The sequence below is a fragment of the Thalassobaculum sp. genome (genome assembly GCF_040219615.1).
GTDB lineage: Bacteria > Pseudomonadota > Alphaproteobacteria > Thalassobaculales > Thalassobaculaceae > Thalassobaculum_A.
The window spans coordinates 1-48,275 of the sequence record NZ_JAVJSE010000019.1 but is presented as its reverse complement, the minus strand read 5'-3'; the positions used below and the strand labels follow the sequence as shown (position 1 = coordinate 48,275).

At 70.9% G+C, this 48,275-nt stretch carries 44 protein-coding genes and 1 tRNA gene; 21 read left to right on the top strand and 24 right to left on the bottom strand.

The genetic code is table 11. The annotated features are described in order from the left end of the window. Positions 1-303: 303 nt before the first annotated feature. From RIC31_RS12235 to RIC31_RS12225, 3 genes are all read left to right on the top strand, one after another. The gene (locus RIC31_RS12235) at positions 304-1,614 is read left to right on the top strand and encodes a hypothetical protein (protein ID WP_350107394.1); all 1,311 of its coding nucleotides are present in this window, start codon (positions 304-306) and stop codon (positions 1,612-1,614) included. Between the two features lie 34 nt (positions 1,615-1,648). Beyond that, the gene (locus tag RIC31_RS12230; RefSeq protein ID WP_350107391.1) at positions 1,649-2,209 is read left to right on the top strand and encodes a D-glycero-alpha-D-manno-heptose-1,7-bisphosphate 7-phosphatase; all 561 of its coding nucleotides are present in this window, start codon (positions 1,649-1,651) and stop codon (positions 2,207-2,209) included. Positions 2,210-2,282: 73 nt separating this feature from the next. Next, positions 2,283-3,749, top strand: coding sequence for a mannose-1-phosphate guanylyltransferase/mannose-6-phosphate isomerase (locus RIC31_RS12225; RefSeq protein ID WP_350107388.1), 1,467 nt, complete (start codon positions 2,283-2,285; stop codon positions 3,747-3,749). Here the strand turns inward: RIC31_RS12225 and RIC31_RS12220 are convergent. Further along, positions 3,734-4,291, bottom strand: coding sequence for a class I SAM-dependent methyltransferase (locus RIC31_RS12220; RefSeq protein WP_350107386.1), 558 nt, complete (start codon positions 4,289-4,291; stop codon positions 3,734-3,736). The two genes, RIC31_RS12225 and RIC31_RS12220, sit on opposite strands and share 16 nt — an antisense overlap. A 298-nt stretch (positions 4,292-4,589) precedes the next feature. Continuing rightward, positions 4,590-5,462: an alpha/beta fold hydrolase gene (locus RIC31_RS12215; protein WP_350107383.1), complete on the bottom strand. Its 873-nt coding sequence runs from the start codon at positions 5,460-5,462 to the stop codon at positions 4,590-4,592. Positions 5,463-5,674: 212 nt separating this feature from the next. Here RIC31_RS12215 and RIC31_RS12210 point away from each other — a divergent pair, with 212 nt between their 5' ends. Beyond that, positions 5,675-7,402: a hypothetical protein gene (locus RIC31_RS12210; protein ID WP_350107380.1), complete on the top strand. Its 1,728-nt coding sequence runs from the start codon at positions 5,675-5,677 to the stop codon at positions 7,400-7,402. A gap of 40 nt (positions 7,403-7,442) precedes the next feature. On the opposite strand, the gene RIC31_RS12205 is transcribed toward RIC31_RS12210, so the two are convergent. Further along, positions 7,443-8,105, bottom strand: a complete 663-nt coding sequence (locus RIC31_RS12205; protein ID WP_350107377.1) for a DUF7666 domain-containing protein — start codon at positions 8,103-8,105, stop codon at positions 7,443-7,445. 172 nt (positions 8,106-8,277) lie between these two features. Between RIC31_RS12205 and RIC31_RS12200 the strand changes: the two genes are divergently transcribed. From RIC31_RS12200 to RIC31_RS12190, 3 genes are read left to right on the top strand one after another with little or no spacing between them, the layout of a single operon-like run. Then, positions 8,278-8,706 carry a response regulator gene (locus RIC31_RS12200; RefSeq protein ID WP_350107374.1) on the top strand — a complete coding sequence of 143 codons (429 nt, stop codon included), beginning with the start codon at positions 8,278-8,280 and terminating at the stop codon, positions 8,704-8,706. Further along, positions 8,703-9,623: a chemotaxis protein CheW gene (locus RIC31_RS12195; protein WP_350107371.1), complete on the top strand. Its 921-nt coding sequence runs from the start codon at positions 8,703-8,705 to the stop codon at positions 9,621-9,623. Before RIC31_RS12200 ends, RIC31_RS12195 begins: the two co-directional genes overlap by 4 nt. 5 nt (positions 9,624-9,628) lie before the next feature. After that, a complete protein-coding gene (locus RIC31_RS12190; protein ID WP_350107368.1) occupies positions 9,629-12,769 on the top strand; it encodes a chemotaxis protein CheA in 3,141 nt (1,046 codons plus the stop codon). Between the two features lie 32 nt (positions 12,770-12,801). Here the strand turns inward: RIC31_RS12190 and RIC31_RS12185 are convergent, their stop codons facing one another. From RIC31_RS12185 to RIC31_RS12170, 4 genes are all read right to left on the bottom strand, one after another. Continuing rightward, a complete protein-coding gene (locus RIC31_RS12185; protein WP_350107365.1) occupies positions 12,802-13,842 on the bottom strand; it encodes a CheB methylesterase domain-containing protein in 1,041 nt (346 codons plus the stop codon). Beyond that, a complete protein-coding gene (locus tag RIC31_RS12180) occupies positions 13,839-14,765 on the bottom strand; it encodes a CheR family methyltransferase (RefSeq protein ID WP_350107362.1) in 927 nt (308 codons plus the stop codon). The genes RIC31_RS12185 and RIC31_RS12180 overlap by 4 nt, the downstream gene beginning before the upstream one ends. Further along, the gene (locus tag RIC31_RS12175) at positions 14,665-16,353 is read right to left on the bottom strand and encodes a methyl-accepting chemotaxis protein (RefSeq protein ID WP_350107359.1); all 1,689 of its coding nucleotides are present in this window, start codon (positions 16,351-16,353) and stop codon (positions 14,665-14,667) included. Before RIC31_RS12175 ends, RIC31_RS12180 begins: the two co-directional genes overlap by 101 nt. A 199-nt stretch (positions 16,354-16,552) precedes the next feature. Continuing rightward, complete coding sequence (locus RIC31_RS12170; protein ID WP_350107356.1) at positions 16,553-17,638, bottom strand: class I SAM-dependent methyltransferase; 1,086 nt, start codon at positions 17,636-17,638, stop codon at positions 16,553-16,555. A 92-nt stretch (positions 17,639-17,730) separates the two neighbouring features. On the opposite strand from RIC31_RS12170, the gene RIC31_RS12165 reads away from it, so the two are divergent. The 3 genes from RIC31_RS12165 (at position 17,731) to RIC31_RS12155 (ending at position 23,505) form a co-directional block, all read left to right on the top strand. Next, the gene (locus tag RIC31_RS12165) at positions 17,731-18,777 is read left to right on the top strand and encodes a GlxA family transcriptional regulator (RefSeq protein WP_350107353.1); all 1,047 of its coding nucleotides are present in this window, start codon (positions 17,731-17,733) and stop codon (positions 18,775-18,777) included. 80 nt (positions 18,778-18,857) lie between these two features. Further along, positions 18,858-19,664, top strand: coding sequence for an SDR family NAD(P)-dependent oxidoreductase (locus RIC31_RS12160; protein ID WP_350107351.1), 807 nt, complete (start codon positions 18,858-18,860; stop codon positions 19,662-19,664). 259 nt (positions 19,665-19,923) lie between these two features. Beyond that, the gene (locus RIC31_RS12155) at positions 19,924-23,505 is read left to right on the top strand and encodes a DUF4347 domain-containing protein (protein ID WP_350107348.1); all 3,582 of its coding nucleotides are present in this window, start codon (positions 19,924-19,926) and stop codon (positions 23,503-23,505) included. A 312-nt stretch (positions 23,506-23,817) separates the two neighbouring features. Here RIC31_RS12155 and RIC31_RS12150 read toward each other — a convergent pair. Beyond that, positions 23,818-23,894, bottom strand: a tRNA-Arg gene (locus RIC31_RS12150). 451 nt (positions 23,895-24,345) lie between these two features. Between RIC31_RS12150 and RIC31_RS12145 the strand changes: the two genes are divergently transcribed. From RIC31_RS12145 to gpt, 3 genes are all read left to right on the top strand, one after another. Then, complete coding sequence (locus RIC31_RS12145) at positions 24,346-25,335, top strand: hypothetical protein (RefSeq protein WP_350107345.1); 990 nt, start codon at positions 24,346-24,348, stop codon at positions 25,333-25,335. Positions 25,336-25,416: 81 nt separating this feature from the next. Then, positions 25,417-25,863, top strand: a complete 447-nt coding sequence (locus RIC31_RS12140; RefSeq protein ID WP_350107342.1) for a DUF4864 domain-containing protein — start codon at positions 25,417-25,419, stop codon at positions 25,861-25,863. A 70-nt stretch (positions 25,864-25,933) separates the two neighbouring features. Then, entirely contained in the window at positions 25,934-26,440 is a 507-nt protein-coding gene (gene gpt / locus RIC31_RS12135) for a xanthine phosphoribosyltransferase (protein WP_350107339.1), read from the top strand. A 21-nt stretch (positions 26,441-26,461) separates the two neighbouring features. On the opposite strand, the gene panC is transcribed toward gpt, so the two are convergent. The 5 genes from panC to RIC31_RS12110 form a co-directional block, all read right to left on the bottom strand. Beyond that, positions 26,462-27,337, bottom strand: coding sequence for a pantoate--beta-alanine ligase (panC, locus tag RIC31_RS12130; protein WP_350107337.1), 876 nt, complete (start codon positions 27,335-27,337; stop codon positions 26,462-26,464). Between the two features lie 59 nt (positions 27,338-27,396). After that, positions 27,397-28,131 carry a helix-turn-helix domain-containing protein gene (locus RIC31_RS12125; protein WP_350107334.1) on the bottom strand — a complete coding sequence of 245 codons (735 nt, stop codon included), beginning with the start codon at positions 28,129-28,131 and terminating at the stop codon, positions 27,397-27,399. 101 nt (positions 28,132-28,232) lie between these two features. Then, positions 28,233-29,606 carry a sensor histidine kinase gene (locus RIC31_RS12120; protein WP_350107331.1) on the bottom strand — a complete coding sequence of 458 codons (1,374 nt, stop codon included), beginning with the start codon at positions 29,604-29,606 and terminating at the stop codon, positions 28,233-28,235. Between the two features lie 11 nt (positions 29,607-29,617). Then, positions 29,618-31,048: a dihydrolipoyl dehydrogenase family protein gene (locus RIC31_RS12115; RefSeq protein ID WP_350107328.1), complete on the bottom strand. Its 1,431-nt coding sequence runs from the start codon at positions 31,046-31,048 to the stop codon at positions 29,618-29,620. An 86-nt stretch (positions 31,049-31,134) separates the two neighbouring features. Next, the gene (locus tag RIC31_RS12110) at positions 31,135-31,857 is read right to left on the bottom strand and encodes a TVP38/TMEM64 family protein (protein ID WP_350107325.1); all 723 of its coding nucleotides are present in this window, start codon (positions 31,855-31,857) and stop codon (positions 31,135-31,137) included. A 208-nt stretch (positions 31,858-32,065) separates the two neighbouring features. Here RIC31_RS12110 and RIC31_RS12105 point away from each other — a divergent pair, with 208 nt between their 5' ends. Continuing rightward, entirely contained in the window at positions 32,066-34,114 is a 2,049-nt protein-coding gene (locus tag RIC31_RS12105) for a molybdopterin-containing oxidoreductase family protein (RefSeq protein ID WP_350107322.1), read from the top strand. A 13-nt stretch (positions 34,115-34,127) separates the two neighbouring features. Here the strand turns inward: RIC31_RS12105 and RIC31_RS12100 are convergent, their stop codons facing one another. Continuing rightward, on the bottom strand, positions 34,128-34,448 hold the full coding sequence (locus RIC31_RS12100; protein ID WP_350107319.1) for a hypothetical protein: 321 nt from the start codon (positions 34,446-34,448) through the stop codon (positions 34,128-34,130). Positions 34,449-34,478: 30 nt separating this feature from the next. After that, positions 34,479-34,994, bottom strand: coding sequence for a hypothetical protein (locus RIC31_RS12095; protein WP_350107316.1), 516 nt, complete (start codon positions 34,992-34,994; stop codon positions 34,479-34,481). Positions 34,995-35,142: 148 nt separating this feature from the next. Between RIC31_RS12095 and RIC31_RS12090 the strand changes: the two genes are divergently transcribed. The 3 genes from RIC31_RS12090 (at position 35,143) to RIC31_RS12080 (ending at position 37,102) form a co-directional block, all read left to right on the top strand. Further along, on the top strand, positions 35,143-36,210 hold the full coding sequence (locus RIC31_RS12090; protein ID WP_350107313.1) for a GlxA family transcriptional regulator: 1,068 nt from the start codon (positions 35,143-35,145) through the stop codon (positions 36,208-36,210). A gap of 64 nt (positions 36,211-36,274) precedes the next feature. Next, a complete protein-coding gene (locus tag RIC31_RS12085; RefSeq protein WP_350107310.1) occupies positions 36,275-36,871 on the top strand; it encodes a DJ-1/PfpI family protein in 597 nt (198 codons plus the stop codon). 12 nt (positions 36,872-36,883) lie between these two features. Beyond that, positions 36,884-37,102, top strand: coding sequence for a GDCCVxC domain-containing (seleno)protein (locus tag RIC31_RS12080; RefSeq protein WP_350107307.1), 219 nt, complete (start codon positions 36,884-36,886; stop codon positions 37,100-37,102). Between the two features lies 1 nt (position 37,103). On the opposite strand, the gene RIC31_RS12075 is transcribed toward RIC31_RS12080, so the two are convergent. The 7 genes from RIC31_RS12075 to RIC31_RS12045 all read right to left on the bottom strand — a co-directional run bounded on the left by RIC31_RS12075 (position 37,104) and on the right by RIC31_RS12045 (position 43,807). Continuing rightward, positions 37,104-37,952, bottom strand: coding sequence for a shikimate dehydrogenase family protein (locus RIC31_RS12075; RefSeq protein WP_350107304.1), 849 nt, complete (start codon positions 37,950-37,952; stop codon positions 37,104-37,106). A gap of 54 nt (positions 37,953-38,006) precedes the next feature. After that, positions 38,007-38,750 (bottom strand): trypsin-like peptidase domain-containing protein, encoded by a 744-nt coding sequence (locus RIC31_RS12070; protein WP_350107301.1) that lies wholly within the window; start codon positions 38,748-38,750, stop codon positions 38,007-38,009. Positions 38,751-38,780: 30 nt separating this feature from the next. Beyond that, complete coding sequence (locus RIC31_RS12065; protein WP_350107298.1) at positions 38,781-39,680, bottom strand: NYN domain-containing protein; 900 nt, start codon at positions 39,678-39,680, stop codon at positions 38,781-38,783. Positions 39,681-39,772: 92 nt separating this feature from the next. Beyond that, entirely contained in the window at positions 39,773-40,726 is a 954-nt protein-coding gene (locus RIC31_RS12060; protein ID WP_350107295.1) for an acetyl-CoA carboxylase carboxyltransferase subunit alpha, read from the bottom strand. A 93-nt stretch (positions 40,727-40,819) separates the two neighbouring features. After that, entirely contained in the window at positions 40,820-41,746 is a 927-nt protein-coding gene (gene xerD, locus RIC31_RS12055) for a site-specific tyrosine recombinase XerD (RefSeq protein WP_350107292.1), read from the bottom strand. A gap of 20 nt (positions 41,747-41,766) precedes the next feature. Further along, entirely contained in the window at positions 41,767-43,656 is a 1,890-nt protein-coding gene (locus tag RIC31_RS12050; RefSeq protein ID WP_350107289.1) for a hypothetical protein, read from the bottom strand. After that, the gene (locus RIC31_RS12045) at positions 43,637-43,807 is read right to left on the bottom strand and encodes a hypothetical protein (protein WP_350107286.1); all 171 of its coding nucleotides are present in this window, start codon (positions 43,805-43,807) and stop codon (positions 43,637-43,639) included. The genes RIC31_RS12050 and RIC31_RS12045 overlap by 20 nt, the downstream gene beginning before the upstream one ends. A gap of 159 nt (positions 43,808-43,966) precedes the next feature. On the opposite strand from RIC31_RS12045, the gene RIC31_RS12040 reads away from it, so the two are divergent. From RIC31_RS12040 to RIC31_RS12025, 4 genes are read left to right on the top strand one after another with little or no spacing between them, the layout of a single operon-like run. Next, on the top strand, positions 43,967-44,569 hold the full coding sequence (locus tag RIC31_RS12040) for a shikimate kinase (RefSeq protein WP_350107283.1): 603 nt from the start codon (positions 43,967-43,969) through the stop codon (positions 44,567-44,569). Between the two features lie 44 nt (positions 44,570-44,613). Then, positions 44,614-45,756, top strand: coding sequence for a 3-dehydroquinate synthase (gene aroB / locus RIC31_RS12035; protein ID WP_350107280.1), 1,143 nt, complete (start codon positions 44,614-44,616; stop codon positions 45,754-45,756). 24 nt (positions 45,757-45,780) lie between these two features. Beyond that, positions 45,781-47,064 carry an HlyC/CorC family transporter gene (locus RIC31_RS12030; protein ID WP_350107277.1) on the top strand — a complete coding sequence of 428 codons (1,284 nt, stop codon included), beginning with the start codon at positions 45,781-45,783 and terminating at the stop codon, positions 47,062-47,064. Positions 47,065-47,110: 46 nt separating this feature from the next. Beyond that, entirely contained in the window at positions 47,111-47,725 is a 615-nt protein-coding gene (locus RIC31_RS12025) for a DUF2889 domain-containing protein (protein WP_350107274.1), read from the top strand. 34 nt (positions 47,726-47,759) lie between these two features. On the opposite strand, the gene RIC31_RS12020 is transcribed toward RIC31_RS12025, so the two are convergent. Continuing rightward, positions 47,760-48,206 carry a ribbon-helix-helix domain-containing protein gene (locus tag RIC31_RS12020; protein ID WP_350107271.1) on the bottom strand — a complete coding sequence of 149 codons (447 nt, stop codon included), beginning with the start codon at positions 48,204-48,206 and terminating at the stop codon, positions 47,760-47,762. Next, positions 48,163-48,267, bottom strand: a complete 105-nt coding sequence (locus RIC31_RS12015; protein WP_350107397.1) for an IS3 family transposase — start codon at positions 48,265-48,267, stop codon at positions 48,163-48,165. The genes RIC31_RS12020 and RIC31_RS12015 overlap by 44 nt, the downstream gene beginning before the upstream one ends. Positions 48,268-48,275 lie beyond the last annotated feature (8 nt).

The window sequence follows — 48,275 nt, the reverse complement described above, 5'->3', positions numbered from 1 at the left end:
ATCGAGAAGACCCTCGAACCGCATCTGTCGTACCCCTTGCAGCACTCCGGCCCGGTTCATCTGCGCCCCCTCTTTGGAGCGATTCAAAAACCGGACACTTCACGCGCTACAAAATCCGGACAGATCGTGAGTCAGCTACAGCCGCCTCAATTGCTTCTTGTTCGTATTTGCATTGACGTGCCAGACTTTGAGCCGGGAATACCGGTCGGAATTGCGGTTATGGATGTCCCACTCGCTTCGTTCTGGCTTACCCCGAAGGGAATCGGCCCCCGGTTGTCGGACGGGAAGGGCGCGGAGCGCACCATGTGGGCGACCGCGATCAACCTCATGGGCTGGATCGATGTGGAGGTCGGCGGTCGCATCGCCGACGTGCATGTCGACCCGGACGTGGTCGGCGACGAAGTCCTCGGCCTGCTGCCGGACGCGCTCGAGCGCCGTGCGCAGGGCCGGCGCATAACCATCAACCTGGTCCGGGCCGACTCCCGCCCCGCCTCGGTCTGCTTCGCCGACGTCAAGTCGGCGATGCGCTACCTGCAAAGCACGGTCCGGACACGGCGCGGCAACAAGAACAGCCCGCCGACGATCGACGAGATACTGCGCGGCGCCGGGACCCAGCACGCCGAGGTCGACGGCAGCGGCCGGTCGCCGGCGCCGATCGCGACCCAGCCCGACGCCGGCGCCCGGTCGATCAGCTCGATCGAGATGGCGATGATCTCCGCGGAATCCCTCGCGGCGCGGCTGCGCACCGCCGAATGGCTGGACGCCGACGGCCGCTACCGCCGGCGGCTCGGCGACGACCTGCCCCACGACGCCCCGGACATGGTGCTGTTCGCCCTGCATTCGCTCGGCTGGGCGGCGATCGAGCGCTCCTGGCTGCATGCCGGGACAGGCCTGGACACGATCTCGCCGACCCGGATCGTGGTCGATCCGCACGGCGCCGAGCCGGCGACGGTCGAGCGGCTGATCGACCTGTGCGCGGTCTGGTCCGACGGGCTCGAGCCGATCTCGCTGGCCTGGTGGGACGGCGCCACCTGGCAGAACGAATTCGGGCGCGCCGAGCAGGTGGCCGACCGGATCCGGCACCTGGTCACCGCCCGTCAGTACGCCCAGTTCCCGACGACCATCCAGTCGATCGCCATCGAGCCGGACCATCTGCCGAACGACGTCGCGCCGCATCACCGTGAGCTGATCGGCCGCGCGGTCCGGACCTGGTGGGCCTATGGCGGCAACGGTGACGAGGGGTCGGGCCTGATCGAGGCGATCGAGCGGGAGGGCGCCAGCTCCGCCCGTGCAAAGCTGGTCGAGCTCGACCAGGACAACCAGTTCCGGATCGCCGCCTACGAGGGTGGCGACCTGCGGCTGTGGGACGAGATCACCCCGGCCCAGATGGTCGGCAAGCGGCTGATCGACGTTCCGGACCGGCGGCTCGGCCGGCGCGTCGAACTCGACGTGCAGACGGCGGTCCGGCGCGGATCGCCGGTGGTGCATCGCTGCCGCGGCGTCCTGATGACCAAGGGCGGGCCGGAGCCCTTCGACTGGGTGCGCCTCAGCCTGCCGCTGTATCGTCGAACCCATCCGACGCCCCGCTCGGTGTTGACCATCTGCATGGTCTGAACGCCGCCGTCGCTTGCCGTTCGGCCAGGACAGAATGCCAGAAATCGCGCCCCGACCCGCCGCGTTCTTCGACCGCGACGGCGTACTCAACCAGGACGTCGGCTATGCCTACCGACCCGACCAGATCGTCTGGGTCGACGGCGCGATCGACGCCGTGCGCCGGCTCAACCGGGCCGGATACCTGGTCTTCGTCGTCACCAACCAGTCCGGCGTCGCCCGCGGGCTATACGACTCCGGCGACGTCGAGGACCTGCACCGCTGGATGGCCGTACGGCTCGCCGAGCACGGAGCCACCGTCGACGACTGGCGCTACTGCCCCTATCACCCCGACCACCGGCCCGAGCGCTTCGCCGCCTACGCCGACTGGCGCAAGCCGGCCCCGGGCATGCTGGTCGACCTGATGCGACGGTGGCCGGTCCGCCGGGCCGGATCCTTCCTGATCGGCGACCGCGACAGCGACATGGCGGCGGCGGCGGCGGCCGGGATTGCCGGACACCACTACGGCGGCGGCGACCTCGACGCCTTCGTGGCACGCTTGATCGCGGCCGAGCCAGCCGGTATCTCGGGCGCGGGCGGAGAGGAGACGGGGTCATGAACTGGCGGATCGGATGGCTCGGCATCGTGGCGCGGCACCTCGCGCCGGGATCGCGTGCGATGAGCCCGGCGCGGTGAGCGATCTCCCCACCCCTGTCCGGCCCACAGCGCCGATCGTCCCCGTCATCCTCTCGGGCGGTGCCGGAACCCGGCTCTGGCCGCTGTCGCGGGCCGACCACCCCAAGCAGTTCCTCGACCTGCTGGGAGACGGCACGATGCTGCAGGCGACGGCGCGGCGGGTGGCCGACCCGGCCGTGTTCGGCCCGCCGATCGTGATCGCCAACGTCGAGCACCGGTTCCTGGTCGCCGAGCAGCTGCAGGAGGCCGGGATCCGGCCGCGCGCGATCGTGCTCGAGCCCGAGGGACGCAACTCGGCGCCGGCCGCCGCGATCGCCGCCCTGCATGCGATGGCGGTGGACCCGGACGCGCTGATCCTGCTGCTGGCGGCCGACCATGCCATGTCGCGACCGGCCGCCTTCGTGGAGGCGGTCCAGCGGGCGCGGCCGGCGGCCGCAGCCGGCAGCATCGTGACCTTCGGGATCCGGCCCGACCGGCCGGAGACCGGCTACGGCTACGTCCTGGCCGGCCGCGAGCACCCGGAGGCGCGCGGCGTGCACGGCGTCGACCGGTTCGTCGAGAAGCCCGACGCCGCGACCGCGGCCGCCTATCTGGCGGACGGCCGCTATCTCTGGAACTCGGGGAACTTCCTGGCCGCCGCGGCGACCCTGGCCGGCGAGATCGCGCGGTTCGCCCCGGAGATCGACGCGGCCGCCCGCGCGGCACTGGCGGGGGCCGCCCGCGACCTCGATTTCGAGCGTCTCGACCCGGCGGCGTTCGGCCGGGCCCCGGCGATCTCGATCGACTACGCGGTCATGGAGAAGACCGACCGGGCCGCCGTGGTTCCCTGCGATCCCGGCTGGAGCGACGTCGGCTCGTTCGCGTCGCTGTGGGCCCTGGCGGCGCGCGACCCGGCCGGCAACGCCCTGGTCGGCGATGCGGTCGCGGTCGACACCCGCAACTGCCTGGTGCACAGCACGGGACCGCTGGTCGCGACCCTCGGCGTGTCCGACCTGATGGTCGTCGCCACCCCGGACGCCGTGCTCGTGGCCGACGCCCGCCGGGCGCAGGACGTGAAGTCGGTGGTCGACCGGCTGCGCTCCGAGGGCCGCGCCGAGGCCGACGGGCACCCCGAGGTGCACCGCCCCTGGGGATCGTACCGTACGCTCGACATCGGACCGGGCTTTCAGGTCAAGCAGATCCGGGTCAACCCGGGTGGCCGGCTGTCCCTGCAGAGCCACCGGCACCGGGCCGAGCACTGGGTCGTCATCGAGGGCACCGCCCGGGTGACCCGCGGGCCCGACCGCGACCGGCTGGAGACCGTGGACCTGGCGATCAACCGCTCGATCGACATCCCGCTGGGCTGGGTACACCGGCTCGAGAACCCGAGCGACACCCCGGTCGCAATCATCGAAGTGCAGTCCGGCGGCTATCTCGGCGAGGACGACATCGAGCGCTACGACGACGCCTACGGCCGCGGCTGACCGTCGGCCGGCACCGCATACAACCGGCGCATCGGCCGGCGCCGGAACCGGTAGACCGTGGCCGGCGGAAAATTCGAGAAGGTCCGGCCGATCTTCAGCGCCTTCAGTCCGAGACGCTCCAGGATAAGACGCGGCACAGGGCAGCGCGCACCGTAGGTGAACTGGTAGAACGAGCCGTCCTGACTCATGTGCGCGAAGCAGCCGTCCAGCACGCCCATGATGGCGCGCGCCGGCATCGACAGGAACGGCAGGCCGCTGACCACCGCCTTCACGGGCTCGCCGTCGAACAGCTCCGCCCGGCCGAGGTCGGTGGCGTCCATCGCCAGGATGCCGACCCCCGGGAACCGCTCCGACAGCATCTTGGCGAACTTGGCCTCGCGCTCCACCAGCAGCAGCCGCTCGGGCGGGACGCCGCGGGCCAGCAGCGCCTTGGTGAACACCCCGGTGCCGGGGCCGAGTTCGATCACCGGCGTGGTATGCGGCGTGATCTCGGACGTGATCAGCGCCGCCAGCGCACTGCTGGACGGGGTAATTGAGGCCACGCGCCTCGGATCTGCGATCCAGGCACGCAGGAACTGTACTGCGTCGTTCATGGCCGCCGGTAGGCACCTCGAATTGACTCGCCGGGACGGACGTCCCATCGGCCAATATGACATAGCGATGACGGTACGGAAAAAGAACCTCTGCGTGGGCGGCATCGCATCGACTGCACGACGGGACCGCCCCTTCCGGTGACCTGCGCGCTTCCGCAGGTCGGATGGGCCGGGGCCGATCTGTCGGCGACGCCACGGCGACCGCCGATGTCGACCCGACGGTTCCGTCCCCGCTCGGCGGGATCCACTACGGGCGGGCCTTGTAGACGATGAATCCGGCGATCGCGTCCAGGAAGGCCTGGGTCTCGTCGACCCGGATCGAGTGGCTGCTGTCCTCGAACACCCGGAGGTCGGAGCCCGGGATCAGCCGGTGGATCTCCTCGGAGAAGTCCGGATGACAGATCCAGTCGTGGCGGCCGGCCAGGATCAGGGTCGGCGCGGTGATGCGCGGCAGCTCGGGGCGCAGGTCGAAGGTCTGGAGGAACCCGCCGGGCGCGAACGCCATGTTGATGGCGTCCGGCGACAGGATGCGCCGGTCGAGGCCGATGGCGGCCGCCGCCGGATCGTGGCGGCGCGAGTACATCGGCCCCATGATCTCGTAGTAGCGCCGCAGCCTGGCGACGGTGTCGAGCCGGCCGGCCCACAGGTCGTCACAGGCGGCGACCTGCTCCGGCGTGCCGCGCTCGGCCACGATCTGCCGGGCCCGCGCGTTGAAGCCCGCATGGGCGGCGGTCACCACCAGGATCAGGTGCGAGACCGACGCCGGGTAGCGGGCGGCATGCGCCATCGCCACCATCCCGCCGTAGCTGGTGCCGATGCTGACGATCGGCCCGAGCCCGAGGTGGTCGCGCAGCGCCTCCATGTCCTCGACGTTCTCGTCCAGCGTGTATCTGGCGACGTCGCCGCGCGCCGAACGGCCCTGGCCGCGGTGGTCGAAATAGACGACCTGCATGCGGTCGGTGAGCCGGGCGAAGCCGAGCTTCATGTCGGAGTGGTCGCCGCCGGGACCGCCGTGGATCACGAAGGCGGTCGGCTTCTCGCGCATTCGCGGGCCGTCGGGCACCAGTCCCGCGCCGTCGACGTCGAAGTAGATTTCGGTACCGCGGATCCGGGCACGCATGGAGCCTCCTGGCGACCGGCGTAGTCCGGACCGGCGGGGCCGAGGCTAGGCCGCCGCGTGGCGGACGGCAACGCGCCGCAGCGCCGGTGAAGCAGTTTTCCTTGTTCCCAGCGACTTGCAGTGGTTTCCTATGGATGGGGAACGTGCAAGTCGGCCGAACCGGCAGAATGCTGATTATTGCTCGGTTTCGGCTGCTTTAGACGGGGACTGACGTGGCCGGCGGCACGGTATTCGAGATCCTCACCCTGCGTGGCGGATCTTGGTCGATAGAGGCGACAGCAACCTCCCAGCAGGAGGCGCAGGTCGAAGCCGGGCGGATGCTCAACCGCCCGTTCATCGACGGCGTCCGCATCATCAAGGAATCGAAGAAGTCCATCGCGCAGCTCGAGCCGACGGACATCCTGTTCGAGAAGGTCAAGCAGAAGACCGAGGGCAAGGTCTTCGTCCAGCAGATCCTGGACGCGCCCCTTTGCTCGACCACGGACGACCTCTACGAGTGGCCGGCCCGGTCGACCATCAACCAGCTGATGCGGACCTATCTCGACAAGGTCAACCTCACCGCCACCGAGCTGATGCACTCCGCCAAGGAGATCAAGCGGCTGCTCGACGAGGGGACGCTGATCAACTCGGCCAGCGCCAAGGTCGCCGCCCTGCAGGCCAAGAAGACCGACGGCAACACCAACGCGCGGCGCGACGAGATCTACGACTTCATCCGCGACATCAACGCCCGGGTGAAGACCGCCACCGACCGCAAGCTGCCACGGGTCCGGGATGTCGGCTTCAACGGGCTGATGCAGGCCGTCAACGGATCCTTCGCCGGACCGGACGCCGGGTTCATGGCGCGGGTCGCGGTCACCGCCGAGCTGATCGACAACCGCAACCTGTTCGGCAAGCTGGCGACGCTCCTGGAGTGGGCGACCGAGGTCGACGACGAGACGTCTTTCCAGGTCATCGACGTCTTCATCTCGGACATCCTGTGGAACACCGACGTGCTGCGCGAGCTGCTCGGTTCCCAGCGCGACCTCGGCAGCGCGCTGGTCACGCTGATCTGCTTCGCCAGCGGCGAACCGATCGACGACGGGATCCCCGAGGACCTCGACCCCGAGCACCCCAAGTTCATCAACTTCACCCTGAACCGCTTCCTCGCCGAGGGCCGGCTGCCGGACAGCCAGGCCGTGCTGTTCGACCGGGTCAAACGGCAGCTCGAGGGCGTCAACCCGCTGTCGCGCGGCGACCGGGAGGAGGAGCGGGAGGTATTCTCCGGGCTGCTGAGCAAGCTGATCCCGGACATCGAGGTGGTCGGCGGGCCGTCGATCGCGGAGGCCGTCACCCAGCGGCAGTCGATGATCATCAACAAGGGCGGGCAGAAGGGCCTGAAGGAGGCGGCCGCCTCGATGCTGCCGTCGCTCGCCGATCCCGGCCGCAAGGCCGGCTACCTGCTGGCGCTGCTGGAATGCGCCCTGGGGCAGGACCTGCTGCGCGACGACATCGACCAGCACCTGGAGAAGATCCTGGTGTTGCCGCCGTCGGTGAACCACATCGTCCGGGACAAGATGCCGCCGAACCTGAAGATGCGGAAGATCACCTCGATCTACTACCGCATCGAGCAGTCGAGCCTGTCGGACGAGCAGAAGGACAAGCTCAAGAGCCGGCTGGACGACCTGCTGACCTCCTACATCGTCGACGGCAAGCTGCTCGAGAAGCTGGACAACCCGGAGCGGCCGCTGCACATCCGCGCCCGCATGCTGGTCAGCATGGTGCAGCCGGAGATGCTGCCGAACGGCCGGGCGTCGTCGCTGGCCCGCGAGATCATCATCAAGCACCTGCGGCGGCCGAACTTCGAGAAGGAGATGGTGGCCACCATCTCCGACGCGGCCGAGAAGGCGCAGGTCCTGCGGCAGTTCCACGAGCAGCTGAACCGCTGCGGCTTCTTCGGGTAGGCGGGTGGTCCGTCGGAAGGGCGGCGTGGTTCGCCGACGCTCAGTCGGCATCCATGGCGAAGTCCTCGTCGAGGTCCGACCACTCGTCGAGCTCCTCGCCGCCGTCCTGCCGGGCCTCCTCGACCATGGTCTCCAGCAGGGCGCTGTAGCGGTCCCAGCTGCCGTCGTCGTCGGACGCCTTGGTGGCCGCCCAGGCCGCCGCCAGGCCGGTCGCCCGCGCGGCATGGGTCCGGGCCGCGGCCGCGCGGGCCGCCTCGCCGGCGATCGCGGCGGTCACGTCGCCGCGCCCGGCGGCCGCCCGGGACGCCTCGCGGGCGGCGGCGCGGGCCGCAATTCGCAGGTTGTCGTTGCCGGTCTCCAGAAAGCTCCGCACGTCGTCCGGGATATCCCAGAGATGCGCGACGTCCAGCGCCACACGCCGGGCGAACTCGCGCAGCACGATCTCGCCGTCGACCCGCCACTCGACGGTGCGCGACCGGCAGACCAGCTTGTCCTCCTGGCGCGCCACCACGTCCTCGCAGGCGACCCGGCAGATGATGTCGCCGGGAGCGTATTTGAGGGCGTCGAGGATGCGCTCGGACGCATGCAGCCCGGACACGCAGACCGCCGGCTCGTCGTCGTGGACCAGCGATTCGCCGTCCGGCGGAACCGGCCGACCGTCGCGGAGCGCATCGCCGACGAAGTGCCAGGCCGCTACCGACATCGATGCCATCCCCAGGTGGACCAGTACGCGAAACCAGCGACTTACGGCCCGCCGCACGCGCTCCGGATCGCCGATATTCCCGGCAGCCATGTTAGGGAAACCTGCTAGGATTAGGAACGACAAAGCTGCCGGCGGCCTCGCCGGCCGCGCCTCGTAAAACAACGGTCGCCGCATGCCCAAGATACTGATCGTCGACGACTCCCGCCTGGTCCGCATGACCGTCCGCTCGATCCTGCGCCGCGCCGACGGATTCGACGTGGTCGGGGAGGCGGAGAACGGCCGCGAAGGCGTCGACATGGCCAGGGAGCTCAGCCCGGACGTCGTGACCCTCGACATCGAGATGCCGGTGATGAACGGCATCGAGTGCCTTCGCCGGCTGCGCATCCTGTCGCCGGCCAAGGTGGTCGTGCTGTCCTCGCTGACCCACCCGGCGTCGCCGAAGGCGGTGGAGGCCCGCCTGGTCGGCGCCGACGCGGTGATCGGCAAACCGTCGGGATCGGTCAGCCGCGACGTCGACGCCTCCGGCGGCGACCTGCTTATCGACACCATCCGGCGGCTGCTCGACGACGGCGACGCCGGGCTTGGCAGGGCGGCTCGATGAGCCTCGCGGACGGCGTCGCCGACGGCGAGAAGGTATCGGTCCTGCTGTTCCAGTCCGGCGGCCGGCGGTATGGCATTCGCCTGGCGAAGGTGCGCGAAGTCGCGGAGATCGAGGCGATCGAGCCGCTGGAAGGCCGCTCCGAGGACTATGTCGGGGTCATGGTGCTGCGCGACGAGCCGATCCCGCTGGCGGTCGTCCGGCCGGCCGGCACCGAGATCCCCCCGTCCCTGCCGATCTGCATCGTGCTGCAGAGCGGCGCCGCCGTGATCGGGCTGGCGGTCGAGCGGATCCTGGGCATCCGGAACTTCCGGCCGGAGCGCACGGTGGCCGGTCTGGTCGCCGAGGACCGCCCGCAACAGACCTATCTCGACGACGACGGCCGGCTCATCCAGGCGGTCGACGTCGATCGCTGGTTCGCGGCCCAGCCGAAACTGCCGCTGCTGTCGGACCAGCGCTCCGCCAGATCCAAGGCCGAGAGCGCGGCGCCCTCGGAGGCGTCGCGGACCCGCTACATGGCGCTGACCATCGGCGACCAGTACTTCGCGGTGGACTCGCGCCTGGTCGAACGCGCGGTCGACGACGCCAGCGTCGCCATGCTGCCGAACCGCCCCGGCGTCCGTCTCGACTCGGTCATCGAGGTGAGCGGCAACGTGCTGCCGGTGCTGCGGCTGTCGGCCGACGACCTGGGCGCCGACGTGATCTACATCATCGTCAATTTCTTCGACCAGAAATGGGCCATCGCGACCGAGCGCGTGCTGGGTATCGTGGCGAACGAGAGCCCGGCGCGGCCAGTCGGGGACGAGACCCAGGAGCGGGTGATCTCCAGCAAGGGCCGGTTCCACGAGGTGATCGACCTGCGGGCCTTGATCTCGGCCCATGTTCCCGATTTCGTTCGGCCCGACGGGTCGAGGGCCTGAGCGACATGGACGATTTCGAGACCGGCGCGTCGGGGGAGATGTGGGAGCTCTTCGAGCAGGAGAGCGAGAGCTACCTGGCGCAGGTGGAGCAGTCGCTGTCCGGCACGGCGGCGGACCTGCAGGACCCGGCGCGGATGAGCGCGCTGTTCCGGGCGATGCATTCGTTCAAGGGGGTCGCGGCGTCGCTCGGCCTGACCGGGCTCGAGGCGATCGCCCATCGCGCCGAGGACCTGCTCGACATGTTCCGCAACGGCGAGGCGGTGCCGGACGAGGCCACCCGCGATCTGCTGCTCTTCGCCGCCGACTCGCTGTCCTCGCTGCGCGAGGACTGTCTGGCGCAGCGTGCTGACCTGGCCGGCGACAGCGGCCTGCTGACCCAGCTCGCCGAGACCAAGGCCCGGTTGAAGAGCGGGCGCCCGGCGCCGGCCGCCCGGCGGCCAGCCGTCCCGGCCGGCGGCTACCACGACGAGCCGGCCGAGGCGGCGGACGACGCCCTCCCCGAGGGCGACGATGAGCCCGAGGAGGTCGACGAGCCGATGTCCCTCGACACCGAGGCGCCGGGTGCCGGCCCGGGTGCCATGACGCTGCAGGTCTCGCGCGAGGCCGCGGACCCGTCGGAGACCGAATTCCAGGACGACGTCGTCGGCGCGTTCGACGAGGTGGTGTCGGGCGAGCTCGGGAACCTGGCCGAGGCCCTCGAGAACCCGTCCCTCGACGCCCAGGAGATCGAAGGCTCGATCCTGCCGATCCGCGAGGCCGCGAACGAGGCCGGGTATTTCGGCATCGCCGCGGTGCTGAACGACATCCAGACGGTGCTGCGCGAGTCCGAGGAACTCGACCGGACAGCACTGACGCGCGGCCTCTGCATCTTCGTGCATCGCCTGCGGATACTCTCCGAGCTGGCGGACTCCGGCCTGTCGATGGAGAACGTCGAGGACTCGCTGTCGCCGCACATCGCCACCGAGGCCCGCGAGGTCATCGACCGGCTGTGGGTCGAGCATGGCCAGACCAGGGACTGGGAACTGGTCGGCATCCTGTCGCGCGCGCTCGGCGTCCCGCGGCTGTCGGCCCTGGCGCGCCTGACCAGCGAGCTGACCGCGATGGACGGCTGGCGCGACCGGCCCGGCGCGCTGGCGGTGGTCGAGGAGATCCGCCGCGAGACCCCGGTGATCGGCATCGCCGGCCTCGACGTCTCGTCGCTGGACGTGCGGCACGCGGTCTACGACCGGCTGCGCGACGAGATGGCGATGCTGCTGACCAATGCCGAGGCATCGGTCGCGGAACTGCGGGACAAGCTCGGCGACGACATCTTCAACAGCCTGTCGCCGGCCGCCCGCAACGAGATCGCCGAATTCCTGAAGACCCCCGGCAGCGCGCTGCTGGAAGTGCGCGCCCTGATGGCCGACGACGATCCCGGCGCCCAGGAGCTGATGGGGCGGCTCAGCGGCGAGCGGGTGATCTCCAATCGGATCCTGATCGACATCGACCCGAACCTGTACCAGTTCCTGATCGGGATCGAGGGCACGCCTGACGATCTGGTCGCCGACATGCAGTCGATCGACCGCGACCGGACGGTGCTGCAGTCCTGGACGGTGCTGATCGAGAGCACGGCCGAGGGAGCGCCGCCGCCTGCCCGCCCGAAGCCTACCCCGAAGGCCGCCCCGAAGCCGGTGCCGCGACCCGGACCGGCCGCGGCAGCGCGGCCCGCTGCGCGCCCGGCCCGACCGGCGGCCGTACCGCCGCCGGAACCGGCACCGATGCCGATGGCGGTGGCATCGCCGACCGGCAGTTCCACGGCAGCCGAACTCGTCCCGTCGCCGCCCGAGGCCCCGGCCCGGTCGCTGGAGGATGCGAAGGAACCGGTGGCGGCCAAGGCGGCCGGCGGCAGCTCGCTGCGGGTGTCGTCGGACCTGGTCGACAGCTACCTGGATTCGGTGGCCGAGTTGCGGCTGTGCCTGTCGCGGCTCGAGCAGGGCGTGGCCGAGGCCGGGTTCCCCAGCACCACCGCCGAGCTGCGGTCGGCGGCGACCCAGACCAGCCCCCGCACCGCCGAGCGGTTGCGCACCGCCGCCCGCCAGATCGACAACGCCAGCAAGGTGATCGCCAGCCAGATCGCCCGGGCCGAGACCACCCTGCGGATGCTGCACGGGGTGACGCTGGACCTGCGGGTCGTGCCGATCAGCATGGTGCTGGGCCGGATGCCGCGGCTGGTCCGCGACCTGGCGCGCAGCCTGGGCAAGCAGGTGACCCTGGAGATCGACGACGGCGACATCCAGATCGACAAGTCGATGGTCGATGCCCTGACCGAACCGCTGGTCCACATGATCCGCAATGCCATGGACCACGGCATCGAGGCGCCGGATGACCGGGAACGGCTGGGCAAACCCGGCAAGGCCACCATCACGCTGAAGGCCACCCAGAACGGCAACGTCGCGCGGATCATGATCGCCGACGACGGGCGCGGCCTGAACACCGCGGTGATCCGGGCCAAGGCCATCGAGCGCGGGCTGATCTCCGACCAGGACGCCGCCCGGATGTCGGACCGCGAGATCCAGCGGCAGATCTTCGCCCCCGGCTTCTCGACCGCATCGGCCATCACCGAGACCTCCGGCCGCGGCGTCGGCATGGACGTGGTGCTGGTCACCATCCGCCGGCTCGGCGGATCGATCGACATCGACAGCGTCGAGGGCGAGGGCACCACCTTCTATCTGAACTTCCCGGTGTCGGCGGCGCTGCAGCGCATCGTCGTGGTGAGCGACGGCGAGCGCGACCTGGGCCTGCCGGAACGCGCGGTCATCGAGGTCATCGAGGTCGAGAGGAGCGCCATCCAGACGGTCGGCGAGCTGGCGGGCATCCACCATCGCGACGGCTTTCTGCCTGTGCGGTCGATCGAGTCCATGCTCGGCTGGGACACGCCGGACGCGGCCGCCAACCGGTCCGCCTTCCCGGTCGTGATCCTGGGCACCGCCGAGCGCCGGGTCGGCGTGGCGGTCGCGCGCATCAAGCGCCGCCAGGAGGTCTTCATGAAGGAACTGCACCCGGCGCTCAGCTCGGTCGACGTGCTGGCCGGCGCCACCGTGATGGGCGAGGGCCAGCCGCTGCTGGTGCTCGACCCCGACACCCTGATCGCCATCGCCGGCGCGTGACGCGCCCACCCGGGCATGGCGAACGATCGGCGCTACTTCAGCAGCGTCGGCGTCAGCCCGGAGATCCAGCCGGCCATCCTCGGCAGCGGCAGGACCGTGTCGGCGGCACCGATGTCGACCGCCGCCTTCGGCATCCCGTAGACCACCGAGGTGGCCTCGTCCTGGGCGGCGGTCCGTGCCCCTGCCCGCCGCATCGCCAGCAGGCCGTCGGCGCCGTCGCGCCCCATGCCGGTGAGCAGCACGCCGATGGCGCGGCGTCCGAGCTCGTGCGCGGCCGACTTCATCAGTTCGTCGGCGGCCGGGCAGTGACCGCCGATCCGGTCGGTCTCGCCGAGGCTGGTCCAGATGCCGCGCGCATCCTTGCGGAGCCGCAACTGGCGGCCGCCCGGTCCGACCAGCGCCAGCCCGCGACGCAGCGGGACGGCGTCGCCGGCCAGCGCCACGTCGATGGCGCAGGCCTGGTCGAGGCGCTCCGCGAAGGATCCGACATAGGCCTCGGGCATGTGCTGGACGACGACGATCGGCGCGCAGTTCGCCGGCATGGCCGACAGCACCGTCAGCAGGGCGTCGGTGCCGCCGGTCGAGGCGCCGATGCAGACCACCGGGCCGAGATAGGGCGCCCCCGGCGCCGGCGCGCGGTCGCGGCCGGCCGGCGGCTCTGCCGGCCGGCGCTCCGGCGTCGACGGCCCCTGCAGGCGCGCCTGCTTGAGCGCCGCCGCCAGCCGCGGTGCCGCCCGGGACAGCTCGTCGCGGACGTTCAGGTCGGGCACCGCGATCCGCAGCGGGGACGGGACCTTCAGGCGGGCCGCCAGGGTGTCGCCGGCGTCGCCGCTCCCGACCGTGACCAGCACCAGCGGCCGGGCCGCCACCACGATCGTCTTGACGGCCTTCTCGAGATCCGCGAGATCGGCCGCCGACGCCGCCAGGACCACCACCTCGGCGGCCGCGAGCCGGTCCGGCGCCACCCGGACCGGGGTGATCGCCTCGACGTCGCCGTCCGCCAGGGTCGCCAGAGCACCCGCGACCGCCTTGCGCAGCAGCGGATCGGCGGCGACGACCAGGATCCGGCTCATGCCGTCCCCCGCTTGCGGAAGATCGCCGGCCGGACCTGGTCCAGGTACTGCCGCGAGTGATCCGGGTTGTCGGTATGGCCGATGAACAGGTATCCGCCCGGCGCCAGCAGGCGCTCGAGCTCGCGGACCAGCTTCTCGCGCGTGGCGTCGTCGAAATAGATCATCACGTTGCGGCAGAAAATCAGGTGGAAGCCGCCCTTCAGCCGGTCGAGCGGCTCCACCAGGTTCAGCCACCGGAACATCACGTCGTCGCGAACCGCCTTCACGACCCGGTACACGTCGCCGCCGGCCGGCTCCAGGAACCGGCTCCGCCACGCCTCGGGGAGATGCCGGAACGCGTCCGCCTTGAACTCGCCGATCGCGCCGCGCCGCAGCGACCGGGCGGCGATATCGGTCGCCAGCACGCCGGCGTCGAGGTTGTCGTAGCGCGGCCCGAAGAACGACCGCATCGCCATGGCGATCGTATAGGCCTCCTCGCCGGCCGCGGCCGCAGCACTCCAGATCCGGATGTCACCCCGCCCGCCGCGGGACAGCCGCCGCTCCAGCTCCGGCAGCACGGTGGCCTGCAGGAACTCGAAATGCGCCGGCTCGCGGTAGAAGTAGCTGTGGTTGGTCGACAGCTGCTCGACCACCTCGCCCAGCAGTTCGTCGCGCCCTTCGCTTCGCGCGTCGCGGATCAGTTCGGCGATCGACGCATGCCCCGACTGCCCGATGTAGCCCAGCAAGCGGGACCGCAGGAAGTTCTCGGCGTCGTCCGGCAGCACGATGCCGAACCTCGAGTGCATCAGCCGGCGGAATGCGCCGAACTCGGCCCCGGTGACGTCAATACTTGCCAAAGTCGCCCGACTTGATCTGCTCCTGGGCGCGGGCGCCGGCGGCCGCCTCGGCACCGGCGGGCGGCGACCATGCGGGGGCCGGCGCATCGTCGTCGTTGCGGCCCATGGTCCCGTTCAGCTTGAAGCGCGACACCGACTGCTGCAGTTCCCGGCCGCGCTGCGCCAGCGAGCCCGAGGTCGCGGCCATCTGCTGGGCGGCCGCGGCGTTCTGCTGGATGACGGTGTTGAGCCGATGGATCGCGACGTTGATCTCGTCGGCCCCGATCGACTGCTCCTCGCTGGCGGCACTGATGCCCTGCACCAGATCCTTCGCCCGGGTGATGCCCGGGAGCAGGTCGTTGAGCAGCCGGCTGGTGTTCTCGGCGGCCTCCCGGCCGTCGGCCGAGGCGTCCTGGATCTCGCTGGCGGCCTGCTTGCTGATCTCCGCCAGCCGCGACACTTCCGAGGCGACGACCGCGAAGCCGCGGCCGTGCTCGCCGGCCCGGGCCGCCTCGACCGAGGCGTTCAGGGCCAGCAGCTCGACCTTCCGCGTGATCTCCTCGACCACCAGGATCTTGTCGGAGATGTGCTTCATCGCCGAGGCCGTGCGGCCCATGGCGTCGGAGCAGCGCGCCGCCTCCTCGGCCATCCGCTCGGAGACCTTCTCGGTCTCCTCCGCGTTCTTGGCGTTCTGCCGGATGCCGGCGGTCATCTCCTCCATGGCGGCGGAGGTCTCCTGCACGCTGGAGGCCTGATCGTTGACGCCGTCCGACACCTGCTGGGCGGTCTGCCGAAGCTCGGAGCTTCCGCTGCTGACACCGTTGGACGCGGTCTGGATGGTCCCGAGGATCTGCGTGAGGTTGTCCTGCATGCGGGCGACGGCCGCCAGCAGCCGGCCGATCTCGTCATGCGGCCCGCTGGCGTCGACGGCGACCGACAGGTCGCCCGAAGCGAAGCGGTCGACCATTTTCACCGTGCTGTTCAGGCGGCTGCGGATGCGCAATGCGAGCAGGATTCCTGAAGCCAGTGCGACGATGATGGCCACGGCGGCGGCGGCCGAGAGATGCTCGATCGCCTCACGCGGGGCGGCCTGGACCATCTCGGCCGAGTTGCCGGCCAACAGGTTCGCCCGCTTCAACAGTTGCTCCATGTACTCGAAGGAGCGGTCCTGGGCGGCGTTGATCAGCTCCATCTTCGGACTGAACATGCCGAGCGCCGGGATCCGGCCCGCGGACGCGCTCAGCAGCGGCTTCAGCTGGTTGAAGACGACGGTGCCGGCCGCGGTTATCTCGTCGTGGTCCTTCTCGATCTTGCGGATCAGCGCCTCGTAGGCGCTGAACTCGGCGGCCCGGAAGGCATCCATGTCGGGGTCGGACTTCAGCAGCGTGACGACCTTCGCGAACTCGGCCTCCGCCAAGGCGGCGTAGTGCTGGAATTTCTCGGCGTGCGCCTCGACCATGTCGCCGCGGCCCTGGGCCGCGTCGGACAACGCGATGTGGACGTGCAGTTCCTGCTCGAGCTGATACTTGACCGCCGTGGAGATGCCCTTGAGGAGCGGCATGTCCGAGGAGGTGATGTGATCCACCTGCTTTCCGACATAGGCCAGCGAATAGATCGAGTAGGCGGTGACGCCGCATAGGACGAGCGCCATGAAGATCACCAGCGCCAGGATCTTGGTGGACAGATTGATCGACATCCGTTGCCCCCGGAAATTGCTCGACAAGTACCGCCCGCGCCCGACGGCCGGTCCTGCGCGCGCGAGTATATCGCCGTCGCCGGGGTGTGGGCATAGCCTTGCGGACAGGCCATGCAGGAATCCGCCGTATCCCGGTATCCGGAGGGCGGAATTCGGCGGCCGGGCGGCTCGAAACCGGGCCGCCCGGCCGGATCCCCGATCACGACCGCCGGGCGACGAACCAGACGTTCATCGGATCGTGCGGCAGCACATGGCGGGCGACCGAGGCGAATCCGGCCTCGTGCAGCATCGCCTCCGCGGTCTCCCAGCCCCACATGGTGCCGAGCCCGGCGCCGCCCTGGCCGAGCGAGATCGGCGTGCAATGGACACAGGAGATCGCATAGAGCAGCGACGCCATCGGGAAATCGAGGTTGTTCTCCAGGCGGGCCGAGCCGCCGATGTCCTGCATCAGATACGTGCCGCGCGGCTTCAGGGCGCCGTGAAGGCTGCGAATCAGCGCTGCCGGGTCCTTCTGGTCATGGACCGCGTCGAAGCTGACGATGAGGTCGAACCGGCCGGTTGCGCGGTAGCCGGTCAGGTCCCGGGCCTCGAAGCGCAGGTTCGCGAGGCCGGCGGCGCGAGCCGACTCGCTGGCATGGGCGACGGCGTCCTCGCACAGGTCGTAGCCCACGAAGCGGCTGGCCGGAAAGCGCCGGGCCATGGCCAGCAGCGCCCGGCCGCGGCCGCAGCCGGCGTCGAGCACGTCGATCCCGACCTCGAGCGCGTCGACGATCCCCGGGGCGAGCGGCAGGATGGCGTCGAACAGCGGCGCCGTGACGGTCTGGTCGCTGTCCTCCGCCATGATCCGGTGAAAGCACGGATAGTCGTCATACCGTGTGCCGGCGCCGGTCGCGAAGCAGTCGAGCACCCGCTCCTGCATCGCCCCCATGATGGCGACGTGCTGGCCGTAGACCGCCAGGTTGCCGAGCGGCGCCCCGCGGGTCAGACAGGCCGCGTGCTCCGCCGGCAGGCTGTATCGCCCGGCGGCCGGCCGGTAGTCGACGATCCGGGCGGTGACCATGACGGCGAGCCATTCGCGGACATAGCGCTCGGCCAGCCCGGCACGGTCGGCGAGTTCGGCGCTGGTCGCGGACGGCAGGCCCGCCAGCGAATCGAACAGATCGAGGCGGTGCCCGATCGACAGCATGACGGCGACCGCCCCGGCATCGAGAACATCGCCGATGCGCCCGGCAAAGTTCTCGGCAACGGTCTGGTCGAAAGTCTCGGCTTCGGTGACTGCGGACATCCTGGTCCTCCGGGTCCGTGGGTGGAAGCGGTGACGGGTAGCGCCGGAAGACACGGCCCGCGAGAGGCCGAATGGACAAAACAGAGGCATTCATGCCACTAGGCGGTATGGTTGCCGTCCAGGAGCAGAAGCCGGTCGCCGTCAGCCTGCTGGCGTTGCCGGAGTCGACGCCCGGCGCTCTCTACGGGCTGCTGGAGGTCTTCTCGGCGGTCGGCGTGGCGTGGACCGAGCTGACCGGCGAACCGGTCACCGCCCGCCGGATGCAGACCCGAATCGTCGCCGCGGAGACGCAGCCTTTCGCCACGGCCGTCGGCCCGGTGATCGCGCCGGATCACGGGCTGACCGACGATACCGTCGCCGACCTGGTGCTGGTCACCGACCTGGCACTGCCGATGCCGGTGGGGACGCGGGGACGCTGGCCGCGCGAAACCCGGTGGGCGCGCGAGCAGTACCGTCGTGGCGCCACCGTGTGCTCGGTCTGCACCGGCTCGCTGTTCCTGGCCGAGGCCGGGCTGCTCGACGGCCGCGAGGCGACCACCCACTGGGGTGCGGTCGACCTGTTCCGGACCGGCTACCCGCGGGTCCGGCTGCGGCCGGAACTGATCCTGTGCGAATCCGACCCCGACGGCCGGCTGATCACCGGCGGCGGGGCCGCCGCCTGGGAGGACCTGGCGCTGCATCTGATCGCCCGTTTCTGCGGGACGGCCGAGGCGGTGCGGATCGCCAAGGTGTTCCTGCTCGGCGATCGCAGCGAGGGCCAGTTGCCGTTCACCGCCATGCCGCGCCGGGCGCAGCACGACGACCCGGTGATCGGCGCCTGCCAGGCCTGGATCGCCGAGCACTATTCGGGGCCCAACCCGGTCGCCCGGATGGTCCGACAGTCGGGCCTGGCCGAGCGCACCTTCAAGCGGCGGTTCAAGGCCGCCACCGGCTACGCCCCGGTCGACTACGTCCAGGCCGTGCGGATCGAGGAGGCCAAGCAGATGCTGGAGACCTCGGACGAGCCGACCGATGCCGTGGCGAGCGCCGTCGGGTACGAGGACCCGGCCTTCTTCCGCCGATTGTTCAGGCGCCGGACCGGCCTCAGCCCAGCCCGCTATCGCCAGCGCTTCCGCCCAATCGCCCGGCGGCGACGCTGAGCGGTTGCACTCGCCCGCACTCCTGGGAAGTGTAGAGGGCGGGGCCGCACGGGCGGCACGCGGCAGCTAGGGACCGGACGATGGGCGAGAGACTGAAGGGCAAGGTGGCGCTGGTCACCGGGGCGGGCTCGATCGGACCGGGCTGGGGCAACGGCAAGGCGTCGGCGACGCTCTATGCGCGCGAGGGCGCCCGGGTGTTCCTGGTCGACAACCGCGCCGAGGCGGTCGAGGAGACCCGCCGGATCATCGAGGACGAGGGCGGCAGCTGCGCCACCCATGTGTGCGACGTGACCCGCTCCGACCAGGTGGCCGCCATGGTGACGGCCTGCGTCGCCGCCTTCGGCACCCTCGACATCCTGCACAACAACGTCGGGTATGCCGTTCCCGGCGGCCCGGTGACCCTGTCCGAGGAGGACTGGGACGACCAGATGTCGATCAACCTGCGGCACGTCTTCCTCGCCACCAAATTCGCCATTCCGGTCATGGAGACCGCCGGCGGCGGCGCGATCGTCAACATCGGCTCGACCTCGGGGGTCACCTTCACCGGCCAGCAGCAGATCGGCTACCAGGTCGCGAAGGCGGCGATCGTGCGGTTCTCGCGCTCGGTCGCGCTGGAATACGCGCCCAAGGGCATCCGCTGCAACACCGTGGTACCGGGCCAGATGCACACCCCGCTGGTCGAGGCCCACCTGGCCGGGCAGCAGTCCGGCGGCGACGCCGAGGCCCTGATCGCCCGGCGCAACGCCCGGATCCCGATGGGCTTCATGGGCACCGGCTGGGACGTCGCCCATGCCTGCCTGTTCCTGGTGTCCGACGAGGCGCGCTACGTCACCGGTGCCGAGATCGTGGTCGACGGCGGCCTGACCCTGAAGTGCACGGACCGATAGGCGGCCGCGACTGCCGGCCAGTCCGGGGCTGCCGCCCACGCACCGCTACGTCCGACCCGGCGGGATTCGATCCACAATTCCCAATTGCATGCAATTTTCACAAATTCCCTGTTGACGCTATAGCTTGTCACCCTAATAATTGACAGTTGAAAGCTGCTAAACGCAGAGCATACTCGCGACCTGCGGGTGATTAGCCTTCCGAACTCAAATGACAATCAATCGATAAGCGCTGACTTATCGAAACGGAAGAGGTGCGGCCATGACATTTCTTGATTACACTTCGTCCTTCGGGATGGCGGCCGCACCGTTTCAGTTGACCGATCGGGCGAATGACTTCCTGTTCGTCGATTCCGAGGTCGATAGCGCCGAAATTTTGCTGAATCACCTTGCCCGCCCGACGATCGTCGAGCGCCTGCGGCAAGGCGGTGACCCGCTCGCACAGATCGCCGCCGTTCTGGCCGAGGCGCCCGGGGTTCGGCGTCTTCACGTCCTCTCGCACGGCGCGCCCGGCCGACTGCGGCTCGCCGGTCGGGATCTCGGCCTCGAGGCCTTTCTGGATCATCCGGCCCTGCCGACGCTGCGGGCGGCGCTCGCCGACGATGCGGAGATCGTTCTGTACGGCTGCGCGGTCGCGGCCGGCCCCTCGGGCGACCGGTTCGTGTCCGGGTTGTCGGCGGTACTCGGCGCCCCGGTGACCGCCTCGGACGCCCCGGTCGGGCGCGGCGGGACCTGGCGGCCGTTCACCGGTGACCTCTGCGCATTCGGCGCGGCCGGCATGGCCGCCTATCCGCATCGACTGGCGACCGCCACCTTCGGCATCGTCACCACGATCAACACCGTCAGCACCCTGACGTCGAACGAATCCGGCGTGACGATCAGCGTCACGAAGAGCGACTCGACGCCGATGGCCGGTGTGAGCTCGGGCTTCCTCGACCCCGGCGTGATCGGCAACACGGTGAGCTACACGCTGACGTTCGACACGGCCGTCAACATCACGCAGTTCCAGATCGGCGAGTTCACCAACCGCTCCGCCGGCAGCAACTACGTCTTCACCCCGGACACCGGGACCACGGTCACGATCGCCGACAACAGCGGCTCGATCGTCGGCGCGATCGCCACCCTGAACCCCGGCGACTGGACCGGCATCACCTCCTTCACGGTGTCCTATACCGGGACGGAGACCTGGCGGGTCGGCCTCGACAACATCAAGTTCACGGCCGCCCCGATGACCGCCGCCAACACCACCGGCGCGGGCTTCGACACCACCGACGGGACCAATCTGACACCGTCCTTCGCCTTCGGGGCCGGCGACGAGACGCTGACGATCGCCGATGCCAGCCACATCTCGGCCACCTCGGTGGCCGACGGCGGTGCCGGCACCGACACCATCGTGCTGGCAAACGGCAGCGACCTCTCGACCGCCGGCTTCACGCTGACCGGCTTCGAGAACCTGACCCTGGCCAGCGGGGCCTCGGTCACCATGACCGTCGCGCAGCTGAACGGCTTCACCGGCGCCGTCACGGCGGCCGGGACCGAGACCGTGACCCTGGCGACGACCGGGACGGTCGCGGGCGGCAACATCGCGGCCATCGAGACGATCGCCACCGCGGCCGACGCGGCGACCCAGACGATCACCCTCGCCGCGGCCGACGCCTCGGGCATGACGCTCGTGGCCGGCGATGGCGGGCTGGACGGCTTCGTGGTGACCGGATCGACCGGGGCCCAGGTCCTGCTCGGCAGCGACGGCAGCGACTCGTTGAGCGGTGGCGCCGGGGCCGACTCGCTCTTGGGCAACGCCGGCGACGACCTGCTGATCGGCGGCGCGGATGCCGACACCCTGTTCGGCGGAGACGGGTTCGACTCGCTGTACGGCGGCGCCGGCGACGACAGCCTGATCGCCGGCACCGGGGCGGACCTGCTGGTCGGCGGCGGCGGCGCCGACCGCTTCGTGCTCCCGGGGAACCTGACCGGCGGGACCTATACCGTCGGCGACTACACCGCGGGCGAGGACACCATCAGCCTGCTGGGCGCCACCGCCGCGAGCGTCCTGACCGCGACCACCGTCGGCAGCGACGTCCTGCTGGGCGTCGACATGAACGGCGACAGCTTTGTCGACCTGAACCTGCTGGTGGCCGGCGGCGCCGGGCTGAGCTTCTCGACCGTGGCGTCGACCTTCGGCTCCGACATCGTCGGGTCGACCGCGGCGAACGTCCTCTACGGCACGACAGCGGCCGATCTGCTGACCGGCTCGGTCGGCAACGATGTCGTCAGCGCGCTCGAGGGGGCCGACACCGTGCTGGCGCTGGCCGGCGACGACGTGGTTCACGGCGACGGCGGCAACGACGTGCTGTCCGGCGGCGATGGCCTGGACAGCCTGTATGGCGGCGAAGGCGGCGACACCCTGGTCGGTGGCGACGGCGCCGACGTCCTGTACGGCGGCACCGGCAACGACTTCCTGTACGGGGTCACCGGCAGCGACGTGCTGTTCGGCGGCGACGGCGACGACCGGCTGTCCGGCATGGATGGCGACGACACCCTGCTCGGCGGGGCCGGCAACGACTTCCTGTCCGGTGGCGCCGGCAGCGACGTGCTGTCCGGCGGCGACGGCAACGACTTCCTGGCCGGGGTCGCCGGCAGCAACCTGCTGGCCGGCGGCCAGGGCGTCGACACCCTGGTCGGCGCGGACGGCGACGACACCCTGCTCGGCGGCACCGGTGCCGACTTCCTGTACGGGGTCACCGGCAGCGACGTGCTGTCGGGCGGCGACGGCGACGACCAGCTGTCCGGCATGGAGGGCGACGACACCCTGCTGGGCGGCACAGGGGCCGACATCCTGTCCGGCGGCGCCGGCAACGACGTGCTGTCCGGCGGTGACGGCAACGATTTCCTGGCCGGGGTCGCCGGCAGCAACCTGCTGGCCGGCGGCCAGGGCGTCGACACCCTGGTCGGCGCCGACGGCGACGACACCCTGTACGGCGACGGCGGCAACGACCTGATGTTCGGCGCCACCGGCAGCGACGTGCTGTATGGCGGCGACGGCGTCGACAACATGTCGGGCATGGACGGCGACGACACCCTGTACGGCGGCACCGGCGCCGACATCCTGTCCGGCGGCGCCGGCAACGACGTGCTCTCGGGCGGCGACGGCGACGACTTCCTGGCAGGGGTCGCCGGCAGCAACCGGCTCGACGGCGGCCAGGGCATCGACATCCTGGTCGGTGCCGACGGCGACGACACCCTGTATGGCGGCGGCGACGGCGACTTCCTGTTCGGCGTCACCGGCAACGACGTGCTGTATGGCGGCGACGGGGCCGACAACATGTCGGGTATGGACGGCAACGACACCCTGTACGGCGGTACCGGCGCCGACATCCTGTCCGGCGGCGCCGGCAACGACGTGCTCTCGGGCGGCGAGGGCGACGACGTCCTGAACGGAATCGCCGGCAACAACCTGCTCGCCGGCGGCCAGGGCAACGACCTGCTGGTGGGGGCCGGCGGGGCCGACACCCTGTCGGGCGGCGGCGGCTCCGACAGCCTGTTCGGCGCCACCGGCAACGACGTGCTGCATGGCGGCACGGGGGCCGACCTTCTGTCCGGCGGTGCGGGCAACGACGTGTTCGTGTTCGACGCCGGTGACGGGGCCGACACGATCATGGATTTTCTGAACGGCGCCGACTCGGTCGACCTGGACGACGGCTTCGGCATCACCGGTCAGACGGAACTCGACGCGGTTGCCTCGGACGACGGCTCCGGCAACGCCGTGCTCGACTTCGGCGACGGCGATACCCTCGTGCTGCTGGGAATCGACTACCGGGACCTGCTGATCGACAACTTCTACTGACCGGGGAACCGGGCCGCCGCCCGGCCCGTCCACCGCGGCAGGGACGAACTCGCAGGCGTCGAAGCCGAATCGGCGAGCAGCGGTTCCAACTCCAGAGAACCGGCGTCCGGTGCGAGCGCCACGACTGCGCGATGGCCGGCTCCTGCGCCGCAATCCGCCGGCCGCCCACGGGGCCGTCCATCGGTCGGCTGATTCGAAGAGGCGTAGCCCGCGGTCCGCAGGCGCCTGCGGATCGGGAGCGGACCGTCGCTCGACCGAAATCCACCCGGAAATGACGAGGCCCCGAAAGCTCTCGCTTTCAGGGCCTCAGAATGGCGCGCCCGAGAAGATTCGAACTCCTAACCTCCTGATCCGTAGTCAGGTGCTCTATCCAGTTGAGCTACGGGCGCGTGCTTCGGGGCAACGCCCCCCGAAGGCCGCGCAACCTACTCAAACAGGATTACCTTGGCAAGGCCTGAGCGCCACGAATTCAGGAACCAAAATAACTTGTTCTGATTCCTGGGTTTAAGTAGTATCGACCGCACGATTCGCGACCCTGCACGCAATCGGCGTGAGGCGACGCGGGCTCGATCGGTCGGGCGTACGACGGGGGCGGGCAGTCGTAACGCAATGGGGTATCCGGGGTGCCCTCCTCGGACAGGGACAACAAGGGAAGTCGCGGTGACCGTATCGTTCCACTCGTTGCGTCGCCTCGCCGCCATCGGCGTGGGCGTGCTAGGGCTAGCAGGCTGTTCCACCGATACCTTGTGGCCGTCGCTCAGCGGTGAGCCGCCGGCCGCCCAGGGCTCGGGGGAAAGGATCGCCATCAAGCCATCCGCGGGGGAGATCTCCGGTCAGCCGTTGAACGCCCCGCCGCAGCTCGGCTCCACCAACTTCAAGCTGACCCCGCCGCAGCCGGGCCAGCCGACCGGCACCTTCGTGGGCCAGAAGGTCGACCAGCTGCGCCAGGACCTGATCCGCCTCCAGGACTCGGTGCGTGCGCAGAACAGCTCGCTGCAGCAGCTGCGCGAGCAGACCGTCCAGAACGCGATGAACTATCACTCGACCGTGGCCACCATCGAGTCGCGCCTGCAGGTCGGCACCACCCCGGGCAACCCGCAGCTGGTCGACGGCTGGGCGCGCGCCCAGCGCGAGCTCGAAATGGTGAACGGCGACATCGGCCTGATGAACGGCCTCGCCAACCGGGTTTCCGCCGACGCCGCGCTGTCGACCTACATGCTGGAATCGGTGCGCGCCGCCTACGGCCTGTCGGGCGCCGTGGAGGAAGACCATCGCCAGCTGTCCGTGCTCGAGGACGACACCAACCAGACCGTTGTCCTGGTCGACCGCCTGCTGACCGAGCTGAGCGACGACATCCGCCGCCAGAGTGCCTATGTCGCGACCGAGCGGCAGGACCTCAACGCCCTCGCCGTCGCGATCAAGCATGGCGAGCTGTTCGGTACCAGCCTGGCCAACCGGACCATCCCGCAGACCAGCTTCGCGCCGACGCCGAGTGCGGCGCCGCGCGGCTTCGTCGGCCAGGGCGCCGACCGGCGGCCGCTGGTGGTGATCCGCTTCGACCGGCCGAACGTGCAGTACGAGCAGCCGCTCTACAGCGCCGTCAGCCGCGCGCTCGAGCGCCGGCCCGACGCGTTCTTCGACGTGGTCGCGGTCAGCCCGCAGTCGAACAATACCGGCCGCGCCGCGCTCGACACCAACGCCGCGCGCCGCAACGCGCAGGGCGTGATGCGGGCGTTGACCGACATGGGCCTGCCGACCAGCCGGATCGCGCTGTCGGCGACCACGGCATCCGACGCCTCGACCAACGAGGTCCGGATCTTCGTGCGCTGACCGCCGGGCTTCCGGCCGGCGCCCGTCCTCCAGGGCTGATCCGTCCCGTCCCCTCCGGCGTATAGTCGTCGGAGGTGCGTGATGACGACCCGATTCGCCGATATCCGATTCGCCGTTTCCCTCGCCCTGTGCTGGCTGCTGCTCGCGCTGGCCGGCCCGCTGACCGCCGCCGCGCGCGCCGACGACGGCGCCGACTTCCAGGCGGTGATCTCCGCCCAGGTCGAGGCGTTCCGACGCGACGACTGGACCGCGGCCTTCGGCTTCGCCTCGCCGGGCGTGCGCGCCCAGTTCGGCAACGTCGAGCGGTTCCGGCAGATGGTGCTGGACGGCTACCGGCCGGTCGCCAGGCCCCGGGTGTTCGAGTACGAGCCGGCGACCGTCGTCGACGGCCGCCCGACCCAGCCGGTGTTCGTGGTCGGGCCCGACGGAATTGCCCACCGCGCCCTGTACTTCATGGAACGGCAACCGGACGGCAGCTGGCGCATCGGCGGCTGCGTCCTGCTGCCCGTGGCCGACCGGACGACATAGGGCGGACGGCCGTCATTGCCGAGGCCCCGCCGCCGCGCTATAGCCGGTCCACCGAACAGGGAGGTGAGCGATGGCGGAGGCTTCCGCGCCCGAGAAGGCATTCCCGGTCTCCTGGGAGGAGCTGCACCGGACCGGCAAGGCGTTGGCCTGGCGCCTGGTCGATGCCGGTCCCTTCGAGGGCATCGTGGCGATCACCCGCGGCGGCCTGGTGCCGGCGGCGATCGTCGCGCGCGAGCTGGCGATCCGCGTCGTCGACACCGTCTGCGTGACCACCTACGGCACCAGCGGCGACGACAAGACGCGCGGCGACCTGAAGATCGTGAAGCCCCCGTCCATCGAGGGCGACGGCGAGGGCTGGCTGATCGTCGACGACCTGGTGGATACCGGCGTGACCGCCCGGGCGGTGCGTGCGCTGCTGCCGAAGGCGCATTTCGCCACGATCTACGCCAAGCCGGCCGGCCGGCCGCTGGTCGACACCTTCATCACCGAGGTCAGCCAGGACACCTGGATCTACTTCCCGTGGGACCTGGAGCAGCGGCCGGTCGACCCGATCGCCGCCCTGCGCCTGCCACGCTGACCGGCACCGCACCGAGCCGGTTCAGCCGACCGGCAGGTTGTCGATCAGCCGGACCGGACCGAGCCTGACCGCCGCCAGGATCCGCGCCGCCACGCCGGCGCGGGCGACCGGCGCCAGCGTGCGGGGATCCCGGACCTCCAGGTAGTCGACCGCAGAGAACCCGGCCGCCAGGAGCTTCTCGCGGCCCCAGGCGATCTCGGCCGCCGGTTCGCTGGCGCCGTCGGCGAGCCGCGCCGCCATCCGGCTGAGCGTGCGGTGCAGGACCGGCGCCACCGCCCGGTCGGCGGCCGACAGGTGCACGTTGCGCGACGACATCGCCAGCCCGTCGGCCTCGCGCACGGTCGGCACCGGCACCACCTGCACCCCCAGGTCCAGGTCGACCGCCATGCGCGCGACCACCAGCAGCTGCTGGTAATCCTTCTCGCCGAAATACGCCCGGTGCGGACGGACCAGGGCGAACAGCTTGGCGACCACCGTGGCAACCCCGTCGAAGAAGCCGGGACGGTGCAGCCCCTCCAGCGGCTCGCCCAGCGATCCGGCCCGCACCGTGGTCTCGAAGCCGGGCGGATACACCACGTCCGGCGCCGGGACCCAGGCGAGGTCGGCGCCCTCATCGGTCAAGGCCGCCAGATCCTCGATCTCCGTCCGCGGGTAGGTCGCGAGATCCTCGTTCGGCGCGAACTGCCGCGGGTTGACGAAGATCGACACGACCACGCGGTCGGCGCCGGACCGGGCCGCGCGGATCAGGGTCCGGTGGCCTTCGTGCAGCGCGCCCATGGTCGGCACCAGCGCGACCGTCAGGCCTTCCCGCGCCCAGGCATCGACCCGTCGCCGCACCGCCTCGGGCACGCGCGCGACCTCGACTCCGAGGCCCGGAATCCCGCTGCCGATGCTCATGGGTGTCTCCGGATCCATCGATGCCCCAGGGTCCATCCGGCGGTCCGACCAGATCAGCTTCAGCTGCCCTCGGCGCTCTCCTCGAGCGCCTGGCGATCCCGCAGCGCCACCCGGCCTTGCGGCTGCAGGGAAATCAACCCGGTCGTCTTGAACTGGGTGATCGTGCGGCTGACCGTCTCGGTGGTGAGCCCCAGGTAGTCCGCGATGTCGGTGCGCCCCATGGGCAACGACACCGGGTCCGGGGGCAGGTTGCGGACCTCCTGACGGCGGCTGAGCTGCAGGAGGAAGGAGGCCAGCTTCTCGGCCGCGGTCTTGCGCCCGAGCAGCACCATCTGGTCCTGCGCCGCCGCCAGCTCGTTCGATGCCATCGCCAGAAGCCGCCGCTCGAGCTTCGGCAGCTCGGAGAACAGAGCCTCGAGCTTGCGGCGCGGAAACCGGCACAGCCGGACCGGCGTCATCGCCTCGGCCGAACAGGCATAGGTGTCGCCGGCCGTCAGTCCGAGGAAGTCGCCCGGGAACAGGAAGCCGGTCACCGCCCGCCGGCCGTCGGCCAGCAGCTTGTAGAGCCGCACCGAGCCGCCGGTCACGTTGAACACGTGCTCGGCCGGCTCGCCCTCCTCGGCGATCCCGGCGCCGGCAGGCACGTCGATCACCTTGAGAAGCTCGACCAGGCGCCGCATCTCGCCGTTGTCGAGCGGCCCGCACAGGGTCAGGTGGCGGACTTCGCAGTTTCCGCACTGCTCCGGCAGATCGACCGGACACCCCGGCGCGGCACCGAACGGTGTGCGCTCCACGACTACTCCTCCACGGCAGGGCCCGCCTGGCAGGCCCGAGAACGCGCTGAAGCTACCACCCGCGGCGGTGGCGGCCAAGTTGCGACGCGCCGCCGCAGTGGTCAGCGATCGGCCTGCGGCAGATCGATGCGGAACACCGTGCCGTCCGGCCCGGTCCGCTCCAGGGTCAGCCGACCGCCATGGGCCTGCACGATGTCACGGGCGATGGTCAGCCCGAGGCCGGTACCTTCCTTGCGGCTGCTGAACTGGAACGGCTGGAACAGCTTGCCGATGGCGTCCTCGGGAATACCCGGCCCGTCGTCGGCGATGTCGAGAACCATCCGACGGTCGCGGCGGGCGGCAGTCACCGTCACCCGGCCTGCCCCGGCCCCGGCGGCGTTGCCGATCAGGTTCGCGAGCGCCCGGAACATCTGGTCGCGGTCCACCCTGACGGTCAGGTCGCCGCCTTCGGCGAGATGGATCCGCAGGGCCCCCAGCTCGGAAGCGGGAACCCCGTGCTCGACGTCGCGCAACAGCTCGGCCACGGTCACCGGCTCGACCCTGAGCGGCGGCGTCTCCCGGGTGAAGTTCAGGGTCGTCGAGCACAGCGCCGCCGCCCGGTCGATCGCCCGCACCAGGGTCGGCGCGATGCGCTGCACCTCCGGGTCCTGGCTCATCACCAACCGGTCCGAGATCAGGGTCGCGGTCGCCAGCATGTTCCGCAGGTCGTGACTGATCTTGTTGACCGCGGTACCCAGCGCCGCCAGCCGGGTGCGCTGCCGCAGCGCGCCGCGCAGCCCCTCCTTCATGGCCGCCATCTCGCGCAGCGCCACGCCGATCTCGTCGCGCCGGCCCTCGTCCGACAGATCGCTCGAACGGTCCTCGGGCGTGCGCCGGAACGCGGTCAGGCTGCGGGTCAGGTGCTCCAGCGGCCGAACCATCAGCCAGCGCAGGCTGATGAACATCAGCGCTGCGGTGATCACCGAGATCACGATCGACAGGTTCAGGATGCGCCAGGAGTAGTCGTACATCTCACGGCGCAGCGGCAGCTCGTCCAGGGTCACCACCACCACCGCCATCGGGTCCTTCGGCGCGGTCCCGCGGATCTGCATCACCCGGTTGCGGGTCTGGAACAGCGAGTCGAAGGCGTCGAGGATCAGCGTCACCACGCCGGCCCGGTCGAGGTCGTAGCGCACGTCGGGCTCCGGCCGCAGCGGCCGCTTGAGCATCTCCATCGGCACGCCGTCGCGCACCACCTTGATCGCCCAGGCCCCGACATGGTCGAGCAGTTCGTAGGTGATCTCCTCGCTGACCATGCGGTCCGGCGCCACGTTCACCGCCATCGCCGCAAGATGCGCGGAATCCAGCTTCTCCTGCAGGTAGACCAGCCGGAACCTGGCGACCGACGGCGTGTAGATCAGCACCTCCGACAGCATCACGAAGAAGATCGTCAGCAGCAGCAGGCGGAACGACAGGGACCGGAACGAAAAGCGCATGATGGCGACCGTCAGGCGAAGCGCATGAGGAAACGGACGACGGCCCGGGTACGGTCGCCGAACAGGCGCGGGACGTACCAGCTCGACGCCGCCCGCTTCAGGACCTCGGTCCGGGTCGGGTACGGCACCACCAGCCCGGCCAGCGCCGACACCTTGAGGCGGCGTGCGATCGCCAGCGCCATGACCGAGATCGTCTCGCCCGCCGCCTCGCCGACCACCGTCGCCGACAGGATCCGGCCGTTCGGCGCCACCAGCAGCTTGGCGAACCCATCGACCGAGCGCTCCGCCTGGGCGCGGTCGTTCTCGGCATAGGGCCAGCGCAGCACGCCGTAGCGCGTGCCAGCGGCCGTCAGCTCGGCCTCGGTCGGGCCGACCTGCGCCAGCTCGGGGGCGGTATAGGTGACCCGCGGCACGCCGCCCTGCCCGGCCTTGGCCGGCAGCCGGAACAGCGCGTTCCGGATCACCACGCCGGCATGGGCGCCGGCGACATGGGTGAATTGCGGGCCGCCGGCGGCGTCGCCGACTGCGAACACCCGCCGGTTGCTGGTTCGCAGTCGGGCGTCGAGCACCAGCCGGCCGCGGTCGTCGACGTCGATCCCGGCGCGCGCCAGCTCCATCCCGTCGAATGCCACCCGGCGACCGGCGGCGACCAGCAGGTGGCTGCCGGCTATCTCGGCCCCGCCGTCCGGCCCGTCGACGGTCAGCGCGACGCCGCCGTCGTCGGTCCGGGCGGCGGCCCGCGCCGACACGCCCTCGAAAACCCGCACGCCGTCGCGAGCCAGCGACAGCCGGACCGCATCCGCCGCCTCCGGGTCCTCGGCGCCGAGCAGACCGGCGGCCTCGACCAGCGTCACCCGGCAGCCGAGCCGGGCATGCGCCTGCGCCAGCTCGCAACCGATCGCGCCGCCGCCGAGCACCAGCAGATGCTCTGGCGTCGCATCCAGCTCGAAGATCGATTCGTTGGTCAGGTACGGCACCTCGGCGAGGCCGGGGACCGGCGGCAGGAACGGCGTCGAGCCGGTGGCGATCACCATGAAGCGGGCCCGGACCGTCACGCCGCCGCCCTCGACCTCGCGCGGTCCGGTGAACCGGGCATGGGCCCTGATCACCCGCACGCCGAAACCCTCGTAGCGCTCGACCGAGTCGACCGGGGCGATCGCCGCCACCACGCCACGCACATGGTCCCGGACCCGGTGCCAGTCGACCGGCGACAGCGACATGTCGAGGCCGAAGCGCGCGGCACCGCGGACGGTGTGCGCGGCATGCGCCGCCGCCAGCAGGGCCTTGGACGGCACGCAACCGACATTCAGGCAGTCGCCGCCCATGACGCCGCGCTCGAACAGCGCGACCGAGGCACCCATCTGCGACGCCCCGGCGGCCACGGACAGGCCGCCGGCACCGGCTCCGATCACGCAGAGATCGACGTCGATGGTTTCAGTCATGCGCGATCCGACGGGTTTCCCGGGCGCTCATCCTGCCCGTTGATACAGGGAAAGATGCCGGCGATCCAGGAACGTTACCCGGCGGACTACCGGCCACGGAGCCGCTTGTAGGCGACCGGTACCAGGGCCAGTACCGACAGTCCGGCGATCGGGATCAGCACCGACGGCTCCAGGAAGATCTCCAGCCCCGGGATCCGGCCGGCATCGATGATCGTCTCCAGGCCGTTGCCGACCGACACGAACACGAAGGTTCCGGGGATGATGCCGACCAGGGTGCCGACCAGGTAGGTCCGCACCGACACCCCCAGCAGCGCCGGAACGATGTTGACCAGCCAGAACGGAAACAACGGCACCAGCCGCAACACCAGCAGGTAGGACAGGGCGTTCTCGCGGAAGCCCCGCTCGAGCCGCTTGGCGAACGGGCCGGCGCGTCGCCGCAGGGTGTCGCCGATCGCGCTGCGGGCCGCCAGGAACACCGCCAGCGCCCCGGCGGTCGCCGCCAGCACGGTGATCACCGTGCCCTCCAGCAGCCCGAACACCATGCCGCCGCCGACGGTCAGCACCAGCCCGACCGGCAGCGAGAAGGCGATGGCCAGGAAATACGCCGCCGCATAGGTGCCGCGCGACAGCACCGGATGATCGGCGACCCAGGACTCCAGGGTCTCGCAGTTGCGGGCCAGTCCGTCGAGCGAGACGTAGCGGCCCAGGTCGAACACGAAGAACGCCGCGAACCCCGCGACCAGCACGGCCGCCATGCCCCAGCGCCGAAGACCGCTGCGGCCGCCGCCCTGGTCTGCCCCATCATCCATCGGCGCCCGGTGATCCTGTTCCTGCTGGCTCGACATCATCGAAACCTATGCACACGCAGGAATGCCGCCAGTCAATATAGCGTGACCGTTCGTGAACGGATGGTCGCGGCGGCCGGCATTGGCCCGACGCCACCCTGGAATATGGCCCTATCGATCGGGCCAAGTGGCGCCGATAGTGACGCAACCTACAGGACGACAGGAGGGCGCCATGCCCGACGGACATGCAGCCGTGACCCGCGACAGCGTCTGCCCGCTGGATTGCCCCGACACCTGCAGCCTGGCGGTCACGGTCGAGGACGACCGGGTGGTCGCGGTCCGCGGCTCCGAAGCCAATCCGCTGACCGAGAGCGTGGTCTGCAACAAGGTGGCGCGCTACTACCCGGACTTCGTGCACGGCGAGACCCGGCTGCGCCACCCGCTGCTGCGGGTCGGCACCCGCGGCGACGGCCGGTTCGAGCGGATCTCCTGGGACGAGGCGATCGACCGGGTGCATGACGGCATCGCCGCCGCGATCGCCCGCTTCGGGCCCGAGAGCGTGGTGCCGTTCAACTACGCCGGCCCGCACGGCATGCTCGCCGTCGGCTCGATGGACATGCGGTTCTTCCACAGGCTGGGCGCCAGCAAGCTGGACCGCCCGCCGATGTGCGGCGGCGTGAAGACCGAGGCCTGTGTCAGCGTCTACGGCAACATGCCCGGCACGCCGCCCGAGCAGGGCGCCGAGGCCGAGCTGATCGTGGTCTGGGGCAATAACGTCACGGTCTCCAACCTGCACTTCATCCGCACCATCAACCGCGCCAAGGCCAGGGGCGCGAAACTGGTGGTGATCGATCCCAAGCGCGTGAAGGTGGCCGAGCGCGCCGACCTGCATATCGCGCCGCGACCCGGCACCGATGCGGTCCTGGCGCTGGCGCTGGCGGCCGAGCTGGAACGGCTCGACGCCATCGACCGCGGCTTCGTCGAACGCTGGACGGTCGGCGCCGACGAGCTGCTGACCGAGGCCCGCGGCTGGACCGTCGAGCGGGCCGCCGAGGAGTGCGGCGTCCCGGCCGAGCAGATCCGCACCCTGGCGCGCTGGTACGCCGACGCCCGCCCGGCGCTGATCGCCGTCGGCAACGGGCTGGAGCGCAACCGCAACGGCGGCAACGGCATCCGCGCGATCGTCGCGTTGCCGGCGCTGGCCGGCAAATGGGGCGTGGTCGGCGGCGGCGCCGTGGTCCGTGCCGGCGCCGCCGTGCCGAAGACCATGGCCAGGCTGCAGCGTCCCGACCTGGCGCCCGAGGGCACCCGCACCGTCAACATCATGGACGTGCCGAGGATGATCCTGGCCCCCGGCGCGGCCACGCCGATCGGCGCGCTGTTCGTCTACAACCACAACCCGGTCGCCACCCATCCCGAGCAGCGGCTGGTGCGCGAGGCGCTGTCGCGGCCCGACCTGTTCGTGGTCGGCTGCGAGGTGCAGATGACCGACAGCATGGCCTATGCCGACGTGATCCTGCCGGCCTGCACCCATTTCGAGCACGCCGACCTGTTCCCGGCCTACGGCCAGACCTACGTGCAGCGCGCCGACGCGGTGATCCCGCCGGTCGGCGAGGCGTTGCCGAACACCGAGATCTTCCGCCGGCTGGCCGCCCGTTTCGGCTTCGACGAGCCGTGCTTCAGGGCGACCGACGCCGAGCTGATGGACGACGCCATCGACGGCGCCGACCCGCGGCTCGGCGGGATCCGGCCGAGCGAACTGCCGCTCGCCTCGGCGCGCAACATGACCGCGCCCGACGGCCGGTCGCCGATCGTGCCGTTCGCCACGGTGTTCCCGACCACCCCGAGCGGCAAGGCCGAGCTGGCGTCGGAACTGACCGAGGCGAAGCGCGGCTTCCGTATCCCGGTCTACCGCCCGCTGAAGAGCGACTGGCCGCTGGCGCTGATCACCCCGTCCTCGGCCGACCGGACCAACGCCACCTTCGGCGGCCACGAGGCGTCCGCCGGCATGCCGCCGCTGGAAATCCATCCCGACGACGCGGCCGCCCGCGGCATCGTCGATGGCGCCGCGGTCAGGGTCTGGAACGAGCGCGGCGAAACCCGGCTGCTGGCGGCGGTCACCGACGCCGTCCGGCCCGGCGTGATCTACTCGCCGAAGGGCACCTGGGCCCGCACCAGCCCGACCGGCGACACCGTCAACGTGCTGATGGTCAATGACAAGGCCGACCTGTGCGAGGGCGCCTGCTACAACGACACCAGGGTCGAGGTGGCGCCGGCCTGAGCGCCGGCCGGCGTCAGCCGAACAATCGGGAGATCGTGGCGATGCCGGCGACGATCGCGCCCGTGTAGAGCACCATCTGCACCTTGGCGTTGGCGATGCTCGATTCGAGCCTCGCGGCCGTCGTATCGAGCTTCGCCTCGAGCGTTCCTATCTGCCGCGAGACCTCGGCGGTCTCGGTATGCATCGCCGCCTTCAACTCCACGAAATCGAGCTTGGTCGCCGCGGTGTCGTCAACGACCTCGGCGACCACGCCGACCACGGCACGGGCCTGCTCCTCGCTGAAGCCAGACTGCGTCAGGCTCTCAATGGCTCGAAGCGTGTTCATCGCAGTCATCCTGTCTTCCCCCGTGAAGTGTAGGCCGGCTCAGCGATTCCCGCCACGCCCGCTGCCGCCGGTCGGTCGCAGCGGAACGACGGTCGCGTCGCCGGCCGGCCAACGGGCGATGCCGGCGAGCACCAGGGTGACCCGCCCGTCGAACCCGCCATAGGGCAGGAACAGGCCGACCAGCGCCTCGGCCCGCATCCAGATCAGCCCGGGCACCGCCGGCCGCCGCACCCGGGCGAAGCCGGTGCCGAGCCAGGCCAGCGGATGCCCGTCCGGACAGCGCTCGGGTACCAGGCCGACCGGCTCCATCGGCAGCAGCGCCCGCGCCGCAGCACCGGCGAACTCGATCTCGAACTCGTCGGTCTCCTCGTCGCGGTAGGCCAGCAACAGATTCGGAATCATCTCGGCCATGTCGGCCAGGAACAGCTCATGCGCGTCCGGCAGGACCGCCCCGGCCCGCTGATCCTGCCAGACCGCCACCAGTCGCTCCAGCCAGCCCGCCGTCTCCGGCAGGTCACCGCAAGCCGTACCGCCGTCGTCCATCGCCGCCTCCATCACGCGTCCTCCCGGCCACCCGTCACCCCCGGGCTATGGACGGGGCAGGGCCGGGATCGCGCCGGCGGGGAGGATTCGGCGGCATGGCCGAAAACGAGGGTTTGCAGTCATTGCGGCCAACGCCCGGCCGGACCAGGATGGTTCCGCCATGACACACGACCCCGTCTCCGCCGCCTCGCCCGCGCCCGCCGGCACGATCCGCCGGGTCGCCGTGATCGCGGTCGACGCCTTCGAACTGCTGGACGTCGCCGGCCCGCTGGCGCTGTTCGCCTCCGCCACCTTCGACGGCCGCCACGACGGCACCCACGCCTACGACTGCCGGCTGGTCGGCCTGCGCCCGGGTCCGGTCCGGCCCAGCGTCGGCCCGTCGCTGAACGCCGACGCCGGCATCGCCGACGTCGAGCCGGACGCCTTCGACACGGTCCTGGTGGCCGGCGGCGTCGGTGCCCGCCGGCCGCTCTCGGACCCGGCCGTGCTCGACTGGCTGCGGCGCGCCGCCGGCCGCGTCCGCCGCCTCGGTTCGGTCTGCACCGGTGCCTTCCTGCTGGCCGAGGCCGGAGTGCTTAACGGCCGCCGGGCCACCACGCACTGGCGGCACGCCGAGGATCTGGCGGCGGCGTTTCCAGGGGTCCGGATCGAACCCGACCGCATCTATGTCCATGACGGCAACATCTGGACCGCGGCCGGGGTCACGTCCGGCATGGACATGGCACTGGCGATGATCGCCGAGGACCTGGGCCGGCGCCCGGCGCTCGAGCTGGCGCGCTCCAAGGTCATGTACATGCACCGGCCCGGCGGGCAGAGCCAGTTCAGCGCCGAGCTGGCGCTGCAGACCGCCGACGAGCCGCGGCTGGCGCGGCTGCAGGGCTGGGTGTTCGAGAACCTGTCCTCGCCGCTGACCGTCGAGGAACTGGCCGAACGCGCCGCCATGAGCCCGCGCAACTTCAACCGGGTGTTCACCCGGGCGGTCGGCCTCAGCCCGGCCCGCTTCGTCGAGCGCGCCCGCGTCGACGCCGCCCGCCGCCGGCTGGAGGCCGGCACCGCTTCGATCGAGGCGATCGCCTACGACACCGGCTTCGGCAACCCCGAGCGCATGCGCCGCAGCTTCCTGCGCCAGCTCGGGATCGCGCCGGCCGACTACCGCCAACGCTTCGGCTCACCCACCAGAGCGGATCACGGTCAGATGCAGCCATCTGACCGTGTGAATCCGCTCTGATTCACGACACAAACAGGCAGATCCCGATCGCGGACGATCGTGATCTGCCGGGGGAGATCGCGGGATGAAGATCGGATTCCTGATGTTCGACGGCCTCGAGGAGCTCGACATGGTCGGCCCCTGGGAGGTCTTCACGATGGCCGCCAAGATCCGGCCCGAGCTCGGCATCGAGTGCGTCACGGTCGCGCACGACAGCGGGACGGTGCGCTGTGCCAAGGGCTTGCGCGTGCTCGCCGACCATGGTTTCGCCGATGCCCCGGCCCTCGACATACTCGTGGTGCCGGGCGGCCAGGGCACCCGCCGCGAAGTCGACAACCCGGCGCTGCTCGGCTGGATCGAGGCGGTGGCACCCGGTTGCACCTGGGTGACGTCGGTGTGCACCGGCTCGATGCTGCTGGCGGCCGCCGGCCCGGCGCGCGGCAGGCGGATCACCACCCACTGGGCGGCGGTCGAGCTGGTCCGCAGCCGCGGCGAGGCCGGCGAGGTGCTGGACGACGTCCGCTATGTCCGCGACGGCAACGTGGTGACCTCGGCCGGGGTGTCCGCCGGGATCGACATGGCCCTGTGGCTGGTCGGCGAGATCTGGGAACCGGCCTTCGCCCGCAGGGTGCAGCGCCAGATGCAGTATGATCCGGCACCGCCCTATGCGGGCGACGTGTGAAACTCGAGGCCGATGACCGATACGAGCATCTCGCTGCAGTCCGAGATCGCCTGTCCCGAATGCGGGCACAGGGCGGTCGAGACCATGCCGACCGACGCCTGCCAGTGGTTCTACGACTGCAAAGGCTGCGGGGCGCTGCTGCGGCCGAAGCCCGGCGACTGCTGCGTGTTCTGTTCCTACGGGACGGTCGCCTGCCCGCCGGTGCAGGCCTCCGGCCGCTGCTGCGGCTGAGCTACTCCGGCACCGGCTCGTCGAGCGCCGCCCGCAGCGCCGCCCGGTCGACATCCAGCCCGGTGAACAGCCGGAACGCGTGCACGCCCTGCCAGAAGAACAGCTCGTAGCCGGAGATCACCTCGGCGCCGCGGCGCCCGGCCTCGATCGTGAATTCGGTGTCGCGCGGGGTGTAGACCGCGTCGAACACCCAGCGCGGACGGCCCATGGCGGCTTCCGGCACCGGGTTGCCGGGGTACCGGTACATGCCGATCGGCGTGGCGTTGGCGATCCCGCCGGCACCGTCCAGCGCCTCGTCGACGGACGCACAGGCCCGCACCGGCACATCAGCGGTCGTCAGGTCGGCGGCCAGCCGGGCGGCGCGCCCGGCATCGATATCGTAGACCCGGATCTCGGTGGCACCCAGCTCGCCGAGCCCCACGGCGATCGGCCGTCCGACCCCGCCGGCGCCGATCAGGGCGACGGTGCCCGGGCGGCCGTCGCCCATCTGCGCCCGGTAGGCGGCGACGAAGCCGCTGTGGTCGGTGTTGTGGCCGGCGGCCGGGACGCCGTCGCGGAACAGCACGGTGTTGATCGCCCCGATCCGCCGCACCCGCGGGTCCTGGATCGGCACGATCCGGGCGGCCCGTTCCTTGTAGGGATGGGTGACGTTGACCCCGGCGAGGCCGTCGCGGCCGCGGGCCGACAGCGTCTCCTCGAAGGTCGTGTCGGTCCGGCCGTCCAGGTCGAACCGGGTGTAGCTGACCGTGCGGCCGACGATCTGGCCCGCGAACTCGTGCAGGCGCGGCGCCGACGACCGGCCGATGCCGTCGCCGATCAGGCCGAGGCGGAACTCCACGCTGTCAGGCATAGGGCTCTCCGAACGAATGTCCCGGCTCAGCCATAGCACGCCTCGGACCGCGGCTCATGCCTCTGTGAGGGTCAGCAGGATGTCCGAGTACCACGTGCAGTTCAGGCCGAGCGCCTCGTCCTGGACCAGATCCCGGGTGCCGAGGTCGAGGCGTGACGAATGAACCCCGAGCAGCATCCAGGGCAGGTCGCCGCATTCCTCGCCGGCACCATGAATGCGCGTCACCACCAGCGCCCCGCTGGTGCCGCGGTGAGTGCGGGCGTCGGTCAGGAAATATCCCTGCCCCTGAAACCGCAGGCCGAACGCCGAGGCGAGTGACGCCTGCCGGGCCACCGGCATGTGGTGCAGGGTGTCGTGGAATCCCAGCGGGAAGCCGATCACCAGCAGCGTGGTGTCGATCTCGACCCGCTCGCCCGAACCGGGCAGATGCGCCGGCGTGAAGGCCCGGTAGACGGTGCTCTCAGGCAGGGCGCCACGCTCGATCCGGATCACCCCGACATCGACCGCCCCGGCGCCGTCGACCGCGTCCCGCCAGACACTCTTGCCGCCGCGGTACAGCGGGATCGAGAAGCCGGTGGATTCGGCGAGGTTGTCCGGGTCGGTGTGCAACTCGATCTCGAGCCGGTCGGGGAAGTGCTTGCTCGGTTCGTCGGCCAGCACATGCCGGCTGGTCACCAGGTACAGCCGATCGTCGCGCTCGAAGAAGAAGCCGCTCGCCGAGGTCAGGCTGATCTGCCCGTCGAAGGTCAGGACGCGGGCCGCCGTGAGCAGCAGCGGGTCGACGGTCGGCGCGCTCATGTCGCGCGGGACCGGACCGGCGGGCGCCGGTCACTCATCGCGCTTGACCGACCGGATGACGTAGCCGCCCGAGCGGTCGTCCATGTCCATGTCCAGCAGGCCTCGCTCCTCGGCTTCCTCCAGCAGGTCGCTGAACGACCGGAAGCCGTAGGCGGTCTCGCTGAACCCCGGCCGGCGGCGCTTCAGGGTCTGCTTGACCGCCGAGCCCCACACCCGGTCGGCCCCTTCGGCCAGCATCGCCGCGGCGGTCTCCAGGACCTGGTCGATGGCTTCCGCATAGCCGTCCACGGCCTTGGAATCGGGGACCTTGGGCTCGGATGCCTTGGCGTCCGCGGTCTTGGCGGATCCGGCCTTGGCCGGAGACTCGGGCGCCGGCGCCTTGGCGGCGGCCGCGGTCTTCGGCGCTTCCTTGGGCTTGGCCGGGCGCTTGCCGACGCCCCGCTTGGCAACGTCGCCGGGCACCAGGTCGTCGTAGAAGATGAACTCGTCGCAGTTGTTCATCAGCAGGTCGGACGTGCTGTTCCGCACCCCGACGCCGATCACCGTCTTGGCGTTCTCGCGCAGCTTGCTGACCAGCGGCGAGAAGTCGGAATCGCCGCTGATGATCACGAAGCTGTCGATATGTTCCTTGGTGTAGCAGAGGTCGAGGGCGTCCACGACCATGCGGATGTCGGCGGAGTTCTTGCCGGACTGCCGGGTGTGCGGGATCTCGATCAGCTCGAACGCCGCCTCGTGCATGCTGGACTTGAACTCCTTGTAGCGCTCCCAGTCGCAATAGGCCTTCTTGACCACGATGCTGCCCTTCAGCAGCAGCCGCTCGAGCACCAGCCGCATGTCGAACTTCGGGATCTTGGCGTCGCGGACCCCCAGCGCCACGTTCTCGAAGTCGCAGAACACCGCCAGCTTGTAGTCCGTGTCATGGATCGTCATGGGAGTCCTCCTGCCGGACGCATCGTCCAGCCTGCACCACCGGCTCGCGGAATGACATAGCCCGGTTTCGAGGCCGGTTCCGGGCCGCCGGTTCAGCCCTCGACGGCGCCCATTTCCAGGAACTTGTCGCGGCGCTCGGCCCGGAGCTGGCCGCCGTCGCGTTTCGCCAGGTCGTCCAGCGCGTCGCCCATGGCCTTGGCCAGGCTGTCCAGCGCCTTGCCCGGCTCCCGATGGGCGCCGCCCAGCGGCTCGGGAACGATCCCGTCGATCACGCCCAGGCGCTCCAGGTCCTGGGCGGTCATCTTCAGGGCCTCGGCGGCGTCCTTGGCGAACTCGGCGGACCGCCACAGGATCGACGCGCAGCCTTCCGGCGAGATCACCGAATACACCGCGTGCTCGAACATCAGGACCCGGTTGCCGGCGGCCAGCGCCACCGCGCCGCCGGAGCCGCCCTCGCCGATGATCGCCGCCACCAGCGGCACCCGCACCGCCAGGCAGGTCTCGATCGACCGGGCGATCGCCTCGGCCTGTCCGCGCGCCTCGGCGTCGACCCCGGGATAGGCGCCGGCGGTATCGACGAAGGTCAGGATCGGCAGGCCGAATCGGTCCGCCATCTGCATCAGCCGCCGGGCCTTGCGGTAGCCCTCGGGCCGCGCCATGCCGAAGTTCCGGCGCACCCGCTGCTCGGTGGTCGCGCCCTTCTCTGTCCCGATGACCACGACCGAGCGCCCCCGGAACCGGCCCAGGCCGCCCACGATGGCAGCATCGTCGGCATAGCCGCGGTCGCCGGCCAGCGGCTGGAAGTCCTCGATCAGATGCGCGATCGCGTCGACCGCATGCGGCCGGTCGGGATGCCGGGCGACCTGCACCTTCTGCCAGGCCGTGAGCCGCTGGTAGGTGGACCGCAACTGCCGCTCGACCTTGGCCTGCAGCTTGCCGACCTCGTCGGCGATATTGATCTCGCCACTGCCGGAAAGGTGCTTCAGTTCCTCGATCTTGCCCTCAAGGTCGGCGATCGGCTTCTCGAAATCGAGAAAATGACGCATGCGTTCGAAACCTCGTCGAAAAATCGGCGGCACCATACCGGCGGCGCCCACGCCCTACAAGTCGGGCTCCGCGGGCTCCCCGGACCGCCCGGATCAGGCCCGCGCCAGCGGGTGGTGGGCCTCGACCAGAGCGCGCAGGCGCTCGGCCAGGACATGGGTGTAGATCTGCGTGGTCGATATGTCGGCGTGCCCCAGCATCTGCTGGACGCTGCGCAGGTCGGCGCCATGGTCCAGGAGATGTGTGGCGAAGGCGTGGCGCAGCACGTGCGGCGATACCTTCGCGGGATCGAGGCCGGCCAGGACCGCGGTCTCGTCGAGCAGTTGCGCCAGCCGCCGTCGCGTCAGGTGGCCAGCCCCGGAACGGGACGGAAACAGGTGCGGCGAGGTCTCGCCGGCAGCCAGGAACGCGCCCCGAACGCCCTTGTACGCGACGATCGCCGCCATCGCCGCCTCGGTCAACGGCACCATCCGCTCCTTGCCGCCCTTGCCGCGCACGATCAGCACCCGCGGGTCACGGGCCACCGCCGCGAACGGCAGCCCGACCAGTTCCGACACCCGCAGGCCGGTGGCGTACAGCACCTCCAGCAGGCAGACGAGCCTGAGACCGTCGGGCCCGGGGCGTTCGCGCGCGGTCTCCAGGAGTGCGTCGACCTCGCCCTCGGACAGGATCTTCGGCAGCGGCCGGCCGCGGCGCGGCGCATCCAGGGTCGCGGTCGGATCGTCGCCGCGCCGGCCCTCGGCAAACAGGAACCGGAAGTACTGGCGCAGCGCCGACAGCCGGCGGGCCGCCGTGCGGGGCGCCACCCCGGCCGCCTCCAGGGCCGCCAGATAGCCGCGCAGGTCGTCGGTCCCGGCGGCCTCCAATTGGCGCCGGCGGCCGGCCAGCCAGGCCTCGGCATCGCTCAGGTCGCGGCCATAGGCCTCGAGCGTGTTGCGGGCCGCCCCGCGTTCGGCCGCCATCATCTCGAGAAAGCTCTCGACCGCCGTCGACCGGTCGCGCAACGCTGCCCGCCGCGCCATCTCAGCGTATCCGTAGCGGGTCAGAGGCCATAGGCGACTGCGGCCTCGCCGGCCAGCCGGCGGGCGTCGTCCTCCAGCCCGAGCCGGCGCAGCGCCCGGACCACCCCGGCGACCGCCGTCGGATCGAGATCGTGGAGCGGCACCTCCCCGAAGCCGGCCGTGGCGAGCGCCACGGTCTCCGCGAGCCGCCCGGCCTCGGCACCGGCCGCGACGCCGTTGCGGAACGCCGCGGTGGGCGCCTCGTAAAGGATGGTCGACGGCGCCGCCGCGAGGCCGCGCCAGGCGTCCACGCCGATCGGCGCTCCCAGCGCGTCGAGCAGCGTCAGTGCGGCCCCGCCGAGATTGGAGGCGTCCTCCGGACTGGCGTCGCGCAGGTCGTCCCACCAGGCCGCGACAGACGCCTCCCGGTACGGCACCAGCAGGTCGCCACCGCCGATCCGGGCCATCACCCAGAGCCGGCGGAGCGCGGTGCGGGCCTCCGGGCTGCCCGCCTCGACGCGGGTCCGAAGCCACTCCAGCCAAGGCCGGGCGGCCGCCGGCTCGCCGGCCGCGACGAGGATACGGATCGCCTCCGGAGCCAGCGGCTCGGCGGCGGGATCGATGGTCAGACGCCGGATCAGCGGTGCGAACAGCCGCGCCGTCTGCCGCCAGGACGAGCCGTCCTCCGACAGTTCCAGCGCGGTCCGGATGACCCGGGCACGTTGGCCGGAATCACCGTTCATCTCGGCGGTGCGCCACAGCAGCCCCCGGGCATACGCGGTCTGGTCGGCCTCGGCCACACGCAGGGCGCCGTCGACCGGCCCGGCCTCGACCGCGATCTCGGCATACAGTTCGATCAGCGCCTGGGCGCTGACGGCACCGGCCCGCTCGGCCCGCTCGGCGGCGGCCAGCCGGGCGGCGAACGGCGGATCGCCGATGCCGCGGGACAGCGCCACCAGGACCGGCAGCGACTCGATCATCGCGACGTCCGGGTCGATCGGCATCTTCGCGATCCGCGCCGCCGCCAGGTGCAGCGGCTCGGCCCCGGCCAGCCGGTTCGGGCCACCGGCCCGGCCGGCGACCGCCGCCTGTACGGCTTCCTGCAGCAGCGGATCCTGCTCGCCGATCTCGCCGAGCAGGCGCGTCCCCAACTCGGCCTTCGCGGCATCGCCGCGCGCCAGGTCGCAGAGCACGCCGAGCTTGACCCAGAAGCGGTCGTCGGCGCGGCTCGCGACCGCGTCGCGATGGCCGCAGGCCGTGGCGTCCTCGCCGAGCGCCAGGGCCGCCTCGGCGAACGATCTCGCCAGCGCCGGGTCGTCAGTCCGGCCGGGCACCGACCCGGCCAGGACCAGCAGTTCGTCGAGCGCCCCCATGGCCAGCAGCCGCTCGGCGCGGGCCGCCAGCATCGCACCTTCCCCCGGCAGGTCGGCCGGGGCCGGCCCCGAGGACAGCAGCATGCGGCGCTGCAGGCCGCGCATGCCCTGGCTGTCCGGGGCGGCCGGCAGCAACGCCAGCAACCGCAGTGCGATCGGGCCCGGCGTGCCCTGCCAGAGGTCGCTGCGCAGGCCGCCGCTGGCGGGTGTCAGGGTCCCGGCGGCATCGGCGGTCACCCGCTTCAGGCCCTCGATGCGGATGGCACCGTCGGCGGTGGTCCGCGGCGGCGGCGGCGTCGCGACGTCAAGCGACGGCGCGGCGAACGGCTGCGGAGCCGCCGGTGTCGGCGCGGATCCGTCGCCCGGCGCCGCCGGAGCGAGCGGTGTCGGCGGCCCCAGCAGGATCGGCCCGCGCGTCTGCGCCGCCGCCGGAGGCGCCCCGGCGGTGGCCAGGAAGACGACGGCTGTCAGTACGGCCCCCCGGACGACGGATCCGAGAGCGTTGCGCCTGCCGGTCGCGGCGGCGGGCCGCCGGCCGCTACTTCGGCAGGCGGTCATTCGGGATCACCTTCTGAACCGGCGCGGTCGGCGGGGGAATATCCCAGGTCATCAGGAACGCCGCCCCGCCCCCGAGGAGCAGGACCAGCAGTACCAGCAGAACGGCGACGAAACGCATGACCGCAGGCCTCGATCCGGTGAACGCTTCCATGCGGCGGGCTGCAGGCGCCGCCGGCCGGCCGAGCCCGGTCTGGCGACCGCCGCGAGGCGTGTGGTACCGTCGGACTATGGCACGACTTCGGCACTGTACCGACCCGAGGAATCCGACGCAACGCAGGGCCCGAACCCGGCGCGGCCGGGGAGCCCCCGCATGACCGTCGCCAGCGAAGCGCGTGTCGAGGCGTCCGAATCGGACCACCCGCCGATCGTGCCCGGTCAGAATGTACCCTTGTTGCCGCGGACCCTGGTGCTGGTCGGCCTGATGGGGGCCGGCAAGAGCAGCATCGGTCGCCGCCTGGCCCAGCGCCTCGGCGTCGATTTCCTGGATGCCGACGCCGAGATCGAGTCGGCCGCCGGCCGCAGCATCCCCGAGATCTTCCAGGAACTGGGCGAGCCGGCGTTCCGGGACGGCGAGCGCCGCGTGATCCGGCGGCTGCTGGAGGACCGCACGCCGCACGTGCTGGCGACCGGCGGCGGCGCGTTCATGGCGCCCGACACCCGCGCCGCGATCAAGGACAAGGGCCTGTCGCTGTGGCTGAAGGCCGATCTGGACACGCTGTTCGAGCGGGTTTCCCGCCGCTCCAACCGCCCGCTGCTGAAGACCGCCGACCCGAAAGAGACCCTGCGCGGTCTGATGACGGTCCGCTATCCGGTCTATGCCGAAGCCGACATCGTGGTCGAAACCCGACGCGTGCCCATTGAGACCACCGTCGAGAAGGTCTATCAGGCTGTGGTCTCGCATCTGAACCAATGAAGGCCCGAACCAGTGCAGGTCTGGCCCTTGAGGACCTCCGCGCCATGAGCGCCGCCACCGACGTCCCAGCCATCGAGACCGTCCAGGTCGAGCTTGCCGAGCGCGGCTACGCCATCCGGGTCGGCGCCGGCCTGATCGAGCGCGCCGGCACCGAACTCGCCGACCTGCTCTCCGGCCGCAAGGCCGTGGTGGTCGCCGACCAGACCGTGGCGACGCTGCACCTGCCGACGCTGGTCCGCAGCCTCGAGGGCACCGCCTCTGCGGTCCACGCCCTGACCGTGCCGGCCGGCGAGTCCGCCAAGTCGATGGCCGGCCTCACCGACCTGCTCGACCGCATCCTGGCGATCGGCATCGACCGCCGCACCGTGGTAGTGGCGCTCGGCGGCGGGGTGACCGGCGACCTGGCCGGCTTCGCCGCCGCGGTCGCATTGCGCGGCCTCGATTTCGTCCAGATCCCGACCACCCTGCTGGCCCAGGTCGACAGCTCGGTCGGCGGCAAGACCGGCGTCAACACCCGGCACGGCAAGAACCTGGTCGGCGCCTTCCACCAGCCGCGCCGGGTGCTGATCGACACCGCCGTGCTGAACACCCTGCCGCGCCGCGAGCTGCTCGCCGGCTATGCCGAGGTGGTGAAATACGGCGCGATAGGCGACATCGACTTCTTCGAGTGGCTGGAGGCGAACGGCCGCCGTCTCCTGGACGGCGACGACGACGCCCGACGGTATGCGATCGTGGCGTCGTGCCGGGCCAAGGCCGCCGTGGTCGCCGCCGACGAGCGCGAGACCGCCGGCGGCCGGCGCGCGCTGCTGAACTTCGGCCACACCTTCGGCCACGCCCTGGAGGCCATGGCCGGCTACGACGGCACGCTGCTGCACGGCGAAGCGGTGGCCGCGGGGATGGTGCTGGCGGCCCGGATGTCGGCGCGCCTCGGCCCGTGCACCGGCCAGGACGCCGAGCGGCTGGCCGCGCATCTGGCAGCGGTCGGCCTGCCGGCCGAGCTCGATCAGGTCGACGCGGCCCGGCACTGGTCCGCCGACGAGCTACTCGGCCACATGACGAAGGACAAGAAGGCCCTCGACGGCCGCATCGTGTTCGTGCTGCTCGACCGGCTCGGTCATGCGGTGGTGCGCGACGACGTCGAGCGCGCGGCGGTCCGCACCCTGCTGGACCGGCCGAAAGCGGCCTGAACGAGACGCGACAGACCCAGCCAGATGGACACCTCGCTCGCCCTCACCGTCGGTGTGATCTTCCTGCTGCTGCTGCTGTCGGGATTCTTCTCCGGTTCCGAGACCGCGCTGACCGCGGCCAGCCAGGCCCGGCTCTCGCAGCTCGCCCGCAAGGGCGGCAAGGGTGCGGCGACCGTGATTGCGCTCAAGGAGCGCAGCGACCGGATGATCGGCGCCATCCTGATCGGCAACAACGTCGTCAACATCTTCGCCTCGGCGCTGGCGACCAGCGCGCTGATCACGCTGTTCGGCGAGAGCGGCGTGGCCTATGCGACGATCGGCATGACGGTGGTGGTGGTGATCTTCGGCGAGGTGCTGCCCAAGACCTTCGCGATCAACCGCCCGGACCAGACCGCGATCGCGGTCGGGCCGGTGATCCAGGCCCTGGTCTGGGTCCTGACCCCGATCTCGGTGACCGTGCAGGCGATGGTGTCCGGCGTGCTGCGGCTGTGCGGCGTGTCGGTCAACGCCGGGCTCGGCCACGACGAGCGCGAGGAGGAGCTGCGCGGGCTGATCGAGATGCACGCCGACGGCGGCGAGGAGGTCGAGCACGAGCGCGCCATGCTGCGCAGCATCCTCGACCTCGCGGATGTCGAGGTCTCGGAGATCATGACGCACCGGCGCAACGTCCGGATGCTGGACGCTGGCGCCCCGCTTGCCGAGCTGCTGGAGCAGGTGCTGGACAGCCCGTTCACCCGGCTGCCGCTGTACAAGGGCGAGTCCGACAACATCGTCGGGGTGCTGCACGTCAAGGCGCTGCTGCGCGCGATCCGCGCCCACGGCGGCTCCGCGCCCGAGGACCTGCAGATCGTCGAGATCGCCAACGACCCGTGGTTCATCCCGGACGCCACCACCCTGCTCGACCAGATGCAGGCGTTCCGCGAGCGGCGCGAGCATTTCGCGCTGGTGGTCGACGAGTACGGCAGCTTCATGGGCGTGGTGACCCTCGAGGACATCCTGGAGGAGATCGTCGGCGACATCCTGGACGAGCACGACGTGGCGGTGGCCGGGGTGCGGGTGCAGGCCGACGGCTCGATCGTCGTGAACGGGACCGTGACGATCCGCGACCTCAACCGCGAGTTCGGGTGGGACCTGCCGGACGAGGAAGCGTCGACGATCGCCGGCCTGGTGCTGCACGAGGCGCGGCGGATCCCGGAAGTCGGCCAGGAGTTCATGTTCCACGGGTTCCGCTTCCGGATCCTGCGCCGCCAGCGCAACCAGATCACGCTGCTGCGGCTCACCCATCTGGACAATCAGTCGGACGCGTGAGATTCGGTGCGCCCCACCGCCGACGTTTCCCCGACGGAGCCGAACCATGCCCCTGAGCCCTCCCGTCGAGCGCGAGCTCGTCCACGACCGTACCGTCGTCTGCCGGGGCTGGCGCCGCACCGACGGCCATTGGGATATCGAGGGCCATCTGGTCGACACCAAGACCTACGGCTTCCCGAACGAGTACAAGGGCTTCATCCAGCCCGGCCAGGCCATCCACGACATGTGGCTGCGGCTGACCATCGACCGCGACCTGACGGTGGTCGGGGTCGAGGCGGTCACCGACAGCGGGCCGTTCCCGATCTGCCCGGACATCGCCCCCAACTTCCAGCGCCTCGTCGGGCTGTCGATCGCCGGCGGCTGGCGCCGGGCGGTGCGCGAGCGGCTCGGCGGCGTCGAGGGCTGCACCCATCTGGTCGAACTGCTCGGCCCGATGGCCACCACCGCCTACCAGACGATCTTCGGGGAGCGCTCGCGCGAGCGTCGCGAGGCCGAGGCCCGCGGCGAGGCGCCGGTCCGCGAGGACGGCGAGCGCAAGCCGCCCCTGCTCAACTCCTGCCACGCATTCGGGGAATCCAGCCCGGTCGTCGCCAAGCTATGGCCGCGATGGTTCCGCCCGGCAGACGACGTCGAGGCCGCCAAGGCCCGCACGAGCGGATAGCGCCGGCGCCGGCCCGCGGGGTCGAACCGCGGCGTCAGTCCTCGCCGGTCACCGCCAGGTTGCGGTCCGCCACCGGCCGCAGCGCCGTCACGCGGTCGATCGGCTTCCCGACCACCGAATCCAGCACGATCCGAGCCAGCGAACCGTTGCCGTTCGGCCCGAGGCCCTGCCCCTCGTAGCTCCGGACCAACTGCCGGTAGTAGCTGATGATGAACACCCGGGTGGCCGAGGTGAGGCCGACGTCGCGCCGGCGCTGATCGATCTCCGCGCACAGCCGGTTGATCGACATCCCTTCGAGCTTGGCGATGGTCTCGATCGCGTCCCACATCTGCGGTTCGAGCCGCATGCTCGTGCGGCGACCGCCGACGGTCACGTTTCGGCTCTCGAGAATCGAGGATTTATCTTCCGATGGAGTGGGCCCCTCGGGCCGGACACGATCAGGCGGCGTCTTTGACCGGCGGCCGGGCGTGCTGCTTCTCATACTGTTCAGGGCTGAGGTAGCCAAGCGATGAGTGAAGGCGCCTGGCGTTGTATTTCTCGATGAAGGCCG

Excerpts from the sequence above, each read along its gene's own strand:
- RIC31_RS12235 (WP_350107394.1), top strand. The coding sequence starts at position 304 with ATGTGGGCGACCGCGATCAACCTCATGGGCTGGATCGATGTGGAGGTC.
- RIC31_RS12230 (WP_350107391.1), top strand. The coding sequence starts at position 1,649 with ATGCCAGAAATCGCGCCCCGACCCGCCGCGTTCTTCGACCGCGACGGC.
- RIC31_RS12215 (WP_350107383.1), bottom strand. The coding sequence starts at position 5,462 with ATGCGTGCCCGGATCCGCGGTACCGAAATCTACTTCGACGTCGACGGC.
- RIC31_RS12205 (WP_350107377.1), bottom strand. The coding sequence starts at position 8,105 with ATGTCGGTAGCGGCCTGGCACTTCGTCGGCGATGCGCTCCGCGACGGT.
- RIC31_RS12200 (WP_350107374.1), top strand. The coding sequence starts at position 8,278 with ATGCCCAAGATACTGATCGTCGACGACTCCCGCCTGGTCCGCATGACC.
- RIC31_RS12195 (WP_350107371.1), top strand. The coding sequence starts at position 8,703 with ATGAGCCTCGCGGACGGCGTCGCCGACGGCGAGAAGGTATCGGTCCTG.
- RIC31_RS12190 (WP_350107368.1), top strand. The coding sequence starts at position 9,629 with ATGGACGATTTCGAGACCGGCGCGTCGGGGGAGATGTGGGAGCTCTTC.
- RIC31_RS12185 (WP_350107365.1), bottom strand. The coding sequence starts at position 13,842 with ATGAGCCGGATCCTGGTCGTCGCCGCCGATCCGCTGCTGCGCAAGGCG.
- RIC31_RS12180 (WP_350107362.1), bottom strand. The coding sequence starts at position 14,765 with ATGCGCCGGCCCCCGCATGGTCGCCGCCCGCCGGTGCCGAGGCGGCCG.
- RIC31_RS12175 (WP_350107359.1), bottom strand. The coding sequence starts at position 16,353 with ATGTCGATCAATCTGTCCACCAAGATCCTGGCGCTGGTGATCTTCATG.
- RIC31_RS12170 (WP_350107356.1), bottom strand. The coding sequence starts at position 17,638 with ATGTCCGCAGTCACCGAAGCCGAGACTTTCGACCAGACCGTTGCCGAG.
- RIC31_RS12165 (WP_350107353.1), top strand. The coding sequence starts at position 17,731 with ATGCCACTAGGCGGTATGGTTGCCGTCCAGGAGCAGAAGCCGGTCGCC.
- RIC31_RS12160 (WP_350107351.1), top strand. The coding sequence starts at position 18,858 with ATGGGCGAGAGACTGAAGGGCAAGGTGGCGCTGGTCACCGGGGCGGGC.
- RIC31_RS12155 (WP_350107348.1), top strand. The coding sequence starts at position 19,924 with ATGACATTTCTTGATTACACTTCGTCCTTCGGGATGGCGGCCGCACCG.
- RIC31_RS12140 (WP_350107342.1), top strand. The coding sequence starts at position 25,417 with ATGACGACCCGATTCGCCGATATCCGATTCGCCGTTTCCCTCGCCCTG.
- gpt (WP_350107339.1), top strand. The coding sequence starts at position 25,934 with ATGGCGGAGGCTTCCGCGCCCGAGAAGGCATTCCCGGTCTCCTGGGAG.
- panC (WP_350107337.1), bottom strand. The coding sequence starts at position 27,337 with ATGAGCATCGGCAGCGGGATTCCGGGCCTCGGAGTCGAGGTCGCGCGC.
- RIC31_RS12120 (WP_350107331.1), bottom strand. The coding sequence starts at position 29,606 with ATGCGCTTTTCGTTCCGGTCCCTGTCGTTCCGCCTGCTGCTGCTGACG.
- RIC31_RS12115 (WP_350107328.1), bottom strand. The coding sequence starts at position 31,048 with ATGACTGAAACCATCGACGTCGATCTCTGCGTGATCGGAGCCGGTGCC.
- RIC31_RS12110 (WP_350107325.1), bottom strand. The coding sequence starts at position 31,857 with ATGGATGATGGGGCAGACCAGGGCGGCGGCCGCAGCGGTCTTCGGCGC.
- RIC31_RS12105 (WP_350107322.1), top strand. The coding sequence starts at position 32,066 with ATGCCCGACGGACATGCAGCCGTGACCCGCGACAGCGTCTGCCCGCTG.
- RIC31_RS12100 (WP_350107319.1), bottom strand. The coding sequence starts at position 34,448 with ATGACTGCGATGAACACGCTTCGAGCCATTGAGAGCCTGACGCAGTCT.
- RIC31_RS12095 (WP_350107316.1), bottom strand. The coding sequence starts at position 34,994 with ATGGAGGCGGCGATGGACGACGGCGGTACGGCTTGCGGTGACCTGCCG.
- RIC31_RS12090 (WP_350107313.1), top strand. The coding sequence starts at position 35,143 with ATGACACACGACCCCGTCTCCGCCGCCTCGCCCGCGCCCGCCGGCACG.
- RIC31_RS12085 (WP_350107310.1), top strand. The coding sequence starts at position 36,275 with ATGAAGATCGGATTCCTGATGTTCGACGGCCTCGAGGAGCTCGACATG.
- RIC31_RS12080 (WP_350107307.1), top strand. The coding sequence starts at position 36,884 with ATGACCGATACGAGCATCTCGCTGCAGTCCGAGATCGCCTGTCCCGAA.
- RIC31_RS12075 (WP_350107304.1), bottom strand. The coding sequence starts at position 37,952 with ATGCCTGACAGCGTGGAGTTCCGCCTCGGCCTGATCGGCGACGGCATC.
- RIC31_RS12070 (WP_350107301.1), bottom strand. The coding sequence starts at position 38,750 with ATGAGCGCGCCGACCGTCGACCCGCTGCTGCTCACGGCGGCCCGCGTC.
- RIC31_RS12065 (WP_350107298.1), bottom strand. The coding sequence starts at position 39,680 with ATGACGATCCATGACACGGACTACAAGCTGGCGGTGTTCTGCGACTTC.
- RIC31_RS12060 (WP_350107295.1), bottom strand. The coding sequence starts at position 40,726 with ATGCGTCATTTTCTCGATTTCGAGAAGCCGATCGCCGACCTTGAGGGC.
- xerD (WP_350107292.1), bottom strand. The coding sequence starts at position 41,746 with ATGGCGCGGCGGGCAGCGTTGCGCGACCGGTCGACGGCGGTCGAGAGC.
- RIC31_RS12050 (WP_350107289.1), bottom strand. The coding sequence starts at position 43,656 with ATGACCGCCTGCCGAAGTAGCGGCCGGCGGCCCGCCGCCGCGACCGGC.
- RIC31_RS12045 (WP_350107286.1), bottom strand. The coding sequence starts at position 43,807 with ATGGAAGCGTTCACCGGATCGAGGCCTGCGGTCATGCGTTTCGTCGCC.
- RIC31_RS12040 (WP_350107283.1), top strand. The coding sequence starts at position 43,967 with ATGACCGTCGCCAGCGAAGCGCGTGTCGAGGCGTCCGAATCGGACCAC.
- aroB (WP_350107280.1), top strand. The coding sequence starts at position 44,614 with ATGAGCGCCGCCACCGACGTCCCAGCCATCGAGACCGTCCAGGTCGAG.
- RIC31_RS12030 (WP_350107277.1), top strand. The coding sequence starts at position 45,781 with ATGGACACCTCGCTCGCCCTCACCGTCGGTGTGATCTTCCTGCTGCTG.
- RIC31_RS12025 (WP_350107274.1), top strand. The coding sequence starts at position 47,111 with ATGCCCCTGAGCCCTCCCGTCGAGCGCGAGCTCGTCCACGACCGTACC.
- RIC31_RS12020 (WP_350107271.1), bottom strand. The coding sequence starts at position 48,206 with ATGAGAAGCAGCACGCCCGGCCGCCGGTCAAAGACGCCGCCTGATCGT.